Raw genomic sequence first — 57371 nt, 5'->3', positions numbered from 1 at the left:
GAGACCGAGCGGGGCAGGCGCAGGCTCAGGGCCACGGTCAGGGCCACCGCCCCGAGTTGGATCAGGAGCGTCACCACCAGGGCGTCCCGCATGCCGAGCCCCGGTGCCAGGGAGAGGAACAGCGAGCCGAGCGTCGCCACGCCCAGGGCGAGGGCCGCCTGCTGGGTCGTCGTCATGACGCCGCTGCCGACGCCCGCACGGGCCGCGGGCACCTCGGACAGCACGATGCGGAACAGGATGGGGAGTTGGAGCGCCTGGCCCGCACCCGCGAGCGCCGCACCCGGCAGCAGCTGCAGCACCCCGAGGTCCGGCCACGTCCGCCACGCCGCGAGCGCGATCAGCCCGATCCCGGCCGCCTGCAGCAGGCCGCCCGCCGTGACGACGCGCGTGCCCCAGCGGGCGACCAGGCGCGGACCGGCCAGCGAGGCCACGAAGAACACCGCCGCCATCGGGGCCAGGGCCAGCCCCGCCGAGGTCGCGCTCAGCCGCTCGCCCTGCTGCAACGCCACCGCGATCACGAACATGAAGCCGCTGAACCCGATCGAGAACGGCACGATCATCACCAACCCCCGCCGCAGGGAAAGGAGTTGGAAGAGGGACGGCGGGACCAGCGGGGTCCGGCCCGCCCGGTCGGCCCGCCGCTCCACCGCGTAGAAGGCGTACGCGAGGACGGGGAACGCCGCGAGCGACAGCCACGTCCACAGCGGCCAGCCCGCGGCCCGGCCCTCGGTCAGCGGCGCGAGCAGCGCGCCGAGGGACAGGGCGAGCAGGACGGTGCCGGGCACGTCGACCGGCTCGGGGCGCGCCGAGCGGGTCTCGGGGACCGTCCGGACGGCGAGGGCGAGGGCCACGACGACCACCGGCACGTTCACCAGGAACACCGAGCGCCAGCCGGTCCCGAACAGGTCCGCGGAGACCAGGACGCCACCCAGGACCTGGCCCGCCACCATCGACAGACCGGCCGTCGCCCCGTACATGCTCATGGCCTTGGCGCGCCGCGGCCCGGCCGTCGTCGCCTGGATCGTGGCGAGGACCTGCGGCAGCATCGCCGCCGACGCCGCGCCCTGCGCGACCCGCGCCACCACCAGCGTCCCGGCCGTCGGCGCGAGGCCGCAGGCCAGCGAGGTGAGGCCGAAGGCGGCCATGCCGCCGATGAACAGGCGGCGGCGGCCGATGAGGTCGCCGAGCCGCCCGCCGAGGACGAGCAGCACGGCGTACGCGATGCCGTACCCGGCGACGACCAGCTCCAGGACGGGTTCGCTCGCGGACAGGTCGTGGTCGATGGTCGGCAGGGCGACGTTGACGATGAAGAAGTCGATGAGGGGCAGGGCTGCGCCGAGCAGCACGGTGAACAGGCCCGGGCCGCTCAGAGCGGTGCCGGGCGCCGTGCTCCGCGCCAGCGGCGGGGACTGCGTGGTGGTGGTCATGGCATCGAGACTCCGCTTCCCCCGAGAGGGGTACCAGAGTCTTCTTATCCTGGTAGAAGAGGTACCTGGAAACAGGCTCGGCGCGGGTGCAGGCTGGAGGCATGACCACCATGACGCAGGACCACCGGGGCGACCGGGGCGGCCCGGGCGGCCCGGGCGGCCCGGGCGACGAGGATGCGCGGCCCGCCGAGATCCGGCGGCACGAGCTCGCCGGGTTCCTGCGCAGCCGCCGCGAGCGCATCACGCCCGAGGACGTGGGCCTGCCGCGCGGTGCCCGCCGCCGCACCCCAGGGCTGCGCCGCGAGGAGGTCGCGCACCTGTCGGCGGTCGGCGTCACCTGGTACACGTGGCTGGAGCAGGCCCGCGACATCCAGGTCTCCGCCCAGGTCCTGGACGCGCTGGCCAGGACCCTGCGCCTCGACCGCAGCGAGCGCACCCATCTGTTCCGCCTCGCCGGGGCGATCGACCCGGCTCCGGCGGCGAGCTGCGCCAAGCTCACGCCCGAACTGCACGAGATGCTGGTCCAGTTGGAGCCGCTGCCGGCCTGCGTGGTGAACAGCCGCTCCGACATCCTCGCCTACAACCGCACGTACGGCAGGCTCCTGTACGACCTGGACGAGATCCCGCCCGAGGACCGCAACTGGCTGCTCCTCGCCTTCACGCACGAGCAGTGGCGCAGCGCGCTCGTGCCCCTGGACGACGTGCTGTTCACCCTGACCGCCAAGTTCCGTGCGGGCATGGCCGACCACCTCGCCGATCCCGCCTGGAAGGTGGTCCTGAAGCGGCTGCTCGACGAGTCCGCCGAGTTCCGCGCGCTGTGGGAGCGCCACGACGTGGTGCAGTCGGTGCCCGGCAAGGTCAAGCACTTCCTCAACCCGTACGTGGGCCTGCTCGACGTCGTGCACACCGATCTGTGGCTGGGCCGGGACTGCGGGGCGCGCCTGGTGACGTACACCCCGGCGAACGACACGACCCGTGAACGCCTCGGAAAACTCCAGGAGTTGACGCTCGCCCCGACGCCATGACCCGGTGCGATGGGTGTCACGACCCGGCGGACGCCCGCGTCACCGCCGCGTCCTGCGGCTCCTCGAGCCGCTCGGCCGTGCGCCGCGCCGTCTCGCGCGCCCACCGCCCGCTGGTCAGCGCGCCGAGCAGCAGGACCACGAGGCCGCACCCGGCGATGATCCACCAGCAGGCCCGGCCCGCCTCGACGAACGAGTGCGCGTACGAAGACGAGGCGGACGAGGCGGACGAGGCCACGCCCGACGCGAGGACCGCGCCGATGACGGCGACGCCGAGGGTCGAGCCGATCTGCCGGCTGGTGGAGGCGACGGCCGCCGCGACACCGGCCTGGGCGCGGGGCATCCCGGAGACCGCGGTGTTCGTGATGGGCGCGTTGACGAAGCCGAAGCCGATGCCGAACAGGACGTAGCCGAGCACCAGGGTGGCGTTCGACGTCTCGGCGTCGAACGCCGCGAACAGGACGCCGCTCGCCGTCATTGTCACGCCCGCGATCAGCAGCGGCAGACGCGGCCCGCGGCTGCCGACGAGACGGCCCGACAGCGGCGCGCACACCAGCGACATCGCCGCCATCGGCAGCATCCACAGGCCCGCGTGCAGCGCGTCAAGACCGCGTACGTCCTGCAGGTACAGGGTCGACACGAACAGGAAGCCGCCGAGCGACGCGAACGCGCTGACCGCGATGAGGGTGGCGCCGCTGAACGGGGCCGAGCGGAAGAACCGCAGGTCGATGAGGGGTTCGGTGCGGCGCGGCTCGTACAGCAGGAGCCCGATGAGCGCGGCGACCGCGATCCCGGCGAACAGCATGGTCCGCGTCGAGGTCCAGCCCGCGTCGGGCGCCTCGATGATCGCGTACGTCAGTGAACCGAGCAGGGCGATGACCAGGAACTGGCCGACCGGGTCGGGGCGGCGGGCCCTGGGGGCACGGGACTCGGGGACGTAGCGCATGGTGAGCAGGAGCGCGGCGAGGCCGATGGGCACGTTGACCCAGAAGATCGAGCGCCAGCCGATCGAGTCCACGAGCAGGCCGCCCGCCAGCGGGCCCGCGGCCATCGAGATGCCGACGACACCGCCCCACACGCCGATGGCCCGGGCCCGCTCGCGCGGGTCGGTGAAGGTGTTCGTGATGATCGACATCGCGACCGGGTTGAGCATCGAGCCGCCGACGGCCTGCACCATCCGGAACGCGACGAGGGTCTCCAGGTTCGGTGCGAGGGAGCAGGCCGCGGACGCGGCGGTGAACAGGACGAGCCCGATCCGGAACACCTTGCGCCGCCCGACGCGGTCGGCGGTCGACCCGGCCAGCATCAGCAGCGAGGCGAGCACGAGCGTGTACGCGTCGATCGTCCACTGCATGCCCGAGAGCGTGGCGTCGAAGTCCTTCGCCATGCTGGGGAGCGCGACGTTCAGGGCAGTGGTGTCGAGGCTGACGATCAGCAGGCTCATGCAGCAGATCGCGAGGATCAGCATGCGCCGCTTGTGGGTCAGGGGCGGATCTGTCTGCGGATCTGTCTGCGGATCGGGCATGTTTTCGACGGTAGCCGCAGCGGCGGCTCGGCGGGCGGGCGAGGTCGGGGTCATGCAAGCGACGATCGCAGCCCGCTCAGCCTGGTACCAGAGCCTGCTCATCATGTTACTGGCAGTACCTGGCAACGGGATGGGAGCGGGAGCATCCTGGTGGCATGACGACCAGCGCGCAGAGGACCGGTACGCAGAGGACCGGCACGCAGAGGGAGACACCGGTGGGCACGGCCGACGAGGTCCGCCGGGCCGAGCTCGCCGCGTTCCTGCGCAGCCGCCGCGAGCGCATCACCCCGGAACAGGTCGGCCTGCCCGGCACCAGCCGCCGCCGCACCCCGGGCCTGCGCCGCGAGGAGGTCGCGCACCTCGCCTCGGTCGGCATCACCTGGTACACGTGGCTGGAACAGGGCCGGGCCATCAACGTCTCGTCCGGCGTCCTGGACGCCATCGCCCGCGCCCTGCTCATGGACCCCGCCGAGCGCGCCCACGCCTTCGCCCTCGCCGGGACGGCCGACCCCCGGGCCCAGACCGTGTCCCCGGCCGTCACGCCCACGGTCCTGCGCCTGCTGAAGCGCCTGGAACCCTTCCCGGCCGAGGTGAAGAACGCCCGGTACGACGTCCTCGCGCACAACCGCGCCTACGTCGACGTGTTCGGCGACCCCGCCGACGTCGAGCCCGAGCACCGCAACGCCCTGTGGATGATGTTCATGAACGACCGCTGGCGCGTGCAGTTCCTGGACCGCGACGTGATGCTGCCCGAGCTCCTCGCCAAGTACCGCAAGGCGATGGCCGAGCACGTCGCCGAGCCCGCCTGGAAGGCGCCCGTCGACGAGCTGCTCGCGGTGTCGCCGGAGTTCCGCGAGCTGTGGGAGCGGCGCGAGGTCGCGCCGATGGTCTCGCACGTCAAGCGGTACCAGCACCCCGACCCGGAGATCGGCCTGCTGCGCCTCGAACACCGCCACATGTGGCTGGCCCCGGAGACCGGCGCGTACCGCGTCGTCGCCTACCTCCCCGCGGACGACGAGACCGAGGAACGCCTGGAGAAACTGGCGGGACGGACGGCCCTGACGGGGTGAGCGCCGGGTGAGGGACAATGGATGCTTGCCCGTGCCCCTGAAGACCTTCTCGTACGTTCCCGGAGACCCGCCCCGTGACCCAGCAGCCGCTCCTCGTAGGCCCGCACACCGTGCAGCCGCCGGTGGTCCTCGCACCGATGGCGGGCATCACGAACGCGCCGTTCCGCACCCTGTGCCGTGAGTTCTCCGGCGGCAAGGGGCTCTTCGTCAGCGAGATGATCACGACGCGGGCCCTGGTCGAGCGCAACGAGAAGACCATGCAGCTGATCCACTTCGACGAGACCGAGAAGCCTCGCTCGATCCAGCTGTACGGCGTCGACCCGGCGACCGTCGGCAAGGCCGTCCGCATGATCGCGGAGGAGGACCTGGCCGACCACATCGACCTGAACTTCGGCTGCCCCGTCCCGAAGGTGACCCGCAAGGGCGGCGGCTCGGCGCTCCCGTACAAGCGCAATCTGCTCCGCGCGATCCTGAAGGAAGCGGTGTCGGGCGCGGGCGACCTGCCCGTCACCATGAAGATGCGCAAGGGCATCGACGACGACCACATCACGTTCCTCGACGCGGGCCGCATCGCCGTCGAGGAGGGCGTCACCGCGATCGCGCTGCACGGCCGCACCGCCGCCCAGCACTACGGCGGCACGGCCGACTGGGACGCCATCGCGCGCCTGAAGGAGCACGTGCCGGAGATCCCGGTCCTCGGCAACGGTGACATCTGGTCCGCCGACGACGCGCTGCGCATGGTCCGCGAGACCGGCTGCGACGGGGTCGTCGTGGGCCGCGGCTGCCTCGGCCGGCCCTGGCTCTTCGCGGACCTGGTGGCGGCGTTCGAGGGCCGTCCCGACCGGGTGCGACCCACGCTCCGCGTCGTGGCGGACGCGATGGTGCGGCATGCGACGCTGCTCGGCGAATGGATCGAAAACAGTGGTGCGGCCCGAAGGGGCTCCGTTGAGGGTGGCGGTGGGAGACGGGAGGGCGAGGCGCGGGGCGTCATCGACTTCCGCAAGCACGTGGCCTGGTACCTGAAGGGCTTCTCGGTCGGCTCGGAGATGCGCAAGCGCCTCGCGATCACCTCGTCCCTGGCCGAACTCCGTTCCGGGCTCGACGAGTTGGACCTCGACCAGGACTGGCCCGCCGGTGCGGACGGCCCTCGCGGGCGGACGTCGGGCAACAACCGGGTCGTGCTTCCCGACGGGTGGCTGCGGGACCCGTACGACTGTGCGGGCATCTCCGAGGACGCGGAACTGGACACGTCCGGGGGCTGACCCGTGCGATGCAGGGTGCGGCCCAGTGGGGCTTCTCGCGCAGTTCCCCGCGCCCCTGGAGGGGCGCGGGGAACTGCGCGACCAGCCACGACGGCGCAGCAGTCGAACGCGAAACCTAACCACCAACGGCGCTGAGCAGAGCCAGCGGTGCCGCCGCGGACCGGGATTCGCGGACGCACGCGTACGGGTAGGGCACGGGCACCGGATGCGCCGACCTGGCGTACCCGGCGACGACCTCCGGCAGGCGCCCGCCGCAGGCGATCGCCGCGGAGATCAGACCCTGCGCCACGGCCCGCGCCTCGTCGTGCAGCCCGTACCGCGCGAGCCCGAGCGCGATCACCGCGTTGTCGTGCGGCCACACCGAACCCCGGTGGTAGGACAGCGGGTGGTACGCCCCCTGCCCCGAGGCCAGCGTCCGGACTCCCCAGCCAGAGAAGAAGTCCGGCTCCAACAACCGCCGCCCGACCGCGTCCCCGTACTCCTTGTCGAGCAGGCCCGACCAGAGCAGGTGCCCGGCGTCGGAGGCGAGCGCGTCGACGTGGCGGCCGTCGCCGTCTAGGGCCAGCGCCACGAACCCCTTGTCCGGCATCCAGAAGTCCCGCACGAAACGGTCCCGCAGATCCGTCGCGGCCTGTTCGAGAAGCTCCGCGTAGACCGCGTCGTCCCACGCCGTCCGGGCGAGGACCGCCGTGCGCCGCAGCGCGTCGTACGCGTAACCCTGCGCGCCCGCCGCCATGACCGGGCCGGTGGCCCGGCTGCCGTCGGCCGAACAGATGGCTCCCGGGGAGTCCTTCCAGTTCTGGTTCGCCAAACCGCCCTGGTCGGCGCGGTAGACCAGGTATCCCCGCGACGTGAGGCCGCCGTGGTCGAGCATCCAGCTCACCGCGGCCCGCGCGTGCGGCTCGAGGCGGCGGGCGAGCGCCGCGTCCCCGGTCTGTTCCGTGTACGCCCCGAGCAGGACGAGGAACAGGGGCGTCGCGTCGACCGAACCGTAGTAGCGCCCGTACGGCACCTGCCCGAAGTGCGCCAGCTCCCCGTGCCGCACCTCGTGCACGATCTTCCCGGGCTGCGCGACGGCCGCGTCACCGTGCGCGGAGGCCTGCGTCGCGGCGAGCACCGGCAAGGTGGCGGCGGCCAGTTCGGGCCGGTAGGGCAGGGCGAACAGGGACGTCAGCAGCGCGTCGCGGCCGAGCAGCGTCAGGAACCACGGCACGCCCGCCGCGGGCACCAGATGCGGCTCCCCGTCGGGCCCGGACGCCGGTACCCGCAGCACCGCCAGATCGGCGAGCCCGCGCGCGCACGCCGCTGCCAGTTCCGGCCAGGCCCCGGGCAGTTCGACGCCGTCCGCGAAGTCCCGTACGGCATCGGAGAGTTGATCGGCGGCGGCCTGCGGGTTCGGCGGTGTCTGCGGGGCGGGTGCGCCGTGCGGGCGGGCCGTCACGCGCAGCAGCAGCTCGGACTCGCCCTGCGCCGCGAGGTCGAGGGCCCACACCAGGCGGCGCGCGCCGGTGCCCGTCTCCTCGACCGCGTCGGGCGCGGGCGCGGCCGTCACCGTCGTCGACGAGCGCCAGTCGCCGCGGGTGTAGGTGAACTCCACGCCGTCGTCCAGGACTTCACGGGTGCGCACGGCGCCGGTCTTCGCGTACGTACGGTGGTCGGCGCGCAGCTCGAACTGGTCGGTGAAGTCGGCGTCGACCGTGAGCGCGATCCGCACCGTCGTCGGCACCGGACGGTTCGACACGACGCGCAGCAGCTCCACGAACGAGCCGTCCCCGACGGCCTGTTCGCGGAAGAGCGTGTACGCGGGGGGCTCCTGGCGGCCGCCGCGCGGGACGAGGACGCACCGGGCGATGCCCTCGTCCTCGTACACCATCGGGGTGAGCACCTCCGGCGCCGCGCCGTCGACCGTGAGCTGCCAGCGGCACAGGTGCCGGGCGTCGCGCACGAACAGGCCGTCCGGCGAGGAGCCGCCGCGCACCGCGGCGAGTCCGCCGGTCGGGTCGAACGCGGCGAACGTGACGCCGCGGACCAGGAGTTGACGCCCGTACTCGTGTTGTGTGTCCGTCATCGCGACGATGCCTCCCCAGTACCCAGCAGATCCAGCGTCAGCGCGGCCGTCCAGCCGAAGCCGCGGGCGCCGCAGCCCGCCCCCGTGTACGGATCGACGTACTCGGCGAAGTCCGACGCCCCGGCCACGTCGAGCATCGCGGCGCGCAGCCGTGCCGCCTGCGCGTGCTCGCCGTGCAGCCGGAACCCGCGCTCCAGAAGCCAGTTGGTGTTGAACCAGGCCGGGCCGCGCCAGTACCGGTGCGGGTCGAAGGCGGACCCGAGCAGGTCGTAGCTCGGCGCGAGACGGACCCGGCCGCCGAGTCCGAAGTGCGGGCCGCGCGCGGTGCGCACCAGGGCCGTGACCACGTCGCGCGGCAGCGTCGGCAGGATCAGCGGGACGAGCCCCGACACCGCGTACTCCTCGACCAGCCCGCCCTTGCCGCCGCCCCCGTCTCCGGCGTCGCCGCCGTCGCGCAGGTCGCGGCAGAAGAACATGCCCGCCGCCGGGTCCCACAGCCGGTCCACGAGCGCCGCCGTCAGCCGCTCGGCCCGGGCGTGCCGCGCCGTGCCTACGGCCCCCAGCTCGCAGGCGATCCGCGCCAGGGCGTGCTCGGAGGCCGCGAGGAGTGCGTTGAAGGACGGGTCCTCGACCGCGAACTCCCCGTCCCCGTCCGCGTATCGGCCGTCCCGGTAGTCCGTCGCGAGGCGCACGTACCGGCCGTAGTCGAGGTCCGTCGGGCGGTCGTCCGCCGTGCCGTGCTCCAGGTCCGCCCGCCGGAACGACCGGGCCGCCGTGGGCGCGACACGGCTCAACGGGCCGTCCCAGCAAGGGCTGTTGTCCATGCCCTGCTCCCACGGATGGACCACCGAGGCGAGGCCCGCGCCGCCCAGGTCGCGGCGGTGCAGCAGATAGCGGTGCCAGGCGGCGAGCCCCGGGTACACGCGCGGCAGGAAGCCGCGGGAGCGCGAGAGGGCGGGGTCCGCGCGGTGCACCAGCCAGGCGGCGAGCGCGTGCACGGGAGGCTGGACGATTCCCGAGGTCTGTACGGCAGTTGGCGCACCCGCGGCCCGGCCCGCGGTGGAGGAGCGCCAGAAGTCGGGGCTGGGGAAGTAGGCGTCCAGCGGGATGGCAGGGTTGAACACGATGTGCGGGATCCGGCCGTCGCCCCACTGGGCGGACAGCAGGGTCTCCAGCTCCAACTGGGCGCGTAAGGGGGAGACATGGCGCAGACCGATCGCGACGAACGCCGAGTCCCACGACCACTGGTGCGGATAGAGCGTGCGGGACGGGACCGTCGAGGCGCCCGTCCAGTTCGCGTCGAGGACGCGCGCGGCCCGGTCCCACAAGGCCCGGTCCCGCACGGGGTCACGCCGTGGATCGTGCTGCGCGGCGTGGACCGTGGTCCTCGACCGCTCGGTCGTGTGCTCCACATGCTCTCCCGCGGGCTGCCAGTTACGCGCCATGCAGCATAGGGTTACGTCTGCTTAACATGCAAAACCTAGAATGTAACTCGTAGTTGATGAACGCAAGGGGGTTGGCGGCCATGGCGGGGAACCAGGCGAGCGCCGGTGAACTGCTGCACCTGGTGCGCAGCGGACGGGCGACCACGCGAGGCGCTCTGCAGGAGGCCACGGGCCTGTCCAGGGCCACGGTCGGGCAGCGCCTCGACCGTCTCTTCCGTGCGGGCTGGCTGCGCGAGGGCGCCGCCGGCCCCGTCAACTCCCGCCTGGGCGGCCGCCCTTCGATCCACCTGGAGTTCGACGACGCGCACGCGGTGGTGCTCGCCGCCGACCTCGACACCCGGCACGCCCGCGCGGCCGTGCTCACCCTGACCGGCGACGTGCTCGCCGAGCGCACCGGCACCCTCGCGATCGAGGAAGGACCCGAGGCGGTGCTGCCCCGACTCGCGCTCTGGTTCGGCGAGTTGCTCAAGGAGACCGACCGCGCGGCGCAGGCCGTCTGTGGCATCGGCCTCGCGGTCCCGGGCCCGGTCGACACCGACACCGGGCGCGTCGTGCAGCCCCCGATCATGCCCGGCTGGGACGGCTACGACATAAGAGGCCGTCTGGCCCGCGCCACCGCCGAGCACGCCGCGACCGCCCCGGACGTCCCCGTGCTCGTCGACAACGACGCGAACCTCATGGCGTACGGCGAACAGCGCGCGGCCCACCCCGACTGCCGGGCCTTCGCCCTGGTCAAGGTCTCCACCGGCATCGGCGCCGGGGTCGTCGTGGACGGCGCGATCTACCGCGGCATCGACGGCGGCGCGGGCGACATCGGGCACATCCGCGTGCCCGAGGGCGCCGGCGACCAGTGCAAGTGCGGCTCGTACGGCTGCCTCGCCGCGGTCGCCAGCGGCCGGGCCCTGGCGCGGCGGCTGACCGAGGCGGGCGTGCCCGCGGCCTCCGGCTCGGACGTGCGCGCGCTGCTCGCGGCCGGGCACCCGGAGGCGGTGCGTCTCGCGCGCGAGGCCGGCCGCAGCGTCGGCGAGGTCCTCGCCACGGTCGTCACGCTGCTCAACCCCGGCGTTCTCATGATCGCCGGAGATCTGGCCGGAACCCCCTTCCTCACGGGCGTGCGCGAACTGCTGTACCAGCGCGCCCTGCCCCGCTCGACGGCCCGCCTCGACGTCGTCACGTCGCGGCTCGGCGAGCGCTCCGCGCTCATCGGAGCGGGAGCGCTGGTGGTGGAGGAGCTGTACGCGCCGGGGCGGGCCGAGGAGCGGCTCGCGGCGCTCGGCGTGTGACAGGCCCGTTTCGGCCGGATGGCCTGTCCGCATGCTGACACCGGACCGTCCGAAGGCCGCTTCAAACGGCGTGATTCCCGCCACTCCTGATCGCCCATGCGCTCAGATGAGCGCGGAATCCGCGACTGCACTTCTCCAAGGCGTGGCACTGAGTGCCACCGCTCGATCATTTACGACTTGAACGCACATGAGAGCTCAGCATGCTCATGTGAGCGATATCCGGGGTCTACGGGCGTTGTGCGTTCGGGATATGAACGCAGCTGGCCGGCAGGGCGTACCCATCAGTCACTTTCGATCTCCTGGCGGACGGGTGGTTACGGCCGCATGACGGCTAAGTGGACGTACCCATGGGCCTTGGATCTGGGTATGTTCCTCGCCGTCAGGGCAGCCAGCCGAGCCTCGAGGAGTCGAGACCCGTGTCGGAAAACAAAGATCCTCAGGTAGTCAACGAAGGCGCGAAGTTCGTTTACGACTTCACCGAGGGCAACAAGGACCTCAAGGACCTCCTCGGGGGCAAGGGTGCGAACCTCGCCGAGATGACCAACCTGGGCCTTCCCGTCCCTCCGGGCTTCACCATCACCACCGAGGCCTGCAAGGTCTACCTCGACAGCGGCGAGGAGCCGGTGGCACTGCGTGACGAGGTCACTCAGCACCTCGAAGCCCTCGAAGCGCAGATGGGCAAGAAGCTCGGCCAGGCCGACAACCCCCTTCTGGTGTCGGTCCGTTCGGGCGCCAAGTTCTCCATGCCCGGCATGATGGACACCGTCCTCAACATCGGTCTCTCCGACAAGTCGGTGCAGGGCCTCGCCCAGCAGGCGGGCGACGAGCGGTTCGCGTGGGACTCCTACCGCCGCCTCATCCAGATGTTCGGCAAGACCGTCCTGGACGTCGACGGCGAGCTCTTCGAGGAGGAGCTGGAGAAGGCCAAGCGGACCAAGAAGGTCACGGTCGACACCGACCTCGACGCCGCCGACCTGAAGAAGCTCGTCACCCGCTTCAAGAAGATCGTCAAGACCGAGGCCGGGCGGGACTTCCCGCAGGACCCGCGCGAGCAGATGGACCTGGCCATAAAGGCCGTCTTCGAGTCGTGGAACACCGACCGCGCCAAGCTGTACCGCCGCCAGGAGCGCATCCCCGGCGACCTCGGCACGGCCGTCAACGTCTGCTCGATGGTCTTCGGCAATCTCGGCCCCGACTCCGGCACGGGCGTCGCCTTCACCCGTGACCCCGCCTCGGGCCACCAGGGCGTGTACGGCGACTACCTGCAGAACGCGCAGGGCGAGGACGTCGTCGCGGGCATCCGCAACACCGTCCCCCTCGCCGAGCTGGAGTCGATCGACAAGAAGTCGTACGACCAGCTGATGCAGATCATGGAGACCCTGGAGAACCACTACAAGGATCTCTGCGACATCGAATTCACCATCGAGCGCGGCCAGTTGTGGATGCTGCAGACCCGCGTCGGCAAGCGCACCGCCGGTGCCGCCTTCCGCATCGCGACGCAGCTCGTCGACCAGGGCCTCATCGACGAGGCGGAGGCCCTGCAGCGGGTGACGGGCGCGCAGCTCGCCCAGCTGATGTTCCCGAAGTTCGACGAGGAGGCCAAGGTCGAGCAGCTCGGCCGGGGCATCGCCGCGTCGCCGGGTGCCGCGGTCGGCAAGGCCGTCTTCGACTCGTACACCGCGATCAAGTGGTCGCGCTCCGGCGAGAAGGTCATCCTCATCCGCCGCGAGACCAACCCCGACGACCTCGACGGCATGATCGCCGCCGAGGGCATCCTGACCAGCCGGGGCGGCAAGACCTCGCACGCGGCCGTCGTCGCGCGCGGCATGGGCAAGACGTGTGTGTGCGGCGCCGAGGAGCTCGAAGTCGACACCAAGCGGCGGCGGATGACCGTCGGCGACGTGGTCGTCGAGGAGGGCGACGTCGTCTCCATCGACGGCTCGACCGGCAAGGTCTACCTCGGTGAGGTCCCCGTCGTGCCGTCGCCCGTCGTCGAGTACTTCGAGGGCCGCATGCACGCCGGCGCCGACGACGCCGACGAACTCGTGGGCGCCGTCCACCGCGTGATGGCGTACGCGGACCGAGTACGCCGGCTGCGCGTACGGGCCAACGCCGACAACGCCGAGGACGCGCTGCGCGCCCGCCGCTTCGGCGCGCAGGGCATCGGCCTGTGCCGCACCGAGCACATGTTCCTCGGCGAGCGCCGCGAGATGGTCGAGAAGCTGATCCTCGCCGACACCGAGCACGAGCGCGAGGAGTCGCTGAAGGCCCTTCTGCCGCTGCAGAAGCAGGACTTCGTCGAGCTGTTCGAGGCGATGGACGGGCTGCCCGTCACCGTCCGCCTGCTCGACCCGCCGCTGCACGAGTTCCTGCCCGACATCACCGAGCTGTCGGTCCGCGTCGCGCTCGCCGAGTCCCGCCAGGACTCCAACGAGAACGACCTGCGCCTGCTCCAGGCCGTGCACCGGCTGCACGAGCAGAACCCGATGCTGGGTCTTCGCGGTGTGCGCCTCGGCCTGGTCATCCCCGGTCTGTTCGCCATGCAGGTCCGCGCCATCGCCGAGGCCGCGGCCGCGCGCAAGAACGCCAAGGGCGACCCGCGCGCCGAGATCATGATCCCGCTCGTCGGCACCGTCCAGGAGCTGGAGATCGTCCGCGAGGAGGCCGACCAGGTCATCGCGGAGGTCGAGGCGACCACCGGCGTCAAGCTGAAGCTCGCCATCGGCACCATGATCGAGCTGCCCCGCGCCGCCCTCACGGCCGGGCAGATCGCCGAGGCGGCCCAGTTCTTCTCCTTCGGGACCAACGACCTCACGCAGACCGTGTGGGGCTTCTCCCGCGACGACGTGGAGGCTTCGTTCTTCACGGCGTACCTGGAGAAGGGCATCTTCGGGGTGTCGCCGTTCGAGACGATCGACAAGGACGGCGTCGGCTCGCTCGTGAAGTCCGCGGTGGAGGCCGGCCGGGCCACCCGCCCCGACCTCAAGCTCGGCGTCTGCGGCGAGCACGGCGGTGACCCGGAGTCGGTGCACTTCTTCCACGAGGTGGGCCTGGACTACGTCTCCTGCTCGCCGTTCCGGATCCCGGTGGCCCGACTGGAAGCGGGCCGCGCGGCCTCCACCTCGGCGGGCAGCGACCACCGGTAGGACCCCGGAGCCGCCGCCGGTCCCCGACCCTCACCGATCGGCGGCGGCCCCGGCCCAGGCGAACGGGCGGTACCCCTGTGCGGGGGGTGCCGCCCTTCGCGTTCCCCCCTGCGGCCCAGGTGTCTACTCTTCGGTAAGAAGCAAGCACTCCGCCCCCTCGCCTAGGGAGAACTCCGCCATGAGCGGCTGGAACGCGAGCGACATTCCCGACCAGCGCGGCCGCACCGCCGTGGTCACCGGTGCCAACAGCGGCATCGGCTACGTCACCGCCCGGGAGCTGGCCCGCGCCGGCGCCCAGGTCGTGCTCGCCTGCCGCAGCGCGGAGCGGGGCACCGCGGCGGTGGCGCGGATCCGGGCCGAAGTCCCGGACGCGGACGTCGAGTTCGGGGCGCTCGACCTCGCGGACCTGTCCTCCGTACGGGAGTTCGCGGCCGGGTGGCAGGGGCGGACGCTCGATCTGCTCGTCGACAACGCCGGGGTGATGGCACTTCCGTACGGTCGGACGGCCGACGGGTTCGAGACGCAGTTCGGCGTCAACCACCTCGGCCACTTCGCACTCACCGGGCTGCTCCTGCCGAGCCTGCTCGCCGCGCCCGCCGCCCGGGTCGCGGTCGTCTCCAGCGGGACGCACGCCTTCGCCAACATCGACATCGGCGACCTCAACAGCGAGAAGCGGTACCGGCGTTGGGTGGCGTACGGGCGGTCCAAGACCGCCAATCTGCTGTTCGTGCACGAACTCGCGCGGCGCGTCGCGGCCGCCGGGCTCCCGCTGGTCGCGGCCGCCGCGCACCCCGGGTACGCGGCCACGGAACTGCAGACGCGCGGTGCCCGGATGGAGGGCCGCAAGGGCCTGGAGCGCTTCTTCGAGCTGGGCAACCGGCTCGTCGGGCAGTCCGCCGAGGGCGGCGCCCTGCCGACGCTGTACGCCGCGACCGCGCCCGGGGTGCGGCCCGACGGCTTCTACGGGCCGCGCGTGCTGATGCTGCGGGGTGCGCCCGGCCGGTCCTGGCGGGCGCCGTGGACGCTCGATGATGTGGCGGGGGAGCGGTTGTGGACGGCGTCCGAGCAACTGACCGGGGTGGAGTACGAGGGGTTGAAGGGGTGAAGAAGCGGCCTAAGGGCGTGTGCTCGAAGGGGAGTTGAGCCCCGACGCCTCGAAGATCTCCTGGGCGGCCTCCGTGTCCATGCGTGCGCCCAGGTCGCGCAGCACCTCGCCGCCCGTCACGAGCAGGCCGTTGGCCAGCGCCCGCTTCGCGCCCCTCTCCAGGGCGTGCCACAGCAGCGGGTTCGACGTGAGGATCTTGGGGTCGAGCTCGACGCGTGAGCCGAGCGCGTCCCGCAGGACGAGGCGGGGGGAGACGCCCTCCGCGCGGCGGGCGGAGACCAGCAGGTCGGGGCAGACGTGGCGGCGACGGCCGAGGCCGCGGACCGCGAGCCGGCCCGGGCCCGCCGTCACCCGCGGCGGGTGCAGGACGGCGTAGAGGAGGAGGGACAGGCCCGTCCACAGGGCGGTGCGGACGGGGGTGAGAGTGGAGTTCGCCGCGTCGATCGTCATCACCAGCGCGAACAGCAGCCCGGCGCAGAGCAGCGCGGCCCGCAGGTCGCGCGCCCAGTTCCGGTCGGTCACCGTCACCCCGGCCCGCGGGGTGACGCGGCGCGCGGCGGGCGTTCTCACAATGCGTCCCATGCAGCGCACCGTAGACGCGGAACACCGGCTGCGGCAGCCCGCTTTGACGCCATGCTGACCCTCGGGCCCCGCACTTTGACGCGTCGTTCACACGCTCAGGCCGATGCGCCTCCGTCGATGACCAGGTCGGCGCCGACCACCGAGGCCGCGTCGGAGGAGGCGAGATAGAGGACGGCGGCGGCGACTTCGCTTGTGGCGGCGACGCGGCCGAGCGGCGATTCGCCCTTCATCCGGACGTCGCGCTCGGCCTCGGTCTCGCCCGGGCGCAGCGACATGGAGGTGGCGGAGGCGCCAGGGCTGACCGCGTTGATGCGGACGCCGTCGGCGATGTGGTCGAGGGCGGCGCCGCGGGTCAGGGCGGAGACGGCAGCCTTGGAGACGCCGTACGCGGTGGCGCCGGACTGGGTCCTATGCGGGCCGATGTTCGAGGAGATGTTGACGATGGCGCCGCCCGACTCCTGGGTCCGCATCTGGGCGACCTGGGCCTGGAGCCCGTACAGCACGCCGGTGACGTTGATGTCGAGGAGGGTCTGCCAGTCCTTGGCGGACAGGTCGGCCACCGGGCCGCCGCCGCGGAAGACGCCCGCGTTGTTCACGGCGACGTCGAGCGAGCCGAATCGGTCAACTGTCGTACGCACAGCGGCCTTTACGTCGTCGGCGCGGCTGACGTCGGCCGGGTGGGCGAGGGCCGTGCCGCCCGCCGCCTCGATCAGGGCGACGGTCTCGTCCAGCGGGGCCGCGGTGCGCCCGACGGCGACCACGTTCGCGCCCTCGGCGGCGAGGGCGAGCGCGATGGCCCGGCCGAGGCCCGAACCGGCGCCGGTGACGAGGGCGGTGCTGCCGCTGAAGCGATTGCGGGGCGCAGTGGACATGGAAGCCTCTTTCTTGACTGATCGGTTCAATATAAGGGCATGAGGAAAGGCGGCAGGGGGAGGTGGGAAGGCGGGGGTCTCAGTCGAGCAGGGTCAGTGCCTGCTCCGCCGCGTCGCGGACGCGGGCGGGGTCGCTGGATGCCTTGCCGACGACGCGCATCCCCTGCATCAGGACGAGCAGCATCCGGGCGAGCGCCCGCGGGTCGCGGTCGGCGGGCAGCTCGCCCGTGGCCCGGGCCCGGGTGAGCGCCGCGTGCAGCAGCGTCTCGAGGTGCTGCCAGCTGCTCTCCACGCGGCGTGCCGCCTGGGTGTCGTGCGGGCCGAGCTCCGCCGCCGTGTTCGTGACCAGGCAGCCGAGGAGGCGCTGTTCGCCGAGGGCGGCCTCGGCGGCGAAGCGGCGCACGACGGCCCGTACGGCGTCCAGGGGCGGGCCGTCGGCCGACAGCTCGGTGAGGATCGTCGAGTCGGCCGTCTCCGCGTAGCGGTCCATCGCCTTGAGGTACAGCTCGTGCTTGTTGCCGAACGTCGCGTAGATGCTGGCGCGTCCGACGCCGAGCCGGTCGACGAGGTCCGCCATCGACGTCGCCTCGTAGCCGCGCTGCTGGAACAGCTCGAGGGCTGCCTGCAGCGCGGCGTCCGGATCGAATTCCTTGGTTCTGGCCACGACGGGGAATCTACGCGTATCCAGAACGTCCGGTCAAGAAAGGGTCAGGCGGCGGTGCGCACCTCGTACGCCCGCACCGCGACCTCGTCGTCGTCGAGGCAGCGCCCCGTCTCCAGGTCGAAGCGCTGCTTGAGCAGCGGGGACGCCACGAACGGCCGGCCCTGCGCCGAGCCCATCAGGCCGCGTGACAGCACGGCCGCGCCGGTGAACGGGTCCGTGTTGTCGAGGGCGTGCACCCGGCCCGCGCGGTCGAGGAAGACCGCCGCCTGCCGGCCGTCGGGCAGCAGGGCGGCGACGCCGCGCCCCGGCGTCAGCCGGGACAGCTCGCACACGCTCAACCACTCGTCGCCGAAGGCCAGTTGGACCAGTACCGTCGTCTTCTCCGGTGCGATCGTCATCGTGCGGCGAGTCCTTCCAGGGAGGTCAGCGAGGTCAGCGGGACCAGCGGCAGCTCGGGCTTGATCTGGTCGCGCTCGGGGACGAAGCGGACCGTCGGGTCCGGGGTGTCGGGGGCGTTGACGAAGGAGACGAAGCGGGCCAGGCGCTCGGGGTCGTTGATGGTCTCGGACCACTCGTCGCGGTAGTGCGCGACGTGCGCCCGCATCAGCGCCTCCAGCTCGTCGCAGATGCCGAGCGAGTCGTGCACGACGACGTCCCGTACGTGGTCGAGGCCGCCGTCGATCCGCTCCAGCCAGGCCGCGGTGCGCTCCAGCCGGTCGGCGGTGCGGATGTAGAACATCAGGAACCGGTCGATCAGGCGGATCAGCTCGGCGTCGCTCAAGTCCTGAGCCAGCAGGTCGGCGTGACGGGGCGTCATGCCGCCGTTGCCGCCGACGTAGAGGTTCCAGCCGTTGGCCGTGGCGATCACGCCGAAGTCCTTCGACTGGGCCTCGGCGCACTCGCGGGCGCAGCCGGAGACCGCCGACTTCAGCTTGTGGGGCGCCCGCAGGCCGCGGTAGCGCAGCTCCAGGTCGATCGCCATCCGGACCGAGTCCTGCACGCCGTAGCGGCACCAGGTCTGGCCGACGCACGACTTCACGGTGCGCAGCGACTTGCCGTACGCGTGCCCCGACTCGAAGCCCGCGTCCACCAACCGGGCCCAGATCATGGGCAGTTGCTCCACCCGGGCGCCGAACAGGTCGATGCGCTGACCGCCGGTGATCTTCGTGTAGAGCCCGAAGTCCCTGGCCACCTCGCCGATCACGATGAGCTTCTCGGGGGTGATCTCGCCGCCCGGGATCCGGGGGACCACCGAATAGGAGCCGTTCTTCTGCAAGTTGGCGAGGAAGTGGTCGTTGGTGTCCTGAAGTGCGGCCTGCTCGCCGTCCAGGACGTAGCCGTCCGCGCCGATCGAGGGGGCGAGCGAGGCGATGACGGAGCCCACGGCCGGCTTGCAGATCTCGCAGCCCTCGCCGCCGCGCGCCTGTTCGCGCCCGTGCTCGTCGAGGAGCTGCGCGAAGCTCGTGATCCGCTTGACGCGCACGATCTCGTACAGCTCCTGGCGCGTGTGCTTGAAGCAGCCGCACAGCCCGTCGTCCCCGCTCTTGGGCAGGAGCTGCCCGATGAGCTTGACGCAACTCCCGCACCCGGTACCGGCCTTGGTGCACTTCTTCACCTCGGGCAGCGTCGTGTGCGCGCAGATCTCGCCCTTGGTGACGTTGTGGCAGGAGCAGATGACCGCGTCGGCGGGCAGTGCGTCCGGGCCGAGCTGCGCGGGAGCGCCCGCGCCCGCGGGCAGCACCAGTTGCTCCGGCGCGATCGGCGGCACGCTGCCGGTCAGCGCGCGCAGCGTGCCGTACGCCTCCGCGTCACCGACGAGGATGCCGCCGAGCAACTCGCCCTCGCTGCCGATGACGAGCTTCTTGTACGTGCCCGAACGCGAGTCGGAGTAGACGACGTCGAGGCAGCCTTCGGCCGCGCCGTGGGCGTCACCGAAGGAGGCGACGTCGACGCCGAGCAGCTTCAGCTTGGTGGACAGGTCGGCGCCCGTGAACGCCGCGTCCGCCTGCGCGATGGTGTCGGCGGCGGTCAGCGCCATCTCGTAGCCGGGGGCCACGAGCCCGTAGACCCGGCCGTCGGCGGCGAGCGCGCACTCGCCGATCGCGAAGACCGCCGGATCGCTGGTGCGGCACTGCTCGTCGACGGTGATGCCGCCCCGCTCGCCGACCAACAGGCCCATGTCGCGGGCGAGTTGGTCGCGCGGCCGCACGCCCGCCGAGAAGACGACGAGGTCGGCCGCGAGCTCGGACCCGTCGGACAGCTTCATGCCGCGCACGGCACCGCCCCGGTCCGGATCCGTCACGATCTCCTGCGTGCCGACCCCCGTGTGGACGGACAGGCCCATGCCGGTGATGGTCTTCAGCAGGGCCGCGCCACCGCCGTCGTCGACCTGTACGGGCATCAGGCGCGGCGCGAACTCCACGATGTGCGTGGTCAGTCCGAGCCCCTGGAGCGCACCGGCGGCCTCGAGCCCGAGCAGGCCGCCGCCGACCACGGCCCCCACCGTGGCGTTGTTCTTCGCGTACTCCTCGATCGCGTACAGGTCCTCGATGGTCCGGTACACGAAACAGCCCGTGGCGTCCTTGCCGGGCACGGGCGGCACGAACGGGTAGGAGCCGGTGGCCAGCACGAGCGTGTCGTACGTGACCTCGAGGCCGGAGCGCGCGTGCACGGTCCGTGTCGCGCGGTCGACGGTGACGGCCGGGTCGCCCACGTACAGCTCGATGCCGTGCTTGTCGATGAACTCCCCGTCCGTCATGGACAGTTCCTCGGGCGTCGTGCCCGAGAAGTACGAGGTGAGGTGGACGCGGTCGTAGGCGGGCCGCGGTTCCTCGCACAGGACGACCACGCGGTGCGTCTCGGTGAGGCCGCGCTCGGCCGCCGCTTCGAGGAAGCGCTGGCCGACCATGCCGTGGCCGACGAGAACAAGGGTGGGCAGCGCCTTTTCGGCCGGGGCGGTCGCCATGTCAGAGGCCTCCGTGGTGGGTGAGCAGGTGGAGCAGCGGTGCGGCGCCGACATCGGTGGCGGCGGGCAGTGCCTCGTTCGACTCCCAGGCGTGCGCGAGCGCGCCGACCTGGCCGAGCGCGCCGACCAGGACCCCGCCGACCAGCCGGTCGCCGCGCACGACGACCTTGCGGTAGGTGCCGCGCGTCGCGTCGGCGAGCTGGACGACGTCGTCGCCGGGCAGCGGTTCGGTCTCCCCGAACGCGGCCAGGTCCAGGGGGTCCGCCTCGTGCGGGAGGGTGAGGCGGGTCAGGGTGCGGGTGCCGGTGTACGTCGTCGTGGTTCCGGCCGATCCGTTCTCCGCCGCGGTCAGCAGACCGGCGAGGGCGTCGGCCTGTTCCAGGGCCGGTGTGGCGAGCCCGTAGACGGTGCCGTCGTGCTCGGCACAGTCGCCGACCGCGTGGATCAGCGGGTCGGAGGTGCGCAACTCGTCGTCCACGACGATCCCTTGACGCACCTCGAGCCCGGCGGCGCCCGCGAGGCCCGTGCGGGGACGCGCCCCGCAGGCCAGCACGGTGAGGTCGGTGCCGAGGACGTATCCGTCGTGCAGCTCCACGCGGCGGACGCGGCCGTCGACCACACCGACCCCGCGGACGCGGCACTCGGTGTGGATCTCGACGCCGAGCGAGGTCAGGTGGCGATGGACCAACGCGGAAGAGCCCGGGTCCAGTTGACGCTCCATCACCCGCTCGGCCTGCTGCACGAGAACCACCTGGGCGCCGCGCCGGGCCAGCGCGCGGGCCGCGGAGACGCCGAGGAGGCCGCCGCCCACGACGACGGCACGGGTGCCTTCGGTGACCGCCGCCGAGAGGGCCAGGCAGTCGTCCATCGTGCGGAACGCGTGGACGCCGCCGGGCAGTTCGGTGGCCCCGGGCGCGAACAGGCCGCGCAGGGGAGGCAGCACCGGGTTCGAGCCCGTGGCCAGGACCAGCCGGTCGTACGCGACCTCGGCGCCGCTCTCGCACTGGACGAGTCGCCGGGCGCGGTCGATCCGAACGACCCGGGTCCGCAGCCGGGGCCCCGGAACGGCGGGCAACTCGACGACCTCAGGACCGTAACTGCCCGCCAGCACCTCGGCGAGCAGCACCCGGTTGTACGGGGCGTGCGCCTCCTCCCCGATGAGCACCGCGCGCTCGCCCAGGCGCTGGGCGATGCGGGTGCCGGCGAGGCCGGTGCCGATGACGACGATGCGGTTCATGCTCCGCAGCGTGCGGGGTGGGTGTTTCTCGGGGGCGTCTCGATGGTTTCCCGGGGGGAACGGGTGGCTCATCGGTGGGGTGGGGGTGGTGTGAGGGTGCGCCAAGGCGCCGTTGGGGGCGCTGTTCGTGGGCGACTGCTGCGCCGTCGTGGCTGGGCGCGCAGTTCCCCGCGCCCCTGAATGGCCTGCGGCCATCAGGGGCGCGGGGAACTGCGCGCAGCAGGACCACCGGCCGGTGGTCGGACACGCACCGGACCACCCGAGCCGGCTGCCGGCTTAACCCCTGTTCAGGCCCCCCTCAAGCCCACCTTAAGGATCTCCCAGAACCCGCTGACCAGCGCATATTCCCGCTCGGCGGAGCCTAACGTGGCGGGGTGAGCACCCAGGTATCTCCAGCGGCCCTGCGCATCGGCCTCGCCACCGGCGGAGCCGTTGTCGCCGCGCTCTGGGCCGCTCAGGCCCACCCCTCGGCCCGGCTCGACGTCCTGTTCGCGAGCGGAGCGCATCTGTCGGGGCTGCTCGCCGGGTACGGGATCCTCGTCATGCTCTTCCTCATGGCACGGGTGCCCGCGATCGAGCACGGCGTCGGCGCGGACCGGCTCGCCAGGTACCACGCCCGGGGCGGCCGCCACGTCCTGTCCCTGTGCGGAGCGCACCTGGCACTCGCCCTGCTGGGGTACGCCGCCCACACCGGCACCGACCTCGTCACGACGGTCGTCGAACTGCTCGGGTATCCGGGGCTCGCCGCCGCGACCGCCAGCACCCTGCTGCTCGGCACCGTCGGCGTCAGCAGCGCCCGCGCCGTGCGCCGCCGCGTCGGCCACGGCGCCTGGCGGGGCCTGCACCTGCTCACGTACCTCGCCGCCGCCCTGGCCTTCGCCCACCAACTGGCCGGACCCGACATCGCGTACAGCACGCTCAGTCTCGGCCTGTGGTGCCTGCTGCACGCCACCGTCGCCGTGCTCCTCGTCTGGTACCGGCTCGTCGTGCCGGTGCGACAGGCGCTGCGGCACGATCTGCGGGTCGTCGAGGTGCGCGCCGAAGGGCCGGGTGTCGTGTCCGTGCTGATGCGCGGCCGCGGCATCGCCGAACTGCGCGCGGAACCAGGGCAGTTCTTCCGGTGGCGGTTCCTGAGCCGGGGGCTGTGGCGCACGGCGCTGCCGTTCTCGCTGTCCGCGCCGGTCGACGGCGACCACGTCCGCATCACGGTGAAGGCCGTCGGCGACCACACCCGCCGGGTGCGCCGGCTGCGCCGCGGGGTACGGGTCGTCGCCACAGGCCCGTTCGGCGCGCTCACCGCCCACCGCCGCACCCGCCGCAAGGTGCTGCTGCTCGCCGGGGGAGTGGGCATCACGCCCCTGCGCGCCCTGTTCGAGACGCTGCCCGGCGCACCCGGCGACCTCACGCTCCTCTACCGCGCGGGCAACGCCGAACAGCTCGTCCTGCGCGAGGAGTTGGAGGCCATCGCCCGCTCCAGGGGCGCCGCCCTGCACTACCTCCTCGGCCCCTCCGACGCCCCCTTCGACCCGCTCGCCCCGCGCGCCCTGAGCAACCTCGTGCCCGAACTCGCCGCCCACGACGTCTACTTGTGCGGCCCGCCCGGCATGACGGCCGCCGCGACGACGGCACTCGTCCGCGCGGGCGTGCCCGAGGAACGCATCCACGCCGAGTCCTTCACGTACTGAGAATCCCCCGAGCCGCTACGGAGCCACGCCCCATGGGCCGCCACAGCAGACCCGCCCGCACCCCCGCCGCCCCCACTCCCCGCTCCCGCCGCACCCTGGCCGCCGGCCTCGCCTCGGCCAGCGCCCTGCTCGCCGCCGCACTCGCGCTGACCGTGGACCCAGCAGCGCCGCCCGCCCCCGACCGGGCCGTCCCGCATGCCGGGACGGCTAGGGCCTGTGCCGAAAGTGGCTTCTGCCGGTCGACGCCCGGCACGCACTCTCGCCTCACCGGGCGCAAACCCAAGTACATCCAGTACGAGGGTCGGCACCCGGCAAGCCGAGAGCACGCACCAGACGCCGCCCGGCCCGCCCTCCGGGCGGACGAAGCCACTTTCGACACAGGCCCAAGCTCAGAAGACGCTCAACTCTCCACGCATTCATGGACGGCACACGTACCGCGTCCATAAGGTCGCGATCATGCCTGACATATCCCTGACCACCGTCGTCGTCCTGTGCGTCGCCGCGCTCGCGGCGGGCTGGGTCGACGCGGTGGTGGGCGGCGGCGGCCTCCTGCTGCTCCCCGCACTGCTGCTCGGCCTGCCGAACTCCGCCGCGGGGTACGTGCTCGGCACCAACAAGGCCGTCGCCATCGTCGGCACCACCGGCGCGGCGGTGACGTACGCCCGCAAGACGCCGCTGGACGTCCGCCTGGCCGTCCGGATCGGTGTCGCGGCGCTCGCCGGTTCGACGTGCGGGGCGCTGCTCGCCGCCGGGATGAGCACCGACGTCCTCAAGCCGGTCGTGATGGTGGTGCTGGTCGCCGTCGGCGCCTTCGTGCTCTTCCGCCCGGCCTTCGGCACCGCCCCTGCCGCGGGCCCCGTCCCGCCGCGCCGCGTCCTCGCCGCGATCGGCCTGGCCGGACTCGGCATCGGCTTCTACGACGGCCTGATCGGCCCCGGCACCGGCACCTTCCTGGTCCTCGCCCTGACCGCGCTCCTCCACCTCGACCTGGTCACGGCCTCCGCCACCGCCAAGATCGTCAACTGCTGCACGAACGCCGGCGCGCTCGCGATGTTCGCCCTCAAGGGCACCGTCTACTGGCAACTGGCCGCCCTGATGGCCGTGTTCAACCTGGCGGGCGGCATGGTCGGCGCGCGCACCGCGCTCAAGCGCGGGTCCGGGTTCGTGCGCGTCGTGCTCCTCACGGTGGTGTGCGCGCTGGTGGTGAAGATGGCGTACGAACAGTGGGTGGCCTGAGCCCGGGCCAGACCACTTCGGACGACTCCGGACTACCGGCTGCCCGTCAGATGGGCGAAGACGACCACGTTCCCCTGGTACCCGGTGCGCCGCGAGTACGGCCCGCCGCACGTGATCACCCGCAACTCCGGGCGCCGCGCGGCTCCGTACACCTTCTCGTCGGGGAAGTCGTCCGCCGCGTACACCTCGACGGCGTCGACCGTGAACACCGCGACGGAACCGTCCCGCCGGTCGACCTCGATCGTGCGCCCGCGCTTGACGGCGCCCAGGTCGTAGAAGACGGCGGGGCCGACCGCGTTGTCGACGTGGCCCGCGACCACCGCCGTGCCGCGTTCGCCGGGCTTGGTGCCCGACTCGTACCAGCCGGCCAGGTTCTTGTGCTGCGGCGGCGGCACGTCGAGACTCCCGCTCCGCGTCAGCCCGAGGCCCGTCAGCGGGGCGTCCACCCGGATCGACGGGATGCGGATCCGGTCGGGCGGCGAGGGGGACATGGGGGCGGCGCCCGGCGCGGCCCGGTCGGTGCCCGCGCGGGCCTGCGCCGCGGACGGCTGCGGCGGCGGGCTGCCCTCGGACGCGCTCGTCAGCAGCCAGGCGCCCGCGCTCAGGGCGAGCACCGTGACGGCCCCTATGACGGCGTTGACGGGATTCACGAAGCGCACGATCGACTCCTGACACCCGGGCGGACACCCGTGTCACACCCATGTCGGGGCCCCTTCCCCTCCGGGCCGCGAGGGGCTGCGGCCGGAGGGGAGGGGACCGGCGGTACCGGTCGGACCGGCGGGGCTCACGCACTGCGGAGGGAGCCGCGAGCCCGCCTGCCGTCTCCTGCTGAAGCTCCTCGCGGAGCCTCAGATCCCATCGCCTCTCGCCCGGCGATGCAGGAGCCAGGTACCGCCCGCGGCGGCGACGGCAAGCGCCGCCACACCCGCCGCGGTCTGTACGGGGTCGGGCCCGAGCGCGCCGCCGACCCCCGTCTTCACGTGCCCCCGTGGCATCTGGGCCCCGGGCGCTCCGGCCTGACCGAGCGAGACGATCAGATCGCCGGTGACCTCGGTGCCGCCGGAACAACGGGCCACGATCTCGTACGTCCCCGGCTGCGCGGAGTCCGGCACCGCGAACCGCCCGACGGCGTCCTCGGCGTCCTCGGCGTCCGTGCCGTCTGCGCCGTCTGCGCCGTCTGAGGCCGGGGCCAGCGTGAACGCCGCCGCCCCGACCGACCCGGCGTCACCCGCGGCCGTGCCCTGCGCTCCGCAGGCGGTGGTGCTCACGCTGACCGTGCTGCCGGGGGCGGCGGTCGCCGGGTACACCTCGAGACCGCCCTGGGCCGCGACGGCGGGCGCGGTCGCGAATCCGGCGGCCGCGACGGCGAACGCGGCGGCGATCAGGGGTCGGCCTGTGCGCATCGTGCTTGCTCCTTCGCGGGCGTCGGACGCACCCTGCAAGCACGAGGTAAGTCCCCCTGGCCGCACCACGCCTGCTGATATCCCGTCAGAAACCCACCGCCACTACCTCTCCTGACGCCCCGCCACCAACATTCCAGCAGGTCACCGGCGTGTCGCAGAATTCAACCCGAAGGACAGCCCCAGGCGTGCGACCGGGTGAACCCCCGTCAGCTACCGCGCCCCGCCAGGGGCGCGGGGCTGTATCGATCAGCAGCTCCGCTGCGGCGCGCGCCCAGCCACAACACACGAGCCACTCGGCACCGAACGAGCAACCCGCAACGGCGATGATCCGGAGACAACGGGCAGCGCCACGGAAGCCACCGCCCCACCAAACTCCCCGTTCCGCAGAGCGACCTCCGCCCCGATGGCCCGCGCCTGCCCCAACGCGATCGTCAGCCCGAGCCCCGTCCCCTGCCCCCGCTCACTCGCCCCGGTCAGGAACCGCCGGGGCCCGTCGCGGAGCAACTCCTCGGGGAAGCCGGGGCCGTGGTCGCGTACGGACACCGTCGTGCCGGTGACCGTGACCTCGATCGGCCCGGCGCCGTGCCGCCGCGCGTTGGTGACCAGGTTGGCCAGGATCCGCTCGAACCGCCGCGCGTCCGTACGCACGAAGGCGCGCTCGGCGTCCGCGTCGCAGTGCACGGAGTCGACGGGTCCGACCCGGTCGACGGCGCGCCGCACCAGCGGGGCCAGCGGATGCACGTCCAGGTCCGGCTCTTCGGCGTGCGCGTCGAGCCGGGCCACCTCCAGCAGGTCCTCGGTGAGGGTGCGCAGGGCGCCGACCCGGTCCCGCACCAGCTCCGCGGGCCGCCCCGGCGGGAGCAGTTCGGCGGCGGTGTGCAGCCCGGTGAGCGGGGTGCGCAGCTCGTGCGCGACATCGGCGGTGAAGCGCTGCTCGTCCTCCAGGCGCTTCTGCAGCGAGGCCGCCATCATGTCGACGGCGCCCGCCAGTTCGGCCACCTCGTCGCGGCCGTCCGGGGTCCGCGGGTGCCCGATGCGGGCGTCCAGGTCGCCCTGGCTGATGCGCCGTGCCGTCGCGGCGGCCTGCCGCAGGTCACGGCTGAGCCGCGAGGACAGGGCGGCGCCGCTGAGTGCGGCGAGCGCCACCACGACCACGCCGAACACCACGAGCTGCCGGTCGAAGTCGGCCATCTCGGCGGCCTGGTCGTCCAGCGGTTCGCGCACGGACAGCACCCGGTCGCCGACGGGCCGCGCGGCCCACACCGCGGGGCGGTCCGACGACAGGTCGAGGTACGTGGTGCGGCGTCCGTCGAGCGCGGCCTGGCGCAGCGGGACCGGCAGGCCCGGCGCGTCGAGCGCGCCGTCGGTGCCGTCGGCCTGGCCGTCCCGGTCGACCTGGCCCGTCAGCTCGTACAGCTGGCGTACGCGGACGAGCTGGGCGGTGGCGCCCGCGCGCGCGTTCGCCGACACCTGGTCGAGGCGGGCGTGGTGCACGAGGAGGCCGATGGCGACGGCGACGAGCGTGCAGCCGAGCGCGACGAGCAGGGCGATCCGCCAGCGGAGCCCGAGCCGCGTCAGGCGGGGGCGCGTCATGCCGGGCTCCCGGCGGACGGCGCTCCGGCATCCGGCACGAGGGACGCGACGGGGGTGTGCGGCGCGCGCAGGGAGTCCGGCTCGGCGGAGTCGGACGGGGACGGGGACGGCGTCGACTTGTTGTAGTTCTTCACGTCGCTGACCGTCGACATCCGCACCCCGTCCCAGTGGAAGCGCACGGCCTGCTCCCCGCCGTCCGCGCAGGAGCTGCGCAGCAGCAGGTCCTTGCCGATGGTCTCGACCGCGACCCGCTTGCCGGTCGTGAACAGCACCGGGTACACCTGCCCGCCGTCGCCCTCCTTGTAGACGGTCAGCACGGTGCGCCCGCTCTCGGTGTCGGCGGCCAGCAGCAGCTCGGGCCGCTTGTCCCCGGTCAGGTCCAGGTAGCTGGGCGGCCGTACGCCGACCTGTCCCGGCCTGTCGATGTCCGGGCGCCCCGCGAACGGCTGCATCCGCGGATCGGCCCGCAGCACCGCGTGCACGTCGACCCCCTTGATCCCCTCCTTGCCGAGCCTGGGCAGCCCGGACAGCGGCTTCGGCGGCGGCTGGTGGGTGGAGGCCTCCGCGCCCGGCGCCTTCGCGGACGTGTCGGTCCAGGCGGGCCACACGTCGTGCGGCTGCGGCTGGACGGAGACGGAGGGCGCGGCGTCACCGGCGGCGAGGCCGTCGGTGCGGCCGCAGCCCGCGAGCGCGGCGAGACCCAGGGCGGCCACGACCGCGACGACGGCGCCCGGCAGGAGGCGGTTCAAAGGGCTCATGTCATCGACGGTAGGAACCGACTGTTGCGGCATTCCGGATGTCTTGTAACAGAAGGGACGGCCGGGACCTTCGCGGACCCATTGGGGTCCAAGGTCCCGGCCGCTCGCCCCGGCGCGGCCGGGCCCTTGGTAGCGCGGGCCGAGGCTCGCGGATCGGCTCGGGGATCAGGCCACGGACACGGCCGACCACGTCGCCGCGACCGCCGCGTACTCCGCGCTGCCCGCGCCGTACAGGTCCTTGGCCGCGCTGAGCGTGGCCGTGCGCGCGCCCGCGTACTTCGTCGAGGACGTCATGTAGACGGTCAGCGCCCGGTACCAGATCGCGCCGAGCTTGTCCTTGCCGATGCCGGTGAGGGACGAACCGTTGCACGTGGTGCCGTTGTGCTGGACGCCGCCGATCACCTTCGGGCCGCTGCCCTCGGCGAGCAGGTAGGCGAAGTGGTTGGCGACCCCGGACGAGTAGTGCACGTCGAGGTTGCCGACGCTCGAGCTCCAGCAGTCGGCGGACTTGCCGTCCTTGCTCGGCTGGTCCATGAACCGCAGCGCGGGCTTGCCGAAGCCGGACTTGACGATCTCCTCGCCGATCAGCCAGTCACCTGGGTCGGAGGCGTTGTTCGCGTGGAACTCGACCAGGGTCCCGAAGATGTCCGACGTCGCCTCGTTGAGCCCGCCGGACTCACCGGAGTACGTGAGGGCGGCGGTCTTGGACGTCACGCCGTGCGACATCTCGTGCCCGGCCACGTCGAGCGCGACGAGCGGCCCGAAGGTCGTCCCGTCCCCGTCGCCGTACGTCATGCAGAAGCAACTGTCGTCCCAGAAGGCGTTGTTGTAGTTGCTTCCGTAGTGCACGCGGTTGTACGAGCCCTTGCCGTCACCGGCGATGCCGTTCCTGCCGTGGACCTGCTTGTAGTAGTCCCACGTCTGGTCAGTGCCGTACTGCGCGTCGACGGCGGCACTGGCCCGGTCGGTGTTCGCGCCCGTGCCCCAGTGGTTGTCGGCGTCGGTGAAGAGCACCGCGGGGGCCCGGCTCCAGCAGATGCCGAAGATGCAGCCGTCGGTCTTGTTCTGGGCGTCGCCGGTGTACGTGCCGCCGCGGGTGGCGTCCTTGAGCTGGTACGTCGATCCGGACTGCGTGGTCTCCAGCGGGACGGTGCCCGAGTAGAGGGACGCGCCGTCGCCGGTGGCCGTCTCGATCGAGTCCCACGCGTCGATCTGCCGCCCGGTGAGCGCGTCGGTGAGGACGACGCGGGCGACCGGGTTGCCGAGGGAGTCCTTCGCGGCGGCGTCCGTGCGCCAGGCGAGCCGCGGCGCCCCGTGCAGCGCGTCGACCACCAGCTTCGGCTTGGCGATCAGCGCCCGCAGGGTCTCACCGGCATGGGTGCGGCGCAGCGCGTCGGCGGCGAGCCCGGCGGCCTTCGGCCCGCTCACCTTCGGGTTCGTCGTGGGCACGGCGAGGTCACCGGTGACGGCCCGCTCGGCGCCTTCGTACGCACCGGACTTGGCGAGGTGGACGACGAAGTCACCGCCGAGGACGGGCAGTTGACGGAAGGTCCGGTCGTAGCGCACGTGCTGCGTCCCGTCCTTGTCGACGACGACGTCGCGGACGGACGTGCCCTGGGCGCCGGTCAGGCCGAGGGCGGAGGCGTGGTCGGCGAGGGCGGAGGCGGCGGCGTCGACGGCCTCGGCGCGCGTGGGTGCGGGGGTGTCGGAGGCGCCCGCGGTGGGGGCGAGAGCCGCGGCCAGGAGGGTGGCGGCGGCCGCGGCTATGCCGGCGGTGGTGAGGCGCGATGCGGTCCTGGCAGGTCTCATCGGACTCCTCTGAGGCTCAACTGGAGCGTGGGGGCTGCTCACTGATGACGCCTCAGTTTTAAGCGCTCATGACAACCCGCGTCCAGAGTGCCTGCCGCGCCCCCTTCGTCGAGCTCGGGATCAGCGCGGGGTCACCGGTCACCCGGCCTTGGCGACCCGCACCGCGCACACCTTGAACTCCGGCATGCGCGACGTCGGGTCGAGCGCCGGGTTCGTCAGGGTGTTGGCCCGGCCCGCGCCCGGCCAGTGGAACGGCATGAAGACCGTGTCGGCCCGGATCGAGCCGGTCAGCCGGGCCGGGGCCAGCGCCCGGCCCCGGCGTGAGGTGACGGCCACGGTGTCGCCCTCCGCTATCCCGAGCCGTGCCGCGAGCCGTGGATGCAGCTCCACGAACGGACCGGGCGCCGCCTTGTTCAGCTCGGCCACCCGCCGGGTCTGCGCCCCCGACTGGTACTGCGCGACGACCCGCCCCGTCGTCAGGTACACCGGGTACTCCGCGTCCGGCTCCTCCGCGGCGGGCCGGTGCGTGACGGGGGCGAACCGGGCCCGCCCGTCCTGCGTCGCGAACCCGTCGAGGAACAGCCGGGGCGTCCCCTCGTGCGCGGGGTCAGGACACGGCCAGTGCAGCGCGTCGCCCCGGGCGAGACGGTCGTAGGAGATGCCCGCGTAGTCGGCGGGTCCGCCGCTGGACGCGCGGCGCAGCTCCTCGAAGACCTCCTCCGGGTCGACGGGGAAGCCCTTCTCCAGGCCGGGCGTGAGCCGCGCGGCGAGCCCGTGCAGGACGTCGAGGTCGGAGCGGACCCCGGCGGGCGGGGTGAGCGCGCGGCGGCGCAGCAGGACCCGGCCCTCCAGGTTCGTCGTGGTGCCCGACTCCTCGGCCCACTGGGTCACCGGCAGGACGACGTCGGCGAGTTCGGCGGTCTCCGACAGGACGACGTCGGCGACGGCCAGGAAGTCCAGCGACCGCAGCCGCTCCTCCACGTGCGCGGCGCGCGGTGCCGACACCACCGGGTTCGACGCCATCACCAGCAGCGAGCGGATGTCGCCGCCGAGCGCGTCGAGCAGCTCGTACGCCGAACGGCCGGGCCCGGGAAGGGAGTTCGGGTCCACGCCCCACACCTCGGCGACGTGCGCCCGCGCCGCCGGATCGGTCAGCTTGCGGTACCCGGGCAACTGGTCGGCCTTCTGGCCGTGTTCACGACCGCCCTGCCCGTTGCCCTGCCCGGTCAGGCAGCCGTATCCGGACAGCGGCGTGCCCGGCCGCCCCGTCGCGAGCGCCAGATTGATCCACGCGCCCACCGTGTCCGTGCCCTTGGCCTGCTGCTCGGGCCCGCGCGCCGTGAGCACCATGGCGTGTTCGGGCTCCGTGAACAGCCTGACGGCTTCCCTGAGTTGGGGGAGCGGCACCCCCGTGATCCGCTCCACGTACTCCGGCCAGTGCGCCATCACCCCGGCCCGCGCCTGCTCCCACCCCCGCGTCCGCTCCCGTACGTAACTCTCGTCGACCCGGCCCTCCGCCACCACCAGGTGCAGCATGCCGAGGGCGAGCGCGAGATCGGTGCCCGGGCGCGGCGCCAGATGGAGGTCGGCCTGCTCGGCGGTGCGGGTGCGGCGCGGGTCGACGACGATCAACGTGCCGCCGTTCTCCCGCAGTTCGGTGAGATAGCGCATCGCGGGCGGCATCGTCTCGACGAGGTTCGAGCCGACCAGGATCACACAGCCGGTGCGTGGCACGTCCTCCAGGGGGAACGGCAGCCCCCGGTCCAGGCCGAACGCCAGCTGCCCGGCCGCCGCGGCCGACGACATGCAGAACCGTCCGTTGTAGTCGATCTGCGACGTGCCGAGCACGATGCGCGCGAACTTGCCGAGCGCGTACGCCTTCTCGTTGGTCAGCCCGCCGCCGCCGAACACCGCGCACGCGTCGGCCCCGTGTCCCGTACGCGTGCGGGACAGGCCCGCGGCGACCGCGTCCAGGGCCTCCTCCCAGCCGGCCGGCTCCAGCACCCCCGCGGCCGAGCGGACCAACGGGGTCGTCAGCCGGACCCCGGGGGACAGGACCGCGGCCGCGCTCTGGCCCTTGCCGCAGAGCGCGCCCCGGTTCACCGGGAAGTCCGCCCGCCCCGCCACCGAGACCCCCGCGTCCGACGCGTCCGGCGTCAGCGTCATGCCGCACTGCAGCGCGCAGTACGGACAGTGCGTGGGCGTGGCGGCGGAAGCAGAAAGGTGCATGTCCGTCAGGGTGCGGGCCCGTTGTTACGCGGCGGGGGCGACCTCGGTTACACAGGCGGTACGCACACCTCGCAGCGGCCGCGCGGTCGGCGTGAGGTCACCCGGCGGAAGCCAGCGCGCGCCGCACCCCGTCCTCCCGCGCCCCCAGGAACCGCGGATCGGGCCTGACCAGCGCGTCGAGCGCCGCCTTGCCCGCGGCGAACACCTCCCGCGCCCCGCCCGCGTACCAGGTCGCGTCGTGCCGCTCGTCCACGCCGACCCCGTACGACGACACCCCGGCCGCCTCGCACAGCGCCACCGCCCGCCGGATGTGGAAACCCTGGCTGAGCAGCACCGCCCGGTCCACCCCGAAGATCTTCTTGGCGCGTACGCAGGAGTCCCAGGTGTCGAAGCCCGCGTAGTCGCTCACGACGGCCCGGTCCGGGACGCCGTGCCGGGTCAGGTACGTGCGCATCGCGTCCGGCTCGTCGTAGTCCCTGCGGCTGTTGTCGCCGGTGACGAGGACGACGCGGACCCGGCCCGCGCGGTACAACTCGGCCGCCGCGTCCAGGCGGTGGGCCAGGTACGGGGACGGCTCGCCCCGCCACAGACCCGCCCCGAACACCATCGCGACATCTGTGCGCGGCACCCCGGACAGCGGCCGCAGCCGGTCGCCGGTCGACGTGAACAGCCAGGTCGCGGGCAGCAGCGCGAGCACGCACACCGCCATCACGGCCTGCACGGCACGGCGTTGGCCGCGGCGGGTGCGGGGGAGTCGGGGGAGTCGGGGGATACGGGTGAGCCGGGGGAGTCGGGGCAGGCGCATCAGGGCTCCTCAGGGCTCCTCGGGACGGTGGCCGTTCGAAGAACACAGACGTCACACGCGCCCGCTCGGTTCGCTCACCGCGCCCGGCACCGCCGCGTGAAGGCCCGGCAACCACTCGTCACCACCCCGCAACAGCCCGGCAACCCCCACCCGGCAGGATCGCTCCATGACGGACGAGTCGTACGGCCCCATGGATCACCGCACGGCACACCTCGACCACACGGCCAGCACGGCGGGACTCCTCACCATGATCAGCAATCAGCTCGGCAGCCAGCTCGGCCAGCGCTCCCTGCGGGGACGGCGGCCCGACGCGGCCCTGGTCCTCGTGGCCCACGGCAGCCGCGACCCGCGCGCCCTGGCCACCGTCACCCAACTCGTGGACCGGATCCGGCAGCAGCGGCCGGGACTCACCGTCCGCCTCGGCCACATCGAGCTCAACGAGCCGCTCCTGGACGACACGCTCGCCGCCCTCCCCGACGGCGGCCGGGCCGTGCTCGTCCCGCTTCTCCTGTCCCGCGGGTACCACGTCAAGCAGGACATACCCCGGGCCGCCGAGGCCGCGTCCCACCTGCTCACCCGCGTCGCCGCACCGCTCGGCCCGCACCCCCTGCTCGTCGACGTCCTGCACGACCGGCTGCGGGAGGCCGGCTGGCCCGCGCACCTGTCCGAGCGCGCCCGCCGCCGCAGCGGCGTCATCCTCGCCGCGGCCGGTTCCCGCGACCCCGAGTCCACCGCCGACACCCGCGCCACCGCCGCCCTCCTCGCCCGCCGCCTCGGCGTCCCCGTCGTCCCCGCGTACGCCTCCGCGGCCGCCCCCGACGTGGCCACCGCGGTCCGCGCCCTCGCCGCCCGCGGCCGCAGCCGCACCGCCCTCGCCTCGTACTTCACGGCACCCGGCCGCTTCGCCACCGAGACGGCAGCGGCCCTCCCGCACGGCATCGTCGCGGCCCCGCTCGGCGCCCACCCCGACCTCGCCCGCCTCGTCCTGCACCGCTACGACACCGCCCTCGCCACCCCGGCAGGGGCGACCGCCGTGCACCTGGCGTCCGCCTGACCTCCCCGTGACCCCGCCCCTTTTGTCAGTGGGTGGCCTTACTGTCGGTGCATGAACACCACGGACGAAGGTCCCGTTACGTACGACGAGGCGGCCGTCGAGCGCTGGGCTCACGAGCCGGACAAGCGCCCGGGCCGCACCGCGTTCCAGCGCGACCGGGCCCGTGTCCTGCACTCCTCGGCGCTGCGCAGGCTCGCCGGAAAGACCCAGGTCGTCACGCCCGGCACGCAGAACAGGCACTGGGACGCCAGCCCGCGCACCCGGCTCACCCACTCCCTGGAGTGCGCCCAGGTCGGCCGCGAGCTGGGCGCCGCCCTCGGCTGCGACCCCGACCTCGTCGAGACGGCCTGCCTCGCGCACGACATGGGCCACCCGCCCTTCGGGCACAACGGCGAACAGGCGTTGAACGAAGTGGCGCAGGACTGCGGCGGCTTCGAGGGGAACGCGCAGTCGCTGCGCCTGCTCACCCGCATCGAGCCCAAGCGCTTCGTCCGCTCCGCAGTGACATCAGCCGCTGCCGCGGCGGAGTCCGGCGAACTGGTCAGCGTAGGACTGAACCTGACGCGCGCGGCCCTGGACGCCGCGACCAAGTACCCGTGGCCGCGCGGCGAGCACCCCACCGACCCCGGCTCCCCCAAGTTCGGTGTCTACGAGGACGACCGGCCCGTCTTCGACTGGGTCCGCAAGGAGGCGCCCGGGCGCCGCACCTGCTTCGAGGCGCAGGTCATGGACTGGTCGGACGACGTCGCGTACTCGGTCCACGACATCGAGGACGGCCTGCACGCGGGCCACCTGGATCCGAACGTGCTGCACGCCGAGCCCGAGCGCGCCGAGATCTTCACCGTCGCCATCGGACGGTACGTGCCGGCGGACACGGACCCCGCCGAGCTCTCCGCCGCCCTCGACCGCCTCCTCGACCAGGAGTGGTGGCCGCACGGATACGACGGCACGGCCGTCGCCCAGGCCCGCCTCAAGGACGCCACCAGCCAGCTCATCGGCCGCTTCTGCCTGGCGGCGGAGGGCGCGACGCGGGCCAGGTACGGCACGGGCCGCCTCACGCGGTACGCGGCGGAGCTCGTCGTCCCGCGCGCCGCCCGCCACGAATGCGCCGTCCTCAAGGCGGTCGCCGACCGGTACGTGATGCAGCGCCCGCAGCAGGAGCGGCTCCGCGCCGACCAGCGCATCGTGGTCGCCGAGCTCGCCGAGGCCCTGACCGCACGCGCCCCGGACGGCCTGGACCCCCAGTTCCGCGCCCTGTTCGACGACGCGCCCGACGACCGTACGAGAAAGCGCGTCATCGTCGACCAGATCGCCTCCCTCACGGACGCCTCCGCCCGCTCCCTGCACGCGAGGTTCAGATCCGACCGTCCATGAGCGCGTCGCCGAGCGCGGTGCGGCGGTGCAGCACGCTGTTGCCGCGCCGCCGGGAGGCGACCAGGCCCGCCTCGCGCAGCACCGTGGCGTGCCGACTGGCGGTCGACGCGGTCAGCCGCAGCCGCTCGGCCAACTCCCCGGTGGTCCGCGGCTGTTCGAGCGCGTCCAGGACCAGCGCCCGCGTCGGCCCGATCAGCTGGGCCACCGGCGGCGGCGCCGCACCCCGCTGCCGCCCCCTGGCCAGCCAGCCGGGCGCGGGCCCCAGGGGGTGCACGAGCACCGGATCCAGTGCGCCGTCGGCGAGCGCCACCGGCGTCACCACGCAGAAGAACGACGGAATCAGCGTCAACGGGCGCCCGTGCAAAGGCAGTTCGTGCTGGACGGGATACGCGGCCACCAGCGTGCTCGCGTCCCACGACAGCGCCGGACCGTAGCTGGCCAGCAGCCCGTCCCCGCCCCCGCGCAGCGCCGCGTCCGCCCGCACCGCCCGGTCGTCGGCGACCGCACCGCGCACCGCCGGCAGGTACGGCTCGACCGCCACCTCGTAATACGCCCGCAGCGCCTGCCCGAGCCGCCGCAGCGTCGCCACGTCCCCCGCCGCGAGTCGCCGCGCCGCCGCGGGCACGGGCCCGTCCGCGTACACCTCGGACAGCTCGGCCGCCAGCCGCCGCCGGGGCGTGACCAGGACGGCCTCGATCCCGGCCTCGACGTCCTCGCCGCCCTGCCCGGGCGTGAGGAAGTCGGGGAAGTACGCGGCCCACGGCGACAGCCGCATCAGCGCCGCCGTCGTCCCCGACAGCCCCGCCCTGGCGAGACCCGCCCGCACCTCGCGCCGCCACGGATCGAACACCACGGCGGCCTGCCGGTTCTGCAACAGATGCAGGCTCAGCACGATTTCCCACAGCGGATCGGCCCCCGGCGCGACCCGCAGCCGCCCCAGATCCTCCCCCGTGAACTCGATACGCAGCATGCGCCCAGGATCCCCCGAACTCCCCGACTCCCTTTGCGTTGTGGGCGAATTACCCCACAACTCCCTTGCCGTACCCCACGGTTGGGGCGGGGGAGCAACGGGGGAGCACCACAGGAAATCGGGGGGACGGCCGTGGACGCGGTGGACTGGAGCGCGCTGCTCGCAGTGGCGCTCGCGGCGGGCTGGCTGGACGCGGTGGTGGGCGGCGGAGGGCTGGTGCAGGTACCGGCCCTGATGGTGCTGCTGCCCACCGCCCCGGTGGCCACGCTGCTCGGCACCAACAAACTGGTGGCGATCACCGGCACCTCGTCCGCGGCCGTCACCTACGCGAGACGCGTCGGCCTCGACGGCCCGAGCGCGGCCCGCGCGGCACTGATCGGAATCCCGTCCTCGCTCCTGGGAGCCCTGACGGCAACGTACTTGCCGGAGACGGTCTTCGTCCCCGCGGTACTGACGACGCTGCTCGCGGTGGGCGCGTGGGCCGCGGCTTCGGCCCCCGCGGGCAGAGGACCGGCCGGCATTCCCGCCCCTGGCCCACGATCCCGAGTGCCCGGTAAACGGGCCTTGGCCGCAGTCGCCGCCATCGGCTACTACAGCGGGGCCATTGGTTCAGGCACCGGCGTACTCCTCGTAGCCCTCTTCACGGCAACCCTCGGCACGGGCTTCCTCAAAGGCTCGGCCACGGCCAAGGCCGTCTCCATCGGCACCGACCTCGGCGCCCTCGCCCTCTTCGCCTGCCTCGGCCACGTCCTGTGGGCGACCGGCGCCGCGATGTGCCTGGCCAACATCACCGGCGGAGCCATCGGCGCCCGCACCGCCATCACCCGCGGCGCCGGATTCGTCCGCGCCGCCCTCCTGTGCACGGTCACGGCGCTCGTCGTCAAACTCGCTCTCGACCACTGGGCGTGACGAAAACAGCCCCGTTCGGGCCACGCCCCCTTCCCGCATCACGCTGCGTGCGGGACGCTCGCACATGACGGCAGCGCAACGAGGAGGCATCAAGTGGTCGACGCGGACCAGACGTTCGTCATCGTCGGAGGGGGACTCGCCGGCGCGAAGGCCGCCGAGACACTCCGCTCGGAGGGCTTCACCGGGCGGGTGATCATCATCGGGGACGAACGGGACCACCCGTACGAACGCCCGCCCCTGTCGAAGGGCTACCTCCAGGGCAAGGAGGACCGGGACAGCGTCTTCGTCCACGAACCGGCCTGGTACGCGAGCCACGACATCGAGCTGCACCTGGGCCAGACGGTCACCACCGTCGACCGCGATGCCAAGACGGTCCGGCTCGGCGACTCCACCACCATCCGCTACGACAAGCTGCTGCTGGCCACCGGCGCCGAACCGCGCCGCCTGGACATCCCCGGCACCGGCCTCGTCGGCGTCCACCACCTGCGCCGCCTCGCCCACGCCGAGCGCCTGAAGAACGTGCTGGCCTCGCTCGGCCGGGACAACGGCCACCTGGTCATCGCCGGAGCGGGCTGGATCGGCCTCGAGGTCGCGGCCGCCGCCCGCGAGTACGGCGCCGAGGTCACCGTCGTCGAACCCGAGGCCACCCCGCTGCACGGCGTGCTCGGCCCCGAGCTCGGCCAGATCTTCACCGACCTGCACAGCGACCACGGCGTCCGCTTCCACTTCGGCGCCCGCCTCACCGAGATCACCGGCCAGGACGGCATGGTCCTCGCCGCCCACACCGACGACGGCGAGGAACACCCCGCGCACGACGTGCTCGCCGCGATCGGCGCCGCCCCGCGCACCGCCCTCGCCGAGGCCGCGGGCCTGACCCTGGCGCCCCGCGAGCACGGCGGCGGCATCGCGGTCGACGCCACGCTGCGCACCAGCGACCCGGACATCTACGCGGCGGGCGACGTCGCCGCCCTCGACCACACCCTCTTCGGCACCAGGCTCCGCGTCGAGCACTGGGCGAACGCGCTCAACGGGGGCCCGGCCGCCGCCCGCGCCATGCTCGGCAAGGACGTCACCTACGACCGCGTGCCCTACTTCTTCTCCGACCAGTACGACCTGGGCCTGGAGTACTCGGGCTGGGCGCCCCCCGGCGCGTACGACCAGGTGGTGCTGCGCGGCGACGCGGGCAAGCGGGAGTTCATCGCCTTCTGGCTGAAGGACGGCCGGGTCCTCGCCGGGATGAACGTGAATGTGTGGGACGTCACCGAACCCATCCAGCAGCTGATCCGCTCCGGTGCCCGGCCCGGCACCGAACGCCTCTCGGACCCGAGCATCCCGCTCGGTGATCTTCTGGAGGAGTGACAGGAGTGTCAGTGGGCGCCCGTAGAATCGTCGCGTGGCAGGCAGGATCAATGACGAGGACGTGAAGGCGGTTCGGGACGCGGTCCCGATCGACGCCGTGGTGTCCGAGTACCTGCAGTTGCGCAACGCGGGCGGCGGGAACCTGAAGGGCCTGTGCCCCTTCCACGACGAGAAGTCCCCGTCCTTCCAGGTCAGCCCGAGCAAGGGGTTCTTCCACTGCTTCGGCTGCCAGGAGGGCGGCGACACCATCACGTTCGTGATGAAGGTCGACCACCTGACCTTCTCCGAAGCGGTGGAGCGCCTGGCCGGCCAGGCCGGCATCACCCTGCGCTACGAAGAGGGCGGGTACAACCCGCAGCACCAGCGCGGCGAGCGCATCCGCCTCGTCGAGGCGCACAAGGTCGCCGCGCAGTTCTACGCGGACCAGCTGGAGTCCCCGGAAGCCGAGATCGGCCGCAAGTTCCTCGCCGAGCGCGGCTTCGACCAGGCCGCCGCCGCACACTTCGGCGTCGGCTACAGCCCGGCGGGCTGGGACCACCTGACCCGCTTCCTGCGCGGCAAGGGCTTCAGCGACAAGGAGATCCTCCTCTCGGGCCTGTCCCAGGAGGGCCGCCGCGGCCCCATCGACCGCTTCCGCGGCCGCCTGATGTGGCCGATCCGCGACATCGGCGGCGAGGTCGTCGGCTTCGGCGCCCGCCGCCTGCGCGAGGACGACAACGGGCCGAAGTACCTGAACACGCCCGAGACGCCGATCTACAAGAAGTCCCAGGTCCTGTACGGCATCGACCTCGCGAAGAAGGACATCGCGAAGGCGTCCCGCGCCGTCGTCGTCGAGGGCTACACGGACGTCATGGCCTGCCACCTCGCCGGCATCACCACCGCGATCGCGACCTGCGGCACGGCGTTCGGCGGCGACCACATCAAGATCCTCCGCCGCCTCCTGATGGACAACGGATCGGCGCGGGTGATCTTCACCTTCGACGGCGACGCGGCCGGTCAGAAGGCCGCCCTGCGCGCCTTCGAGGACGACCAGAAGTTCGCCGCCGAGACGTACATCGCGATCGCGCCCGACGGCATGGACCCCTGCGAGCTGCGCCTCGCCAAGGGCGACGAGGCGGTCGCCGACCTGGTCGAACCCCGCACCCCGCTCTTCGAGTTCGCGCTGCGCCAGATCGTCGCGCGCTACGACCTGGAGACCCCGGCAGGGCGCGCCTCCGCGCTCGACGAGGCCGCGCCGATCGTCGCCCGCATCAAGAACAGCGGCGCCCAGCACGAGGTCGCCGTCCAGCTCGCGGGCATGCTCGGCATCCTCGACACCCAGTTCGTGGTCAAGCGGGTTGCCCAGCTGGCCCGTTGGGCCCGGGACCGCGGCGGCAAGGGCCCCGCGCCCAGCGCCGCCCGGGGCGCGCAGCCGGCGCAAAGTGCCGCCCCCGCACCGGCGTTCGGCGGCCCGGCGCTCACCCTGCGCAACCCGGTGTACGCGACGGAGCGCGAGCTGCTCAAGCTCGCACTGCAACACCCGCACCTGGTCTCCCCGGCGTTCGACGCGTACGGCATCGACGAGTTCACGGCCGCTCCGTACGCAGCCGTGCGCCAGGCCATCCTGGAAGCGGGCGGCGCCGAGCCGGGCGCGGGTGACGTGCACGAGTACCTGGTCCGGGTGCGCGAGGCGGCGCCCGACGACGCGGTGCGCGCCATGGTCACCGAGCTGGCCGTCGAGGCCATCCACCGCAAGACGGTCGACGAGGCGTACGCGGGCGAGCAGCTCGTCACCGTCCGCCGCCGGGCCGTCGAGCGCCGCATCCGCGACGTCCAGGGCACGTTCACCCGCCTCGGCTCGACCGGCGACCCGGCCCAACTGGCAGCCGTGCAGAACGAGTTGTGGGTGCTCCAGCAGTACGGCCAGGCACTGCGCGAACGGGGCGCCGAAGCGCTCTAGGGCTCCGGGGATGCGACCTGCGCAACCCGCCGCACCCTGACGCGCCGTTTCGCCACGTTCCCGTACGGGAATGCCGGGCACTCGTACATCACGGTAACCATGCGGTCACGCACCGGACTCAAAAAGTCAACGCACGCCCCTCGTGGCGGCACTGTGTCGTACTCCACACTGGGTTGCGGTGCCTGAGTCCTCGGAGCGCGGCCGGAGCCCGGACACCGGGCCCGACACCCCCGCGGTTCCGCTCATCGCGTACGGGACGGACGGCGGCGAGGCTGCCGCTGACGCCCCCCTGCCGCACGCCTCAGCAGCGATCACCTTGGAGGTCGCCCCCGTGCAGACCCAGACCCTCAGTCAGAGCGACAGCACAGCGCAGGCCCTCGCCGACCCCGAAGGCGCCGCGGAGGGCGAGGCCCTCACCACGGTGCCGCCACAGAGCCGCGCGGCACACCACCCCGAGGCCGGCAGCGCCGGCCCCGAGTCACCTGAGGCCACCGAGTCCCCGGACGAGCCGGAGGCGGCCGAGCCGCCCGAGCTGTCCGCGCCGCCGGAGCCGGTGCGCGGAGCCGCCCGCGCGGACACCAGCGGGCCCTCCTCCGACCTGTTCCGGCAGTACCTGCGCGAGATCGGCCGCATCCCGCTGCTCACCGCGGCCGAGGAGGTCGAGCTCGCACGCCGCGTCGAGGCGGGCCTGTTCGCCGAGGAGAAGCTGCTCCACGACATCGACCTCGACTCCCAACTGGCCCTGGACCTCGACAAGTTGGTCGTCATGGGCCGGATGGCCAAGCGCCGCCTCATCGAGGCGAACCTGCGCCTGGTGGTCTCCGTCGCCAAGCGCTACGTGGGCCGCGGCCTGACCATGCTCGACCTGGTCCAGGAGGGAAACCTGGGCCTGATCCGCGCCGTCGAGAAGTTCGACTACGCCCGGGGCTACAAGTTCTCCACGTACGCGACCTGGTGGATCCGCCAGGCGATGAGCCGCGCCCTGGCCGACCAGGCCCGCACCATCCGCGTGCCCGTCCACGTCGTCGAACTGATCAACAGGGTGGTCCGCGTCCAGCGCCGCATGCTGCAGGAACGGGGCTACGAGCCGACCCCCGAAGAGGTCGCGGCCCACCTGGACCTGCCCCACGAGCGCGTCAGCGAAGTCCTGCGGCTCGCCCAGGAGCCGGTCTCCCTGCACGCCCCCGTCGGCGAGGAGGACGACGTCGCGCTCGGCGACCTGATCGAGGACGGCGACGCCACGAGCCCGGTGGAATCGGCGGCGTTCCTGCTGCTCAGGGAACACCTGGAGGCGGTCCTGTCGACGCTCGGCGAGCGCGAGCGCAAGGTCGTCCAGCTCCGCTACGGCCTGGCGGACGGCCGCCCCCGCACCCTGGAGGAGATCGGCCGCATCTTCGGCGTCACCCGCGAACGCATCCGCCAGATCGAATCGAAGACCCTGAACAAACTCAGGGACCACGCCTTCGCGGACCAACTCCGCGGCTACCTGGACTGAAACAGGGGCGTGGGGCCGTATCGGCCCCACGCCCCCATGGCTTCCCGTCCCGGCTAGTCGACCTCGGCCACGGCCTGGGCGAACTGGGCCTCGTACAGCCGCTGGTACGCCCCACCGGAGGCGACCAGCTCATCGTGCGCGCCCTGCTCCACGATCGACCCGTTCTCCATGACCAGAATCGTGTCGGCATCGCGGATCGTCGACAGACGGTGCGCGATGACGAACGAGGTCCGCCCGGCGGCGAGCCGCGCCATGGCCTTCTGGATGAGTACCTCGGTCCGGGTGTCGACGGACGAGGTCGCCTCGTCCAGCACCAGGATCACGGGATCCGACAAGAAGGCCCGCGCAATGGTGATGAGCTGCTTCTCACCGGCGCTGACACCGGTGCCCTCGTCGTCGATGACGGTGTCGTACCCCTCGGGCAGCGTCCGGATGAACCGGTCCGCGTGCGCGGCCTTCGCGGCTTCCTCGATCTCCTCCCGCGAGACGTCCTTCGCCGCGCCGTACGCGATGTTCTCCGCGATGGACCCGCCGAACAGCCACGTGTCCTGGAGCACCATGCCGATCCCGGTCCGCAGCTCGTCCCGCGACATCTTCGCGATGTCGACCCCGTCGAGCGTGATCCGCCCGCCGGTGACGTCGTAGAACCGCAGGAGCAGATTGACGAGGGTCGTCTTCCCGGCCCCCGTCGGCCCGACGATCGCGACCGTGTGACCGGGCTCCGCCGTCAGCGACAGGTCCTCGATGAGCGGCTTGTCCTTCTCGTAGCGGAAGGCGACGTGCTCGAACTCGACGTGCCCGCGCAGGTTCTCCGGCTTCTCACCGGGCACCGGATCCGCGGACTGCTCCTCGGCGTCGAGCAGTTCGAAGATCCGCTCGGCCGAGGCGACACCCGACTGCACCAGGTTCGCCATCGACGCGACCTGCGTCAGCGGCATCGAGAACTGCCGCGAGTACTGGATGAACGCCTGCACGTCACCGATGGACAGGGACCCGGAGGCCACCCGCAACCCGCCGACGACGGCCACCAGCACATAGTTCAGGTTCGACACGAAGAACATCAGCGGCTGCATGATGCCGCTGTTGAACTGGGCCTTGAACGAGGCCTCGTACAGCGCCTCGTTCTGCTCGGCGAACTGCTCGGCCGACTCCTTCTGCCGCCCGAACACCTTCACCAGGTTGTGGCCGGTGTACATCTCCTCGATGTGCGCGTTGAGCTTGCCCGTGGTCTTCCACTGCTGCACGAACTGCGGCTGCGAGCGCTTGCCGACCTTCGCCGCGACGACCACCGACAGCGGCACCGTCACCAGCGCGACCAGGGCGAGCAGCCAGGAGATCCAGAACATCATCGCGAGGACGCCGATGATCGTCAGCACCGAGTTGAGCATCTGCCCCATCGTCTGCTGCAGCGTCTGCCCGATGTTGTCGATGTCGTTGGTCGCCCGGCTCAGCACCTCGCCGCGCTTCTGCTTGTCGTAGTACGACAGGGGCAGCCGCGACAGCTTCGCCTGCATGTCCTTGCGCAGCTGCGCCACGGCCAGGTTGATCGCCCGGTTCGCGAGCCGCGTACCGATCATCATCGCGAAGCCGGCCACCGCGAACACCGCGAGGGCGAGCAGCAGCACCTCGCCGATCGCGTCGAAGTCCACGCCCTTGCCGGGGGTGAAGTCGACGCCGCCGAGCATGTCCGCCATGCCGCCGTCGCCCTTGGCCCGCAGGCCCGCGAGGACCTCGGCCTTGGTCTGGCCCGGCTCCATCCGCCCGCCGATGATCCCGCCGAACAGCAGGTCGGTGGCGTGGCCGAGGATCTTCGGCCCGACCACCGAGAGACCGACACTGATCACGATCGACACGAGCACCGCGGCGACCGACGCCCGGTGCGCCGCCAGGCGCTTGAGCAGCCGCTTGCCGGATCCCTTGAAGTCCATCGAACGCGAACCGGGCCCACCGGCCGCCATCCGCGCCGCCATCGGCCCGCTCATCAGGCGGCCTCCGCTTCCGTCAGCTGGGAGAGCACGATCTCCCGGTAGGTCTCGTTGTCGGCCATCAGCTCGTGATGGCGTCCGGTGCCCACGACCCGGCCCTCGTCGAGGACGACGATCCGGTCGGCGTCCCGGATGGTCGCGACCCGCTGGGCCACGATCACCACGGTCGCCTCGGCCGTCTCGGCGCCCAGCGCACGGCGCAGCGCCGCGTCAGTGGCGTAGTCGAGCGCGGAGAACGAGTCGTCGAAGAGATAGATCTCGGGCCGCTGCACCAGCGTCCTGGCGATGGCGAGCCGCTGGCGCTGACCACCGGAGACGTTCGTCCCGCCCTGCGAGATGGGGGCGTCGAGCCCGCCCTCCAGCTTGCTGACGAAGTCCTTGGCCTGCGCCACCTCGAGCGCGTGCCACAGCTCCTCGTCCGTCGCGTCCGGCTTCCCGTAGCGCAGGTTCGAGGCGACGGTCCCGGAGAACAGGTACGGCTTCTGCGGTACGAGTCCCACGGTCTTCGCCATCAGCTGCGGATCGACCTCGCGGACGTCCTCCCCGTCGACGTAGACGACGCCGGCGGTGGTGTCGTACAGCCGCGGCACGAGCCCGAGCAGCGTCGACTTGCCGCTGCCCGTCGAGCCGATGATCGCCGTGGTCTCCCCGGGCAGGGCGACCAGGTCGACCCCGCGCAGGACGGGCTCCTCGGCACCCGGGTAGCCGAAGTCGGCGCCCCGGATCTCCAGGTGCCCGTGCCGCCGCAGTTCGCGTACGGACGTCTGCGGATCCGGCGGCACGACGCTCGACTCGGTGTCGAGGACCTCCTGGATGCGCTCGGCGCACACCTCGGCGCGCGGCACCTGCATGAACATGAAGGTGGCCATCATCACGCTCATCACGATCTGCATCAGATACGCGAGGAAGGCGGTCAGGTCACCGATCTGCATGTGCTCGCCGTCGATGCGCCGCGCACCGAACCACACGACGGCGATGGAGGCGAGGTTCACGATCGTCATCACGAACGGGAACATCAGCGCCATGATCCGGCCGGTGGCGAGCGAGGTCTCGGTCAGATCGCGATTCGCTTCCCCGAACCGCTCCTTCTCGAACTCGTCGCGCACGAAGGCACGGATGACGCGGTTGCCGGTGATCTGCTCGCGCAGCACCCGGTTCACGGTGTCCAGCTTGGTCTGCATGGACCGGAACAGCGGCCGCATCCTGCGGATGATCAGCGACAGGACGATCGCCATCACGGGCAGCACGGCGAGCAGCACACCGGACAGCGGCACGTCGAGCCCGAGGGCCATGACGACACCGCCGACGCACATGATCGGCGCCGACACCATGAGCGTGAAGCCCATGAGCACCAGCATCTGGACCTGCTGCACGTCGTTCGTGGTCCGGGTGATCAGCGAGGGCGCCCCGAACTGGCCGACCTCGCGCGCCGAGAAGGACTGCACCCGGTCGAAGATCCCGGCCCGCACGTCGCGCCCGACGGCGGCGGCGGTCCGGGCGCCGAAGAACACGGCGCCGGTGTTGCACAGGACCTGGACGACGGTGATGCCGAGCATGGCGGCGCCGTAGGACAGGATGTAGCCGGTGTCCCCGTTGACGACACCGTTGTCAATGATGTCCGCGTTCAAGGTGGGCAGGTACAGGGCGGCGCAGGTCTGCAGGAACTGCAGCAGCACCAGCAGCCCGATGGGTTTCTTGTACGGACGGAGATAGGTCCGCAGGAGTCGTATGAGCACGCTCGGTCTCTCGGTGGTCGGCGGTGGGAGTGTGAGCGGTTGAGGGGAGGGGAGGGGAGGGGTACGCCTCCGCTGGAACGAAGACGCATGGACCCCTATCGTCGAACACTCCACCCGCGTTACCTCAACTGATTAACCCAAGAGCGTTCAAAGACCAGCCACGGATTTACGCGAACGCCCCCGGGTGGATCTGCTCCCGCACCGACCGGTACTGCTGGCGCACGGCCTGTCCCACGGCCGCCTCCTCGCCCGGCTCGAAGACCTGCGCGGCCGCGCCCTGCCACAGCGGCAACTGCCCGCTCAGCGCCCACGCGGCCTGCCGCGCCGCACCGAGCGCCGCGTAGTCCGCGGGCTGCGGCACCACGACCTGCGCCCCGAACAGCATCGGCGCCGCGGCCTGCACGGCGTGCAGCTCGGCCGCCGCCCCGAGCAGGAACACCCGCCGGATCTCGACCCCGCGCCCGCGCAGCACGTCGATGGCGTCGGCGAGCCCGCACAACATGCCTTCGAAGGCGGCCCGCGCCAGATGCTCGGGCTTCATGGACTCCCGCCGCAGCCCGCTCAGGGTCCCCGCCGTGTGCGGCAGATTCGGCGTCTTCTCGCCCTCCAGATACGGCAGGAGTACGAGTCCGTGGGCACCCGGCGTCGACTTCATGGCGAGCTCGGACAGCTCCTCCAGCCCACCGTCGAGCCCCAGCATCTCCGCCGTGCCCCGCAGCGCCCGCACCGCATTCAACGTATGCACCACGGGCAGATGCATCCCGGTGGCGTCGGCGAGCGACGTAATCGCACCACTGGAGTCGACCAGCGCCTCGTGGTGCACGGCCATCACCGACCCCGAGGCGCCCAGCGAGACGACGGCGTCCCCGACCTGCACCCCGAGCCCGAAGGCGGCGGCCATGGTCTCCCCGGTCCCGGCCGAGATGATCAGCCCCTCAGGGGTGGTCCCCGCGGCGTCGCCGGGACCGAGGACCTCAGGCAGCATCGCCTGCCGGCCGAGGGCCAGCTCCACGAGGTCGGGCCGCCAGGATCCGGAGGCCGCGGACCAGTAGCCGGTGCCCGAGGCCCCGCCGCGGTCCGTGGTCCGGCGCGCGGGCCGGCCGAGCAGTTGCCACACGAGCCAGTCGTGGGCCTGCATGAGAAGGGCCACACGCTGCGCGTTCTCGGGCTCGGTGCGCGCCAGCCAGCGCAGCTTGGTGACGGGCTGCGCCGCCTGCGGCACGGACCCGACGGCCTCGGCCCACGCCTCGCGCGAGCCGAGCCGGTCGATCAGATCGGCGGACGATGCCTGGGCCCGCTTGTCACCGCCCACCAGCGCGGGCCGCACGGTGTTGCCCTGCGAGTCCAGCGGCACCAGCGCGTTCTGCTGCGCGGAGACGCCGATGGCCTGGACGCCTTCGAGCAGCCCGCCGCCCGCGGCCTCGCCGAGCGACAGGAGCCATGCCTGGGGATCGACGTCGGACGGACGCCCACCGCCGTCCACCGGGTCCAGCGGATGCGGGGCATAGCCCTGCCGCAGCACGGCCCCGGTCTCGGAGTCACAAACCACAATGCGCGTGAAATCGGGCGAACTGTCCAGCCCGGCGACTATCCCCATGACAGAAATACTGCCGCACCACGCGGGACTTCTGCGCCGCCCGGTGTCTCTAGGTGTTGCTGGTGCCCCAGTCGTCGTCCTCGCCCGGGCCGCCGCGCTCGCGCAGCGACCGCACGCGGTCGGCCACCGAGTCCGGCACCTTGCTCTCGACCTTCTCGCTCACCGAGTGGAAGGCCTTGCCCGCGTACTGGCGCGTCTGCTGGGCGGCGGACTCCGCCGTGTTGCGCACGGCGGGGTTCTGCGCGATCTCCCGCGCGGTCTTCTTCAGCTTCTCGTACCGCTCGCGTCCGGCCCGCGTCCCCAGCACGTATCCGAGGGCGATCCCGGCGATGAATGTGAGCCGGTAGCGCATGACGGCCACCCTTCCGTAGCGAGGTTCGTGATCGTCGATGATCACTGGGGGGATACCGATTGGCGGAGCACCCCCCTGCTTGCGCTAATGTATGTGTCGCAGCGAGCGCCCGCCGCCTGGCAAGTACCCAGGTGGGTGCGTTCGAAGCAACGATGCATTCCCCTGTAGCTCAATTGGCAGAGCAGCCGGCTGTTAACCGGCAGGTTACTGGTTCGAGTCCAGTCGGGGGAGCTCGATCTCCTGTAGCTCAATTGGCAGAGCAGCCGGCTGTTAACCGGCAGGTTACTGGTTCGAGTCCAGTCGGGAGAGCTGTCGAACAAGCCCCTCCGGAGTCCACTCCGGGGGGCTTTTTCGTGCCCGGTGGAACCGCCCGTGTACCTGCGGAGTCCTCAAGGTCGTGCAGAGCCGAACCATCCGAGGCAGGAGATCGTATGAGCGGCTATGCTGCGGCAGACGGCGCGCACAAATGTGCGCGACGCGCCGTAAGGGGCGGTAGCTCAGCCGGTTAGAGCAGCGGACTCATAATCCGTCGGCCGTGGGTTCGAGTCCCACCCGCCCCACTGCTGGGCCGTAGTGCAGAAACGATGCGACCAGCGGTTACGTAACCTGATGGCCCGTCACCAAAACGGTGACGGGCCATTAGTCACTCGGAAAGCGGCAGGACGTGCCGCCCAGGGGGATTCCGGGAGCGGGAGGTCGCACGGCTGCGGGGTTGCTTCGCCGACCTGCGGGAGCGCGCGAGCGCGAACTCGATCGAATGGTTCGAGATGGGGAACGTTGAGCGGCGGGAGATCGCGGTCGTACGGGACGGTCGTGTCCGGCTGTTCCGGGTGAAGGAGGTTGTCGCCACGGCCTCCGTCTGTCTGGGGTCGGTGGCGGCCGCCATGGTGCGCATCTTCAGCTAGTTCTGTGTTGCTGGTCTTCGGTCTGGCTGCATGGAGATCCAGAACGCTGCGCAAGGGCTCATGATCCGTCGGCCGCGGGTTCGCGTCCCACCCGCCCCACTGCTGGGCCGTAGTCCAGAAACGAGGCGACCGGGTGTTGCGTAGCCTGATGGCCCGCCACCAAAGCGGTGACGGGCCGTCAGTCGCCCGGAAACCGGCACTCGGGGCCCCGGTGCGCCGATCGAGGGTCGCCCGGCTACGGCGGCGTCTTCCCGCTGTCGCCGCCACTCTGGGCGGCGCGCAGGTCGGCGAGGAGTTCGGCCTGGCCGCCCAGGACGCCGGCCAGGATGGATCGGGCGACCCGCAGCAACTCGGCGACCTGCGGACTGGTCAGCGAGTAGTAGACGTTCGAGCCTTCCTTGCGGGTGGCCACGAGATTGGCCCGGCGCAGCACGGCCAGCTGCTGCGAGAGGTGGGCGGGCTCGATGCCGACCTCGGGCAGCATCTCGGCGACCGCGTGCTCGCGCTCGCTGAGCAGTTCCAGGACGCGGATACGGGCCGGATGGCCGAGGGTCTTGAAGAACTCGGCCTTGAGTTGGTACAGCGGCGTGCTCACCGACCCGTTCCCCTCTCGGGGCGGCGCCACGGCCGCTCCGCGCATCGCATCCACTCACTCGTCTTGTGCATGGCCCCATCCTCGCCCGCGCGAGGGGTGCGCAGGAAAGCCGAGGCCCTGAATCCAGCGGTGACGACCGCAGGAAGTGCCAACGAGCGACCTAATGAATTGCTAAAATTAGCAACTCAGCATGTGTGGCGAGGGGGGCTTGGATGAGAATCACGCCGTTGCGTGGCCTGGGAGTGGCTTGGCTCAAGTGCCCCGCGTGCCGACTCAAGTGCCGCCCCGGCGCGGTCGTTTCGGACGGACTGTGCCCGCGCTGCGGGAACGCCCGGATGCTCAAGCTCTCCTTCGGCGGCCGCGACAACCGCCCTGCTCCGGGCGACGACGCGGCCTGACGGGAAGGGGCGGTCATGGGTGACTGGGCCGCGCAGCCCGGGTGCGGCATACGGTTCGAGTGGGGTGCCACCGGGACCGCCCGTCTCGCCGCGGAGGCGGCCTGCCTGGCCGTCGCACGTAGCACCGTGTCCACGCAGTACCCCTGGTCGCTGTCCCCGACCCAGCTGCGCCGGTCCCCCTTCACCGCAGGCGCCGTGGCGCCGGTGGTGGCCGCCTGCCTGCGCAACGTCACCGCGGTCGGCAGCCGGCTCACCCAGCACGGCTACGGGGGATCCGAGCGGCCGGTGGCCGTCATCGCGGCGGGCGAGCGGTGGCCGGACGGCTCCCTGCGCCCCGCCCCGGAGGACCTGCTCGCGGCGGGCGCACTCATCGCCGACCTCGGCTCCCAGGGGGCCGGCCCGCTTTCGGCGGAGGCGGCGTGCGCGCGGGCCTGCGCCGAGGCCACCGCCGACATCCCGCGCGCGATCGCCGCGAGCGCCTCCGGACGGGAATCGGCCTCCGCGGGGTTCGCCGAGGACGTGGTGATCGCGACCGAGGAGGACGCGTGCACCGTCGTGCCGGTCATGGACGTCGAGGGGGCCTTCGCCGCGGCCACGTGACGGGTGGCCGCGGCGGCCCGCTCGGACAGCGGCTTCAGTACTGCCCGGGGTCCGAGAACCCGCTGTCCGCGCCGAACGTGTCCACGGCGGTGGTCGGGTCGAATCCGGGCGGGCCGTCCTTGAAGGCCAGGCCCATGTCGGCCAGCTTGGCCCTGACCTCGTCGATCGACTTCGCCCCGAAGTTGCGGATGTCGAGCAGGTCCTGCTCGGTGAGCGCGAGGAGGCCGCCGACGGAGTGGATGCCCTCGCGCTTGAGGCAGTTGTACGACCGGACGGTGAGCTCGAGGTCCTCGATCGGCAGTGCCAGGTCGGCGACCAGGGCGGCGTCCGTGGGGGACGGGCCCATCTCGATGCCCTCGGCGTCCACGTTCAGGTCGCGTGTCAGGCCGAACAGCTCGACCAGCGTCTTGCCGGCCGACGCCATGGCGTCACGCGGCCGCATCGCCTGCTTGGTCTCGACGTCGACGATGAGCTTGTCGAAGTCGGTGCGCTGCTCGACACGCGTGGCCTCGACCTTGTACATGACCTTCAGCACCGGCGAGTAGATCGAGTCGACCGGAATCCGGCCGATCTCCTGGCCCACCTGCTTGTTCCGCACGGCCGAGACGTAGCCGCGACCGCGCTCGACGGTCAGCTCCATCCCCAGCTCGCCCGCGCCGCTCAGCGTGGCGAGGACGAGGTCGGGGTTGTGCACCTCGACACCGGCCTGCGGGTCGATGTCGGCAGCGGTGAGGAACCCCGGGCCCTGCTTGCGCAGGTGTAGCACGACCGGCTCGTCGTGCTCGCAGGAGACCACCAACTGCTTGATGTTCTGGACGAGGTCGGTCACGTCCTCCGTGACGCCCGGCACGGTGGTGAACTCCTGCGGGACACCGTCGATGCGGACGCCGGTGACAGCCGCGCCGGGAATCGAGTACAGCAGGGCACGGCGCAGGGAGTTGCCGAGCGTGTAGCCGAAACCCGGCTCCAGCGGCTCGATGACGAACCGCGAACGGCACCCCTCAACCACCTCTTCGGTCAACGAGGGACGCTCAGCAATCAGCACGAGATGTTGCCTCCATTTCGGCGACCGCCCTGCGACGCCGTAGACATGGGAAGAAGAGTTAGGGGTGATACTGCCGCACTGGCGGCCACGCCATCGATATCCGCATGTATCTGCATGTATCAGGATGTATCCGCATGTAAGGGGAAACAGGTCGTGGCCGCGGGGCCGAGGTGCCCGGCCACGGAGAGGGTGCCGAGGTTGGGTTCGACGGTGTAGCGCCACGCGATGGTCGTGTGGGTGAACTTCCTTGTACGCGCTGCCCGTTGAGGGGTGTCGAGTGGCCGGTGCGGGTCACAGGGGCAGGGTGATCCAGATGCTCTTGCCGCCCCCGTCGGCGTCGCCGCGCACGACTGCGGTCCCGGCCAGGGCGAGGGTGAGTTCCATGACGGTGGCCAGCCCTTTGCCGCCGGTCGCGGTCAGTGCCCCGTGCAGCGGCGGCTGGTAGGGGTGGCGGTCGTGGACGCCGAAGGCCAGGCAGTCCGCGCTGCCGGCGAAGATCACCGTGAGCGTCGGAGACGTCGTGGCTGCGTGCCGCACGCTGTTGGTGACCAGCTCGCTGAGGATCAGCAGGGCCGGATCCAGGCTCGGGTGGCGGGCGCTGACGCCCCATTCGGCGAGCACCATCTGCGCGGTCTCGCGTGCCATCCGCACCGCCGAACCCTCGGTGGGCACGGTGAGCGCGTGCCGGTGCGGCAGGGCCTCGATCGCTTTGCTCATCGCGCGTCCCCCATGGTGAGCCGGAATCCGGTGATCGACTGCGGGCGAAGGCGCAGGAACGTGTCGTGCGGGCCATAGGTCCAGCCGGTCAGCGTGCGCCGGTAGTGCGCGGCCTCGTCCCGGTCACGCACCACTTCGACGGGGCCGGTCGTGGTGACCGTCCAGCCCGTGCCGTTCGCCGGGTCCACGTCGTCCACGTGGTAGGTCGCGGTGGCCGGGACGGCGGACGCTGCGGCCGGGGCGCGTACGACCAGACGGCCCACCCCCCACACGTGCCGGGCCGGCCGCAGGACGGGCAGCTCGCGCTGGACGTAGACCAGACGGCCGTACGAACTTCCCTCCAGCAGCCACAGTGCCTCCGCGCCGGAGACCTCGGTCATGCGTGGCGTCTGGTGCGGCGTGTTCGGTGTGCTCATCGGGCGGGTTCCTCGACGGAGGTCGGTGCGGTCTTCTGCCGGGGCAGGGTGGGCAGCAGGCCCGCGCGCTCCAGGTGGGCGCGGGCGCCCGCGATGGCCTCGGGCGTGGTCGCGTACTCGTGGCCCGCACGGCGGAGCAGTTCCAACGCCCCTACGGATTCGAGGACTTGGCGCTGTCCGGGACGTATCCCGGAGGTCATGACGGCGATGCCGCGCCGGTTGAGCTTCGCCACGGCGTCCTTGAGGACGAGTGCGCCGGTCGCGTCCATGGTGGATACCCGCGACATGCGCAGGATCACGACCCGTACGTCCGCTGTCTCGGACAGTTCGAGGAGGAAGCGGTGTGCGCCGGCGAAGAACAGGGGCCCGTCCACGCGGTAGGCCACGATGTGCTCGGCGAGCAGGGCGTGTTCCTCGGCGCCGTGGTCGCCCGGGTCGAGCGGGACCTCCTGCACGCGGGCCTGTCGGGCGACGGCGCGCAGGGCGAGCAGAGCGGCGACGGCGATGCCGATGACGACCGCCTGGACGAGGTCGAGGGCGAGTGTGGCGGCGGCGGTCAGGACGAGGATGACGGCATCCGAGCGGGTCGCCTTCGCCATCGCGCGCAGCGAGCCGACCTCGACCATCCGGATCGCGGTCGCGATCAGGACACCGGCGAGCGCGGCCAGCGGAATCCTCGACACCAGCGGGGCGGCCGCGAAGACGATGACGGCGAGCACCACGGCGTGGGCGAGCGCGGCGAGGCGGGAGCGGGCGCCGGTGCGTACGTTCACGGCGGTACGGGCGATGGCCCCGGTCGCGGGGACGCCGCCGAACAACGGGGCGGCGATGTTCGCGAGGCCTTGTCCGAACAACTCCCGGTCCGGGTCGAACTTCTGACCCACCGTCATGCCGTCCGCCGCCGAGGCCGACAGCAGTGACTCCAGCGCGGCGAGTGCGGCGACCGCCACCGCCGAGGGCAGCAGGGTGCCGAGCGAGCCCGGGTCGAGGAAGGACAGCGAGGGAGCGGGCAGCCCGGAGGGCAGATCACCGATCGGCGCGGCCGCGTCAAGACCGGCGACCTGGGCGACGAGCGTGGCGGCGATGATCGCGACGATGGAGAACGGAATCGCCGGACGCAGCCGGGCGCCGACGAGCATCACGACGGCGACCGCGACGGCGAAGGCGACGGCGGTCCAGTTCGGCGCCTTCGCGAACTCCTCGACCGTCCGCCAGGCCACCACCAGCACCTGGTCGCCCTCGGGCCTGGCCACCCCCAGCGCGTTCGGCACCTGCTGGAGTCCGATCACACAGGCGATGCCCAGCGTGAAGCCCTCGATGACGGGGGCGGGCACGTAACTCATGTACTTCCCGGCCCGCAGCAGTGCCAGTGTCACCAGCAGCACACCGGCGACGAGGCCGACGGTGAGCACGCCGCCGGGACCGTACTGGGCGACGATCGGCACGAGCACCACGGTCATGGCGCCGGTCGGCCCTGACACCTGCAGATTCGATCCGCCGAACACGGCCGCCAGTGCGCCGGCGACCACCGCGGTCGCGAGCCCCGCCTCGGCGCCGAGCCCGGAGGAGACGCCGAAGCCGAGCGCGAGCGGCAGCGCCACGATCGCCACGGTCAGACCGGCCAGCAGGTCACGGCGCGGATCGCGGCGGGCGTCGGTGAGGTCGCGGCGGCCGGGCAGCAGGGCCGTGATCCGGCCGAGGAGGGTGTTCATCGGGTGGCCACCTCGGCCTCCCGCAGTTCGGCGAGGAGTTCGTTCTGTCCGGAGAGCATCTCGGTGAGGATGCGGCGCGCGGCCCGCATCAGATCGGCGACATCGCCGCCGGCCAGCGCGTAGACGACCGTCGAGCCCTCCCGCTGGGAGGTCACGATGCCGGAGCGGCGCAACACCGCGAGCTGTTGGGAGAGGGCGGAGGGTTCCACTTCGATGGCCGCCAGCAGGTCCCGTACGGGAGTCGGCCCGTCCTGCAACAGCTCCAGAACCCGTATCCGTACGGGATGACCGAGCATCCGGAAGAACTCGGCCTTGGCCTGATACAGCGGAACGGACACGAATCCCTCTCCCCACGACTGAGGCCACCGCGAGCACGGCCCGCACACCATCTAATGAATTGCAAAATTTCGCAATTAAGCTAGTCGATTCGTAGACTGCCGTGGTGACTGAAACGCTTCCCCCCTGCCCCCAGTGCGCCGGCGCCTACGCCTACGAGATGGGCGCGCTGCTGGTCTGTCCCGAGTGCGGCCACGAGTGGTCGCCGTCGTCCCGGTCCGAGGCGGCGGAGGAGGCCGTCGGCGAGCGCATCGTCAAGGACGCGGTCGGAAACGTGCTCGCCGACGGCGACACCGTGACGGTGGTCAAGACGCTCAAGGTCAAGGGCAGCCCGAGCGGCATCAAGGCGGGCACCAAGGTCCGGGGCATCCGGCTCATCGAGGACGGCGTCGACGGCCACGACATCGACTGCAAGATCGACGGCTTCGGCCCGATGCAGCTCAAGTCCAGCGTGGTCAAGAAGGCCTGAACCGGCTCGTGCGTCCTGCCCTCGGGCGCTGGGCACGGCCGCGGCCGGACCTCCCGGAGGGGGAGGCCCGGCCGCGGGCCGCAGGCGGGACGGTCGGTCACACCAGTTCGGCGTCCGCCTCCTTGGGCTGGGAGGCGGCAACCTTCGTCGGTACGGACTCACGCGTGGCGCGGGAGGCCCTGAGGCCGACCAGCGCGACGGCCACCACGAGGGCGAAGGCGCCTCCCGCGATGCCGAAGCTCAGCGTGAACTGGCTCTCCTGCGGCAGTGCGGGCAGGCCGTGCGGGAGCGTGATGGTCTTCGACGCGAGCAGCGACGTGATCATGGCGCTCGCGACGGCGCTGCCGACGGAACGGGAGATCGAGTTGATGCCGTTGGCGATGCCGGTCTGGTGGGCCGGGACGCTGGCGACGATGAGCGCCGGCATGGACGCGTAGCCGAAGCTGATCGCCAGGCCGATGACCATGCCCGCGCCGATCACCGAGCCGGTCGTACCGTGCGCGGTGGTCAGCCAGGCGAACCCGACGGCCCCGAAGACCGCGCCGACGGCCAGGGTGAAGCGTGCGCCGATGCGGCGGACGAGCAGGCCGCCGAACTGGGCGCCGACGAGGGAGACCAGCGTGGTCGGCAGCAGGTAGACGACGGCGGCGTCGAGCACAGAGGCGCTGAAGCCGTACCCGGTGAGCCGCTCGGGCATCTGCACGAGGTACGAGACGCCGATGAACTGGGCGAACATCGCGAAGCCGAGGAGCAGTCCGGCCAGGTTCGTGAAGAGGACGGGGCGGTGGGCGAACATCTTCATGTCGACCATCGGCTCGGCGACCCGCCGCTCGGTGACGACCCACACGACGGCCATGACGACCGCTCCGGCGAAGGCGCCGAGCGTACGGCCGGACGTCCAGCCCCACTCGTGGCCCTGCGAGATCGGCAGGAGCAGCAGGACGAGCAGCAGCGCGAGGGTCAGCGCACCCAGCCAGTCGGTCCGCCCGCCGGTCTTCGCGCGGGACGCGGGCACCGCGAACAGCACACCGGCCAGGGCCACCACGGCGAGTACGACGGCGAGCCAGAAGACCCGGTGGTAGTCGGGGTCCGAGCCCTGGGTGAGCAGGCCGGCGCCGACGAGCGCGAGGCCGCTGCCGAAGGCGAGCGTCCCGCTGACCAGGGCCATCGCCCCGTGCAGCTTCTCCGGCCTGATCTCCTCGCGGAGCACGGACAGGGCGAGCGGGAAGATGGCGGTCGCCGCGCCCTGCATGACGCGGCCGACGATCAGCCAGGTCAGCGAGCTCGTGGTGGCGGCGAGCACCGAGCCCGCGATCATCACGAGCAGAACGCCGACGAGGGTGGACTTCTTGCCGTGCTGGTCCCCGAAGCGGCCGAGCAGGGGTGTGAAGACGGCGGCCGACAGGAGGGTGGCCGTGGTGACCCAACTGACGTTCGCGGTCGAGGCGTTCAGGTCGGACTGGATGATGCTCAGGACCGGGACGACCAGCGTCTGCATCATCGAGACGACCATCGCGGCCAGCCCGAGTGCGAGGACGACCAGGGTCTGCCCGGACGGCTGCGGGGGCGCAGCGCGATGTGCGTGAGACACGGCAGTTCTTCTTTCAGTTACTTGACAACCTAGATGCTTGAGAACTTCAAGCAATGCAATAGACGGTAGACATTGATATTTGAGATCGTCAAGTTTCAGGGAGTAAAGTAGGGCGCATGACTGGCACTCCCCACGTCGACACGGACCAGCTCATGGAGGTCCTCTCGCGATCCCTGGGCGCCTACTACGGCGACTTCACCATCGCCGCGGCGAGCGAGAACCTCACCGCGAGCCAGGGCAAGGCGCTGACCGTGCTGCGCCGCGGCCCCGCCGCGATGCGGGCCCTGGCCGACATCCTGACGTGTGACGCGTCGAACATGACCGGCATCGTCGACCGGCTGGAGAAGCGCGGACTGGTGCGCCGCGAGCCGAGCAGCACGGACCGCCGCGTCAAGAACGTCGTACTGACCGCCGAGGGCGAGCGGGTCACCGATGAGATCCGGGCCAAGATGCACACCACGCGGGAAGGCCTCGACCGGCTCGGCGACGAGGACAGGGCCATGCTCCACACGCTGCTGGAGCGCGCGTTCCTCTAGGGCGTGTCTTCAAACTCCCTCCCCCAGCTAACGCTGGGAGGTGCCCCCAGCCTCACGACGCCTGGCACGCACTCTCGCCGCACCGGGCGC

Annotated in this window: 47 protein-coding genes and 3 tRNA genes (1 of these 50 running past the window's edge); 21 read left to right on the top strand and 29 right to left on the bottom strand. The window is 72.1% G+C overall.

Annotated elements, in window-relative coordinates; genetic code table 11:
- Positions 1-1427, bottom strand: the 5' portion of a protein-coding gene (locus ACIBUY_RS08640) for an MFS transporter (RefSeq protein WP_399152198.1). It extends 4 nt beyond the left edge of the window; only the first 1427 of its 1431 coding nucleotides appear in the window; its start codon is at positions 1425-1427; its stop codon lies beyond the left edge, outside the window.
- A 101-nt stretch (positions 1428-1528) separates the two neighbouring features.
- On the opposite strand from ACIBUY_RS08640, the gene ACIBUY_RS08635 reads away from it, so the two are divergent.
- Positions 1529-2452, top strand: a complete 924-nt coding sequence (locus ACIBUY_RS08635) for a helix-turn-helix transcriptional regulator (protein ID WP_365580536.1) — start codon at positions 1529-1531, stop codon at positions 2450-2452.
- Positions 2453-2468: 16 nt separating this feature from the next.
- On the opposite strand, the gene ACIBUY_RS08630 is transcribed toward ACIBUY_RS08635, so the two are convergent.
- Positions 2469-3974 (bottom strand): DHA2 family efflux MFS transporter permease subunit, encoded by a 1506-nt coding sequence (locus tag ACIBUY_RS08630; protein ID WP_399152197.1) that lies wholly within the window; start codon positions 3972-3974, stop codon positions 2469-2471.
- A gap of 155 nt (positions 3975-4129) precedes the next feature.
- Between ACIBUY_RS08630 and ACIBUY_RS08625 the strand changes: the two genes are divergently transcribed.
- Entirely contained in the window at positions 4130-5044 is a 915-nt protein-coding gene (locus ACIBUY_RS08625; protein ID WP_399152196.1) for a helix-turn-helix transcriptional regulator, read from the top strand.
- Positions 5045-5118: 74 nt separating this feature from the next.
- Positions 5119-6306 carry a tRNA dihydrouridine synthase DusB gene (dusB, locus tag ACIBUY_RS08620; RefSeq protein WP_365580544.1) on the top strand — a complete coding sequence of 396 codons (1188 nt, stop codon included), beginning with the start codon at positions 5119-5121 and terminating at the stop codon, positions 6304-6306.
- 115 nt (positions 6307-6421) lie between these two features.
- Here the strand turns inward: dusB and ACIBUY_RS08615 are convergent, their stop codons facing one another.
- Positions 6422-8374, bottom strand: coding sequence for a glycogen debranching N-terminal domain-containing protein (locus tag ACIBUY_RS08615; protein ID WP_399152195.1), 1953 nt, complete (start codon positions 8372-8374; stop codon positions 6422-6424).
- Complete coding sequence (locus ACIBUY_RS08610; protein ID WP_399152194.1) at positions 8371-9786, bottom strand: MGH1-like glycoside hydrolase domain-containing protein; 1416 nt, start codon at positions 9784-9786, stop codon at positions 8371-8373. Before ACIBUY_RS08610 ends, ACIBUY_RS08615 begins: the two co-directional genes overlap by 4 nt.
- A 113-nt stretch (positions 9787-9899) precedes the next feature.
- Between ACIBUY_RS08610 and ACIBUY_RS08605 the strand changes: the two genes are divergently transcribed.
- From ACIBUY_RS08605 to ACIBUY_RS08595, 3 genes are all read left to right on the top strand, one after another.
- Complete coding sequence (locus tag ACIBUY_RS08605) at positions 9900-11102, top strand: ROK family protein (RefSeq protein ID WP_365580344.1); 1203 nt, start codon at positions 9900-9902, stop codon at positions 11100-11102.
- 416 nt (positions 11103-11518) lie between these two features.
- A complete protein-coding gene (gene ppdK / locus ACIBUY_RS08600) occupies positions 11519-14248 on the top strand; it encodes a pyruvate, phosphate dikinase (protein WP_365580347.1) in 2730 nt (909 codons plus the stop codon).
- 178 nt (positions 14249-14426) lie between these two features.
- A complete protein-coding gene (locus ACIBUY_RS08595) occupies positions 14427-15353 on the top strand; it encodes an oxidoreductase (RefSeq protein ID WP_399152193.1) in 927 nt (308 codons plus the stop codon).
- A 9-nt stretch (positions 15354-15362) separates the two neighbouring features.
- Here ACIBUY_RS08595 and ACIBUY_RS08590 read toward each other — a convergent pair whose 3' ends face one another.
- The 6 genes from ACIBUY_RS08590 to ACIBUY_RS08565 form a co-directional block, all read right to left on the bottom strand.
- On the bottom strand, positions 15363-15935 hold the full coding sequence (locus ACIBUY_RS08590; RefSeq protein ID WP_399152192.1) for a hypothetical protein: 573 nt from the start codon (positions 15933-15935) through the stop codon (positions 15363-15365).
- Between the two features lie 95 nt (positions 15936-16030).
- Complete coding sequence (locus tag ACIBUY_RS08585; RefSeq protein ID WP_399152191.1) at positions 16031-16807, bottom strand: SDR family NAD(P)-dependent oxidoreductase; 777 nt, start codon at positions 16805-16807, stop codon at positions 16031-16033.
- A 79-nt stretch (positions 16808-16886) separates the two neighbouring features.
- Positions 16887-17471: a TetR/AcrR family transcriptional regulator gene (locus ACIBUY_RS08580; protein ID WP_399152190.1), complete on the bottom strand. Its 585-nt coding sequence runs from the start codon at positions 17469-17471 to the stop codon at positions 16887-16889.
- Positions 17472-17515: 44 nt separating this feature from the next.
- Positions 17516-17869 (bottom strand): nitrite reductase small subunit NirD, encoded by a 354-nt coding sequence (nirD, locus tag ACIBUY_RS08575; RefSeq protein ID WP_399152189.1) that lies wholly within the window; start codon positions 17867-17869, stop codon positions 17516-17518.
- Positions 17866-20436, bottom strand: a complete 2571-nt coding sequence (gene nirB, locus ACIBUY_RS08570; protein WP_399152188.1) for a nitrite reductase large subunit NirB — start codon at positions 20434-20436, stop codon at positions 17866-17868. Before nirB ends, nirD begins: the two co-directional genes overlap by 4 nt.
- A 1-nt stretch (position 20437) precedes the next feature.
- A complete protein-coding gene (locus ACIBUY_RS08565) occupies positions 20438-21673 on the bottom strand; it encodes an FAD-dependent oxidoreductase (RefSeq protein ID WP_365580364.1) in 1236 nt (411 codons plus the stop codon).
- Positions 21674-22047: 374 nt separating this feature from the next.
- Here ACIBUY_RS08565 and ACIBUY_RS08560 point away from each other — a divergent pair, with 374 nt between their 5' ends.
- Together ACIBUY_RS08560 and ACIBUY_RS08555 are read left to right on the top strand one after the other, a co-directional pair.
- A complete protein-coding gene (locus ACIBUY_RS08560; RefSeq protein WP_399152187.1) occupies positions 22048-23358 on the top strand; it encodes a ferric reductase-like transmembrane domain-containing protein in 1311 nt (436 codons plus the stop codon).
- A gap of 456 nt (positions 23359-23814) precedes the next feature.
- Entirely contained in the window at positions 23815-24594 is a 780-nt protein-coding gene (locus ACIBUY_RS08555) for a TSUP family transporter (RefSeq protein ID WP_365574941.1), read from the top strand.
- 32 nt (positions 24595-24626) lie between these two features.
- Here the strand turns inward: ACIBUY_RS08555 and ACIBUY_RS08550 are convergent, their stop codons facing one another.
- The 7 genes from ACIBUY_RS08550 to ACIBUY_RS08520 all read right to left on the bottom strand — a co-directional run bounded on the left by ACIBUY_RS08550 (position 24627) and on the right by ACIBUY_RS08520 (position 33191).
- Positions 24627-25253, bottom strand: coding sequence for a class F sortase (locus ACIBUY_RS08550; RefSeq protein ID WP_365574944.1), 627 nt, complete (start codon positions 25251-25253; stop codon positions 24627-24629).
- 189 nt (positions 25254-25442) lie between these two features.
- Positions 25443-25997 carry a hypothetical protein gene (locus ACIBUY_RS08545; RefSeq protein WP_365574947.1) on the bottom strand — a complete coding sequence of 185 codons (555 nt, stop codon included), beginning with the start codon at positions 25995-25997 and terminating at the stop codon, positions 25443-25445.
- A 246-nt stretch (positions 25998-26243) separates the two neighbouring features.
- Positions 26244-27590, bottom strand: coding sequence for an ATP-binding protein (locus tag ACIBUY_RS08540; RefSeq protein WP_399152186.1), 1347 nt, complete (start codon positions 27588-27590; stop codon positions 26244-26246).
- Positions 27587-28348, bottom strand: coding sequence for a hypothetical protein (locus ACIBUY_RS08535; protein ID WP_365574953.1), 762 nt, complete (start codon positions 28346-28348; stop codon positions 27587-27589). The genes ACIBUY_RS08540 and ACIBUY_RS08535 overlap by 4 nt, the downstream gene beginning before the upstream one ends.
- Before the next feature lie 165 nt (positions 28349-28513).
- Complete coding sequence (locus ACIBUY_RS08530; RefSeq protein ID WP_399152185.1) at positions 28514-30157, bottom strand: M4 family metallopeptidase; 1644 nt, start codon at positions 30155-30157, stop codon at positions 28514-28516.
- 138 nt (positions 30158-30295) lie between these two features.
- The gene (locus tag ACIBUY_RS08525) at positions 30296-32386 is read right to left on the bottom strand and encodes a molybdopterin oxidoreductase family protein (RefSeq protein WP_399152184.1); all 2091 of its coding nucleotides are present in this window, start codon (positions 32384-32386) and stop codon (positions 30296-30298) included.
- 97 nt (positions 32387-32483) lie between these two features.
- Positions 32484-33191 (bottom strand): vancomycin high temperature exclusion protein, encoded by a 708-nt coding sequence (locus ACIBUY_RS08520; protein ID WP_399152183.1) that lies wholly within the window; start codon positions 33189-33191, stop codon positions 32484-32486.
- A 166-nt stretch (positions 33192-33357) separates the two neighbouring features.
- Here ACIBUY_RS08520 and ACIBUY_RS08515 point away from each other — a divergent pair, with 166 nt between their 5' ends.
- Both ACIBUY_RS08515 and ACIBUY_RS08510 read left to right on the top strand, forming a co-directional pair.
- Positions 33358-34245, top strand: coding sequence for a sirohydrochlorin chelatase (locus ACIBUY_RS08515; protein ID WP_399152182.1), 888 nt, complete (start codon positions 33358-33360; stop codon positions 34243-34245).
- Positions 34246-34296: 51 nt separating this feature from the next.
- Positions 34297-35619 (top strand): deoxyguanosinetriphosphate triphosphohydrolase, encoded by a 1323-nt coding sequence (locus ACIBUY_RS08510; RefSeq protein WP_399152181.1) that lies wholly within the window; start codon positions 34297-34299, stop codon positions 35617-35619.
- On the opposite strand, the gene ACIBUY_RS08505 is transcribed toward ACIBUY_RS08510, so the two are convergent.
- On the bottom strand, positions 35600-36589 hold the full coding sequence (locus ACIBUY_RS08505) for an ArsR/SmtB family transcription factor (protein ID WP_399152180.1): 990 nt from the start codon (positions 36587-36589) through the stop codon (positions 35600-35602). The genes ACIBUY_RS08510 and ACIBUY_RS08505 overlap by 20 nt on opposite strands.
- 132 nt (positions 36590-36721) lie before the next feature.
- Here ACIBUY_RS08505 and ACIBUY_RS08500 point away from each other — a divergent pair, with 132 nt between their 5' ends.
- The 4 genes from ACIBUY_RS08500 to ACIBUY_RS08485 all read left to right on the top strand — a co-directional run bounded on the left by ACIBUY_RS08500 (position 36722) and on the right by ACIBUY_RS08485 (position 42291).
- Positions 36722-37498: a sulfite exporter TauE/SafE family protein gene (locus ACIBUY_RS08500; protein WP_399152179.1), complete on the top strand. Its 777-nt coding sequence runs from the start codon at positions 36722-36724 to the stop codon at positions 37496-37498.
- A 93-nt stretch (positions 37499-37591) separates the two neighbouring features.
- Positions 37592-38857 (top strand): FAD-dependent oxidoreductase, encoded by a 1266-nt coding sequence (locus ACIBUY_RS08495; protein WP_365574972.1) that lies wholly within the window; start codon positions 37592-37594, stop codon positions 38855-38857.
- A 34-nt stretch (positions 38858-38891) separates the two neighbouring features.
- Positions 38892-40796 (top strand): DNA primase, encoded by a 1905-nt coding sequence (gene dnaG, locus ACIBUY_RS08490; RefSeq protein WP_365574975.1) that lies wholly within the window; start codon positions 38892-38894, stop codon positions 40794-40796.
- Positions 40797-40974: 178 nt separating this feature from the next.
- Positions 40975-42291: an RNA polymerase sigma factor gene (locus tag ACIBUY_RS08485; RefSeq protein WP_365574978.1), complete on the top strand. Its 1317-nt coding sequence runs from the start codon at positions 40975-40977 to the stop codon at positions 42289-42291.
- Positions 42292-42344: 53 nt separating this feature from the next.
- Here the strand turns inward: ACIBUY_RS08485 and ACIBUY_RS08480 are convergent, their stop codons facing one another.
- The 4 genes from ACIBUY_RS08480 to ACIBUY_RS08465 form a co-directional block, all read right to left on the bottom strand.
- The gene (locus ACIBUY_RS08480; protein WP_365574981.1) at positions 42345-44273 is read right to left on the bottom strand and encodes an ABC transporter ATP-binding protein; all 1929 of its coding nucleotides are present in this window, start codon (positions 44271-44273) and stop codon (positions 42345-42347) included.
- Positions 44273-46012 (bottom strand): ABC transporter ATP-binding protein, encoded by a 1740-nt coding sequence (locus ACIBUY_RS08475; RefSeq protein ID WP_365574984.1) that lies wholly within the window; start codon positions 46010-46012, stop codon positions 44273-44275. The genes ACIBUY_RS08480 and ACIBUY_RS08475 overlap by 1 nt, the downstream gene beginning before the upstream one ends.
- A gap of 166 nt (positions 46013-46178) precedes the next feature.
- Positions 46179-47609: an FGGY family carbohydrate kinase gene (locus ACIBUY_RS08470; RefSeq protein ID WP_399152178.1), complete on the bottom strand. Its 1431-nt coding sequence runs from the start codon at positions 47607-47609 to the stop codon at positions 46179-46181.
- Between the two features lie 49 nt (positions 47610-47658).
- Positions 47659-47961, bottom strand: coding sequence for a YtxH domain-containing protein (locus ACIBUY_RS08465; protein WP_365574990.1), 303 nt, complete (start codon positions 47959-47961; stop codon positions 47659-47661).
- A gap of 158 nt (positions 47962-48119) precedes the next feature.
- Here ACIBUY_RS08465 and ACIBUY_RS08460 point away from each other — a divergent pair.
- From ACIBUY_RS08460 to ACIBUY_RS08445, 4 genes are all read left to right on the top strand, one after another.
- A tRNA-Asn gene (locus tag ACIBUY_RS08460) sits at positions 48120-48192 on the top strand.
- 5 nt (positions 48193-48197) lie between these two features.
- Positions 48198-48270: transfer RNA gene (locus ACIBUY_RS08455), tRNA-Asn, on the top strand.
- 177 nt (positions 48271-48447) lie between these two features.
- A tRNA-Ile gene (locus ACIBUY_RS08450) sits at positions 48448-48521 on the top strand.
- Positions 48522-48728: 207 nt separating this feature from the next.
- Entirely contained in the window at positions 48729-48866 is a 138-nt protein-coding gene (locus ACIBUY_RS08445; protein ID WP_399152177.1) for a hypothetical protein, read from the top strand.
- 235 nt (positions 48867-49101) lie between these two features.
- Here ACIBUY_RS08445 and ACIBUY_RS08440 read toward each other — a convergent pair whose 3' ends face one another.
- Positions 49102-49461 carry a metalloregulator ArsR/SmtB family transcription factor gene (locus ACIBUY_RS08440; RefSeq protein WP_365575005.1) on the bottom strand — a complete coding sequence of 120 codons (360 nt, stop codon included), beginning with the start codon at positions 49459-49461 and terminating at the stop codon, positions 49102-49104.
- 413 nt (positions 49462-49874) lie between these two features.
- Here ACIBUY_RS08440 and ACIBUY_RS08435 point away from each other — a divergent pair, with 413 nt between their 5' ends.
- A complete protein-coding gene (locus ACIBUY_RS08435) occupies positions 49875-50459 on the top strand; it encodes a 2-phosphosulfolactate phosphatase (RefSeq protein WP_399152176.1) in 585 nt (194 codons plus the stop codon).
- 34 nt (positions 50460-50493) lie between these two features.
- Here the strand turns inward: ACIBUY_RS08435 and ACIBUY_RS08430 are convergent, their stop codons facing one another.
- The 5 genes from ACIBUY_RS08430 to ACIBUY_RS08410 all read right to left on the bottom strand — a co-directional run bounded on the left by ACIBUY_RS08430 (position 50494) and on the right by ACIBUY_RS08410 (position 54687).
- Entirely contained in the window at positions 50494-51504 is a 1011-nt protein-coding gene (locus ACIBUY_RS08430; protein ID WP_399152175.1) for a DNA-directed RNA polymerase subunit alpha, read from the bottom strand.
- A gap of 291 nt (positions 51505-51795) precedes the next feature.
- Positions 51796-52221, bottom strand: coding sequence for an ATP-binding protein (locus tag ACIBUY_RS08425; RefSeq protein WP_399152174.1), 426 nt, complete (start codon positions 52219-52221; stop codon positions 51796-51798).
- On the bottom strand, positions 52218-52637 hold the full coding sequence (locus ACIBUY_RS08420) for a pyridoxamine 5'-phosphate oxidase family protein (RefSeq protein WP_365575016.1): 420 nt from the start codon (positions 52635-52637) through the stop codon (positions 52218-52220). The genes ACIBUY_RS08425 and ACIBUY_RS08420 overlap by 4 nt, the downstream gene beginning before the upstream one ends.
- The gene (locus ACIBUY_RS08415; protein ID WP_399152173.1) at positions 52634-54349 is read right to left on the bottom strand and encodes a SulP family inorganic anion transporter; all 1716 of its coding nucleotides are present in this window, start codon (positions 54347-54349) and stop codon (positions 52634-52636) included. The genes ACIBUY_RS08420 and ACIBUY_RS08415 overlap by 4 nt, the downstream gene beginning before the upstream one ends.
- Positions 54346-54687 carry an ArsR/SmtB family transcription factor gene (locus ACIBUY_RS08410; RefSeq protein WP_399152172.1) on the bottom strand — a complete coding sequence of 114 codons (342 nt, stop codon included), beginning with the start codon at positions 54685-54687 and terminating at the stop codon, positions 54346-54348. Before ACIBUY_RS08410 ends, ACIBUY_RS08415 begins: the two co-directional genes overlap by 4 nt.
- Positions 54688-54791: 104 nt before the next feature.
- Between ACIBUY_RS08410 and ACIBUY_RS08405 the strand changes: the two genes are divergently transcribed.
- The gene (locus ACIBUY_RS08405) at positions 54792-55154 is read left to right on the top strand and encodes a zinc ribbon domain-containing protein YjdM (protein WP_399152171.1); all 363 of its coding nucleotides are present in this window, start codon (positions 54792-54794) and stop codon (positions 55152-55154) included.
- Between the two features lie 97 nt (positions 55155-55251).
- Here ACIBUY_RS08405 and ACIBUY_RS08400 read toward each other — a convergent pair whose 3' ends face one another.
- Entirely contained in the window at positions 55252-56745 is a 1494-nt protein-coding gene (locus ACIBUY_RS08400) for an MFS transporter (protein ID WP_365575028.1), read from the bottom strand.
- Positions 56746-56861: 116 nt separating this feature from the next.
- On the opposite strand from ACIBUY_RS08400, the gene ACIBUY_RS08395 reads away from it, so the two are divergent.
- A complete protein-coding gene (locus tag ACIBUY_RS08395; protein WP_365575031.1) occupies positions 56862-57281 on the top strand; it encodes a MarR family transcriptional regulator in 420 nt (139 codons plus the stop codon).
- Positions 57282-57371: the final 90 nt, after the last annotated feature.

This window comes from Streptomyces sp. NPDC050085, assembly GCF_044460595.1.
Taxonomy (GTDB): Bacteria; Actinomycetota; Actinomycetes; order Streptomycetales; family Streptomycetaceae; genus Streptomyces.
This window is presented reverse-complemented; position numbering and strand designations above follow the sequence as displayed.

Bases quoted from the DNA above. Each gene is read 5' to 3' on its own strand.
- nirD (WP_399152189.1), bottom strand. From the start codon at position 17,869: ATGACGATCGCACCGGAGAAGACGACGGTACTGGTCCAACTGGCCTTC.
- ACIBUY_RS08520 (WP_399152183.1), bottom strand. From the start codon at position 33,191: ATGCGCCTGCCCCGACTCCCCCGGCTCACCCGTATCCCCCGACTCCCC.
- ACIBUY_RS08435 (WP_399152176.1), top strand. From the start codon at position 49,875: ATGGGTGACTGGGCCGCGCAGCCCGGGTGCGGCATACGGTTCGAGTGG.
- ACIBUY_RS08635 (WP_365580536.1), top strand. From the start codon at position 1,529: ATGACCACCATGACGCAGGACCACCGGGGCGACCGGGGCGGCCCGGGC.
- ACIBUY_RS08445 (WP_399152177.1), top strand. From the start codon at position 48,729: ATGGGGAACGTTGAGCGGCGGGAGATCGCGGTCGTACGGGACGGTCGT.
- ACIBUY_RS08630 (WP_399152197.1), bottom strand. From the start codon at position 3,974: ATGCCCGATCCGCAGACAGATCCGCAGACAGATCCGCCCCTGACCCAC.
- ACIBUY_RS08465 (WP_365574990.1), bottom strand. From the start codon at position 47,961: ATGCGCTACCGGCTCACATTCATCGCCGGGATCGCCCTCGGATACGTG.
- ACIBUY_RS08545 (WP_365574947.1), bottom strand. From the start codon at position 25,997: ATGCGCACAGGCCGACCCCTGATCGCCGCCGCGTTCGCCGTCGCGGCC.
- ACIBUY_RS08470 (WP_399152178.1), bottom strand. From the start codon at position 47,609: ATGGGGATAGTCGCCGGGCTGGACAGTTCGCCCGATTTCACGCGCATT.
- ACIBUY_RS08555 (WP_365574941.1), top strand. From the start codon at position 23,815: ATGCCTGACATATCCCTGACCACCGTCGTCGTCCTGTGCGTCGCCGCG.
- ACIBUY_RS08505 (WP_399152180.1), bottom strand. From the start codon at position 36,589: ATGCTGCGTATCGAGTTCACGGGGGAGGATCTGGGGCGGCTGCGGGTC.
- ACIBUY_RS08395 (WP_365575031.1), top strand. From the start codon at position 56,862: ATGACTGGCACTCCCCACGTCGACACGGACCAGCTCATGGAGGTCCTC.
- ACIBUY_RS08525 (WP_399152184.1), bottom strand. From the start codon at position 32,386: ATGCACCTTTCTGCTTCCGCCGCCACGCCCACGCACTGTCCGTACTGC.
- ACIBUY_RS08595 (WP_399152193.1), top strand. From the start codon at position 14,427: ATGAGCGGCTGGAACGCGAGCGACATTCCCGACCAGCGCGGCCGCACC.
- ACIBUY_RS08540 (WP_399152186.1), bottom strand. From the start codon at position 27,590: ATGACGCGCCCCCGCCTGACGCGGCTCGGGCTCCGCTGGCGGATCGCC.
- ACIBUY_RS08515 (WP_399152182.1), top strand. From the start codon at position 33,358: ATGACGGACGAGTCGTACGGCCCCATGGATCACCGCACGGCACACCTC.
- ACIBUY_RS08480 (WP_365574981.1), bottom strand. From the start codon at position 44,273: ATGAGCGGGCCGATGGCGGCGCGGATGGCGGCCGGTGGGCCCGGTTCG.
- ACIBUY_RS08425 (WP_399152174.1), bottom strand. From the start codon at position 52,221: ATGAGCAAAGCGATCGAGGCCCTGCCGCACCGGCACGCGCTCACCGTG.
- ACIBUY_RS08530 (WP_399152185.1), bottom strand. From the start codon at position 30,157: ATGAGACCTGCCAGGACCGCATCGCGCCTCACCACCGCCGGCATAGCC.
- ACIBUY_RS08590 (WP_399152192.1), bottom strand. From the start codon at position 15,935: ATGGGACGCATTGTGAGAACGCCCGCCGCGCGCCGCGTCACCCCGCGG.
- ACIBUY_RS08415 (WP_399152173.1), bottom strand. From the start codon at position 54,349: ATGAACACCCTCCTCGGCCGGATCACGGCCCTGCTGCCCGGCCGCCGC.
- nirB (WP_399152188.1), bottom strand. From the start codon at position 20,436: ATGGCGACCGCCCCGGCCGAAAAGGCGCTGCCCACCCTTGTTCTCGTC.
- ACIBUY_RS08420 (WP_365575016.1), bottom strand. From the start codon at position 52,637: ATGAGCACACCGAACACGCCGCACCAGACGCCACGCATGACCGAGGTC.
- ACIBUY_RS08625 (WP_399152196.1), top strand. From the start codon at position 4,130: ATGACGACCAGCGCGCAGAGGACCGGTACGCAGAGGACCGGCACGCAG.
- ACIBUY_RS08615 (WP_399152195.1), bottom strand. From the start codon at position 8,374: ATGACGGACACACAACACGAGTACGGGCGTCAACTCCTGGTCCGCGGC.
- ACIBUY_RS08605 (WP_365580344.1), top strand. From the start codon at position 9,900: ATGGCGGGGAACCAGGCGAGCGCCGGTGAACTGCTGCACCTGGTGCGC.
- ACIBUY_RS08565 (WP_365580364.1), bottom strand. From the start codon at position 21,673: ATGAACCGCATCGTCGTCATCGGCACCGGCCTCGCCGGCACCCGCATC.
- ACIBUY_RS08510 (WP_399152181.1), top strand. From the start codon at position 34,297: ATGAACACCACGGACGAAGGTCCCGTTACGTACGACGAGGCGGCCGTC.
- ACIBUY_RS08585 (WP_399152191.1), bottom strand. From the start codon at position 16,807: ATGTCCACTGCGCCCCGCAATCGCTTCAGCGGCAGCACCGCCCTCGTC.
- ACIBUY_RS08535 (WP_365574953.1), bottom strand. From the start codon at position 28,348: ATGAGCCCTTTGAACCGCCTCCTGCCGGGCGCCGTCGTCGCGGTCGTG.